43 protein-coding genes (1 of these 43 cut by a window edge) are annotated in these 45,156 nt (G+C 61.3%); 27 read left to right on the top strand and 16 right to left on the bottom strand.

Annotated elements, in window-relative coordinates; all coding sequences use genetic code 11:
• Positions 1–574 precede the first annotated feature (574 nt).
• A complete protein-coding gene (locus AD670_RS17155) occupies positions 575–2,068 on the bottom strand; it encodes a CoA-acylating methylmalonate-semialdehyde dehydrogenase (RefSeq protein WP_053134768.1) in 1,494 nt (497 codons plus the stop codon).
• Between the two features lie 39 nt (positions 2,069–2,107).
• Entirely contained in the window at positions 2,108–3,457 is a 1,350-nt protein-coding gene (locus AD670_RS17150) for an aspartate aminotransferase family protein (RefSeq protein ID WP_027607942.1), read from the bottom strand.
• 125 nt (positions 3,458–3,582) lie between these two features.
• On the opposite strand from AD670_RS17150, the gene AD670_RS17145 reads away from it, so the two are divergent.
• The 6 genes from AD670_RS17145 to AD670_RS17120 all read left to right on the top strand — a co-directional run bounded on the left by AD670_RS17145 (position 3,583) and on the right by AD670_RS17120 (position 9,614).
• Entirely contained in the window at positions 3,583–4,503 is a 921-nt protein-coding gene (locus AD670_RS17145; protein ID WP_053134765.1) for a LysR family transcriptional regulator, read from the top strand.
• A gap of 88 nt (positions 4,504–4,591) precedes the next feature.
• On the top strand, positions 4,592–5,986 hold the full coding sequence (locus tag AD670_RS17140) for a uracil-xanthine permease family protein (protein ID WP_053134762.1): 1,395 nt from the start codon (positions 4,592–4,594) through the stop codon (positions 5,984–5,986).
• 87 nt (positions 5,987–6,073) lie between these two features.
• On the top strand, positions 6,074–6,733 hold the full coding sequence (locus AD670_RS17135; protein ID WP_053134759.1) for a TetR/AcrR family transcriptional regulator: 660 nt from the start codon (positions 6,074–6,076) through the stop codon (positions 6,731–6,733).
• 12 nt (positions 6,734–6,745) lie between these two features.
• Positions 6,746–7,327 (top strand): YigZ family protein, encoded by a 582-nt coding sequence (locus AD670_RS17130; protein ID WP_053134755.1) that lies wholly within the window; start codon positions 6,746–6,748, stop codon positions 7,325–7,327.
• A gap of 56 nt (positions 7,328–7,383) precedes the next feature.
• On the top strand, positions 7,384–8,070 hold the full coding sequence (locus AD670_RS17125) for an SDR family oxidoreductase (protein WP_053134752.1): 687 nt from the start codon (positions 7,384–7,386) through the stop codon (positions 8,068–8,070).
• Between the two features lie 185 nt (positions 8,071–8,255).
• Entirely contained in the window at positions 8,256–9,614 is a 1,359-nt protein-coding gene (locus AD670_RS17120) for an 8-oxoguanine deaminase (RefSeq protein WP_053134749.1), read from the top strand.
• Between the two features lie 90 nt (positions 9,615–9,704).
• On the opposite strand, the gene AD670_RS17115 is transcribed toward AD670_RS17120, so the two are convergent.
• On the bottom strand, positions 9,705–10,796 hold the full coding sequence (locus tag AD670_RS17115) for a calcium:proton antiporter (protein ID WP_053134746.1): 1,092 nt from the start codon (positions 10,794–10,796) through the stop codon (positions 9,705–9,707).
• A gap of 194 nt (positions 10,797–10,990) precedes the next feature.
• Between AD670_RS17115 and AD670_RS17110 the strand changes: the two genes are divergently transcribed.
• Positions 10,991–11,944 carry an adenosine deaminase gene (locus tag AD670_RS17110; protein WP_043051475.1) on the top strand — a complete coding sequence of 318 codons (954 nt, stop codon included), beginning with the start codon at positions 10,991–10,993 and terminating at the stop codon, positions 11,942–11,944.
• Positions 11,945–12,022: 78 nt separating this feature from the next.
• Here AD670_RS17110 and AD670_RS17105 read toward each other — a convergent pair whose 3' ends face one another.
• On the bottom strand, positions 12,023–12,718 hold the full coding sequence (locus tag AD670_RS17105; RefSeq protein WP_053134743.1) for a helix-turn-helix transcriptional regulator: 696 nt from the start codon (positions 12,716–12,718) through the stop codon (positions 12,023–12,025).
• 137 nt (positions 12,719–12,855) lie between these two features.
• Entirely contained in the window at positions 12,856–13,782 is a 927-nt protein-coding gene (locus AD670_RS17100; protein WP_053134738.1) for a LysR family transcriptional regulator, read from the bottom strand.
• Between the two features lie 115 nt (positions 13,783–13,897).
• Here AD670_RS17100 and AD670_RS17095 point away from each other — a divergent pair, with 115 nt between their 5' ends.
• The 3 genes from AD670_RS17095 (at position 13,898) to AD670_RS31670 (ending at position 15,551) form a co-directional block, all read left to right on the top strand.
• Complete coding sequence (locus tag AD670_RS17095) at positions 13,898–14,191, top strand: putative quinol monooxygenase (RefSeq protein WP_053134734.1); 294 nt, start codon at positions 13,898–13,900, stop codon at positions 14,189–14,191.
• A gap of 24 nt (positions 14,192–14,215) precedes the next feature.
• A complete protein-coding gene (locus AD670_RS17090) occupies positions 14,216–15,229 on the top strand; it encodes a zinc-binding alcohol dehydrogenase family protein (RefSeq protein WP_053134730.1) in 1,014 nt (337 codons plus the stop codon).
• 148 nt (positions 15,230–15,377) lie between these two features.
• Positions 15,378–15,551, top strand: coding sequence for a hypothetical protein (locus tag AD670_RS31670; protein WP_172681490.1), 174 nt, complete (start codon positions 15,378–15,380; stop codon positions 15,549–15,551).
• 8 nt (positions 15,552–15,559) lie between these two features.
• Here the strand turns inward: AD670_RS31670 and AD670_RS17085 are convergent, their stop codons facing one another.
• Both AD670_RS17085 and AD670_RS17080 read right to left on the bottom strand, forming a co-directional pair.
• Positions 15,560–16,753, bottom strand: a complete 1,194-nt coding sequence (locus AD670_RS17085; protein WP_053134727.1) for a Bcr/CflA family multidrug efflux MFS transporter — start codon at positions 16,751–16,753, stop codon at positions 15,560–15,562.
• Between the two features lie 85 nt (positions 16,754–16,838).
• Complete coding sequence (locus AD670_RS17080; protein ID WP_053134724.1) at positions 16,839–17,036, bottom strand: heavy-metal-associated domain-containing protein; 198 nt, start codon at positions 17,034–17,036, stop codon at positions 16,839–16,841.
• A 147-nt stretch (positions 17,037–17,183) separates the two neighbouring features.
• Here AD670_RS17080 and AD670_RS17075 point away from each other — a divergent pair, with 147 nt between their 5' ends.
• From AD670_RS17075 to cueR, 3 genes are all read left to right on the top strand, one after another.
• Positions 17,184–17,564, top strand: a complete 381-nt coding sequence (locus tag AD670_RS17075; RefSeq protein ID WP_053134721.1) for a hypothetical protein — start codon at positions 17,184–17,186, stop codon at positions 17,562–17,564.
• A 65-nt stretch (positions 17,565–17,629) separates the two neighbouring features.
• A complete protein-coding gene (locus AD670_RS17070; RefSeq protein ID WP_053134718.1) occupies positions 17,630–19,846 on the top strand; it encodes a cation-translocating P-type ATPase in 2,217 nt (738 codons plus the stop codon).
• Positions 19,843–20,244 carry a Cu(I)-responsive transcriptional regulator gene (gene cueR / locus AD670_RS17065; protein WP_053134715.1) on the top strand — a complete coding sequence of 134 codons (402 nt, stop codon included), beginning with the start codon at positions 19,843–19,845 and terminating at the stop codon, positions 20,242–20,244. The genes AD670_RS17070 and cueR overlap by 4 nt, the downstream gene beginning before the upstream one ends.
• 155 nt (positions 20,245–20,399) lie before the next feature.
• Here cueR and AD670_RS17060 read toward each other — a convergent pair whose 3' ends face one another.
• Complete coding sequence (locus AD670_RS17060; RefSeq protein ID WP_053134712.1) at positions 20,400–21,299, bottom strand: PA4780 family RIO1-like protein kinase; 900 nt, start codon at positions 21,297–21,299, stop codon at positions 20,400–20,402.
• A 133-nt stretch (positions 21,300–21,432) separates the two neighbouring features.
• Positions 21,433–22,710, bottom strand: coding sequence for an acetyl-CoA C-acetyltransferase (locus tag AD670_RS17055; RefSeq protein WP_053134708.1), 1,278 nt, complete (start codon positions 22,708–22,710; stop codon positions 21,433–21,435).
• Positions 22,711–22,813: 103 nt separating this feature from the next.
• Here AD670_RS17055 and AD670_RS17050 point away from each other — a divergent pair, with 103 nt between their 5' ends.
• From AD670_RS17050 to AD670_RS17035, 4 genes are all read left to right on the top strand, one after another.
• On the top strand, positions 22,814–24,157 hold the full coding sequence (locus tag AD670_RS17050; RefSeq protein WP_053134705.1) for a 3-oxoacyl-ACP reductase: 1,344 nt from the start codon (positions 22,814–22,816) through the stop codon (positions 24,155–24,157).
• Positions 24,158–24,159: 2 nt separating this feature from the next.
• On the top strand, positions 24,160–25,008 hold the full coding sequence (locus AD670_RS17045) for a MaoC family dehydratase (RefSeq protein WP_053134704.1): 849 nt from the start codon (positions 24,160–24,162) through the stop codon (positions 25,006–25,008).
• Between the two features lie 300 nt (positions 25,009–25,308).
• Complete coding sequence (locus AD670_RS17040) at positions 25,309–26,904, top strand: collagen-like triple helix repeat-containing protein (protein ID WP_053134701.1); 1,596 nt, start codon at positions 25,309–25,311, stop codon at positions 26,902–26,904.
• Positions 26,905–27,089: 185 nt separating this feature from the next.
• The gene (locus AD670_RS17035) at positions 27,090–28,772 is read left to right on the top strand and encodes a ShlB/FhaC/HecB family hemolysin secretion/activation protein (protein WP_053134698.1); all 1,683 of its coding nucleotides are present in this window, start codon (positions 27,090–27,092) and stop codon (positions 28,770–28,772) included.
• A 32-nt stretch (positions 28,773–28,804) separates the two neighbouring features.
• Here the strand turns inward: AD670_RS17035 and AD670_RS17030 are convergent, their stop codons facing one another.
• Positions 28,805–29,209, bottom strand: a complete 405-nt coding sequence (locus AD670_RS17030; RefSeq protein WP_053134694.1) for a response regulator — start codon at positions 29,207–29,209, stop codon at positions 28,805–28,807.
• Between the two features lie 54 nt (positions 29,210–29,263).
• The gene (locus tag AD670_RS17025; protein ID WP_053134691.1) at positions 29,264–29,455 is read right to left on the bottom strand and encodes a Flp family type IVb pilin; all 192 of its coding nucleotides are present in this window, start codon (positions 29,453–29,455) and stop codon (positions 29,264–29,266) included.
• Between the two features lie 316 nt (positions 29,456–29,771).
• On the opposite strand from AD670_RS17025, the gene cpaB reads away from it, so the two are divergent.
• Genes cpaB through AD670_RS16985 form a run of 8 tightly spaced genes read left to right on the top strand, consistent with a single transcriptional unit; the run spans position 29,772 to position 37,199 of the window.
• The gene (gene cpaB, locus AD670_RS17020; RefSeq protein WP_053134688.1) at positions 29,772–30,710 is read left to right on the top strand and encodes a Flp pilus assembly protein CpaB; all 939 of its coding nucleotides are present in this window, start codon (positions 29,772–29,774) and stop codon (positions 30,708–30,710) included.
• 20 nt (positions 30,711–30,730) lie between these two features.
• Entirely contained in the window at positions 30,731–31,945 is a 1,215-nt protein-coding gene (locus AD670_RS17015; RefSeq protein ID WP_053134685.1) for a type II and III secretion system protein family protein, read from the top strand.
• The gene (locus AD670_RS17010; protein WP_053134682.1) at positions 31,942–33,129 is read left to right on the top strand and encodes a pilus assembly protein; all 1,188 of its coding nucleotides are present in this window, start codon (positions 31,942–31,944) and stop codon (positions 33,127–33,129) included. Before AD670_RS17015 ends, AD670_RS17010 begins: the two co-directional genes overlap by 4 nt.
• Positions 33,126–34,397: a CpaF family protein gene (locus AD670_RS17005; RefSeq protein WP_053134679.1), complete on the top strand. Its 1,272-nt coding sequence runs from the start codon at positions 33,126–33,128 to the stop codon at positions 34,395–34,397. The genes AD670_RS17010 and AD670_RS17005 overlap by 4 nt, the downstream gene beginning before the upstream one ends.
• Before the next feature lie 10 nt (positions 34,398–34,407).
• The gene (locus AD670_RS17000) at positions 34,408–35,292 is read left to right on the top strand and encodes a type II secretion system F family protein (protein WP_053134676.1); all 885 of its coding nucleotides are present in this window, start codon (positions 34,408–34,410) and stop codon (positions 35,290–35,292) included.
• Between the two features lies 1 nt (position 35,293).
• Positions 35,294–36,178, top strand: a complete 885-nt coding sequence (locus AD670_RS16995; RefSeq protein WP_053134671.1) for a type II secretion system F family protein — start codon at positions 35,294–35,296, stop codon at positions 36,176–36,178.
• Between the two features lie 11 nt (positions 36,179–36,189).
• Positions 36,190–36,906, top strand: a complete 717-nt coding sequence (locus tag AD670_RS16990) for a lipopolysaccharide assembly protein LapB (protein ID WP_053134668.1) — start codon at positions 36,190–36,192, stop codon at positions 36,904–36,906.
• Positions 36,907–36,926: 20 nt separating this feature from the next.
• The gene (locus AD670_RS16985; protein ID WP_053134665.1) at positions 36,927–37,199 is read left to right on the top strand and encodes a DUF3613 domain-containing protein; all 273 of its coding nucleotides are present in this window, start codon (positions 36,927–36,929) and stop codon (positions 37,197–37,199) included.
• On the opposite strand, the gene AD670_RS16980 is transcribed toward AD670_RS16985, so the two are convergent.
• Both AD670_RS16980 and AD670_RS16975 read right to left on the bottom strand, forming a co-directional pair.
• On the bottom strand, positions 37,196–37,978 hold the full coding sequence (locus tag AD670_RS16980) for a response regulator transcription factor (RefSeq protein WP_053134779.1): 783 nt from the start codon (positions 37,976–37,978) through the stop codon (positions 37,196–37,198). The two genes, AD670_RS16985 and AD670_RS16980, sit on opposite strands and share 4 nt — an antisense overlap.
• Positions 37,979–38,104: 126 nt before the next feature.
• Positions 38,105–38,578, bottom strand: coding sequence for a prepilin peptidase (locus AD670_RS16975; RefSeq protein ID WP_053134662.1), 474 nt, complete (start codon positions 38,576–38,578; stop codon positions 38,105–38,107).
• 72 nt (positions 38,579–38,650) lie between these two features.
• Here AD670_RS16975 and AD670_RS16970 point away from each other — a divergent pair, with 72 nt between their 5' ends.
• Both AD670_RS16970 and AD670_RS16965 read left to right on the top strand, forming a co-directional pair.
• Complete coding sequence (locus AD670_RS16970) at positions 38,651–39,088, top strand: TadE/TadG family type IV pilus assembly protein (RefSeq protein ID WP_053134659.1); 438 nt, start codon at positions 38,651–38,653, stop codon at positions 39,086–39,088.
• Positions 39,085–41,826, top strand: a complete 2,742-nt coding sequence (locus AD670_RS16965; RefSeq protein WP_053134656.1) for a PAS domain-containing sensor histidine kinase — start codon at positions 39,085–39,087, stop codon at positions 41,824–41,826. The genes AD670_RS16970 and AD670_RS16965 overlap by 4 nt, the downstream gene beginning before the upstream one ends.
• Here AD670_RS16965 and AD670_RS16960 read toward each other — a convergent pair.
• The 3 genes from AD670_RS16960 to AD670_RS16950 form a co-directional block, all read right to left on the bottom strand.
• On the bottom strand, positions 41,823–43,829 hold the full coding sequence (locus AD670_RS16960; protein WP_053134653.1) for a pilus assembly protein TadG-related protein: 2,007 nt from the start codon (positions 43,827–43,829) through the stop codon (positions 41,823–41,825). The genes AD670_RS16965 and AD670_RS16960 overlap by 4 nt on opposite strands.
• Positions 43,830–43,967: 138 nt before the next feature.
• Complete coding sequence (locus AD670_RS16955) at positions 43,968–44,525, bottom strand: DUF4136 domain-containing protein (protein WP_053134651.1); 558 nt, start codon at positions 44,523–44,525, stop codon at positions 43,968–43,970.
• Between the two features lie 45 nt (positions 44,526–44,570).
• Positions 44,571–45,156 carry the 3' portion of a DUF4136 domain-containing protein gene (locus AD670_RS16950; protein WP_053134648.1) on the bottom strand. 17 nt of this gene lie beyond the right edge of the window, so only the last 586 of its 603 coding nucleotides appear in the window; its start codon lies beyond the right edge, outside the window — the gene reads right to left on this strand; the stop codon is at positions 44,571–44,573.

Here is a 45,156-nt window from a genome sequence, read left to right as displayed (position 1 = left end):
ATTCTTTGATTTCTCGCGGAGTAACTTGTGATGCTGATAATCTTGTTGACTATCAGTCTGACTCCACAAGCACCCACACGAATTGCTTGATTCAGTTGTTAAAGAGCGGTTGGTTAAGATCTTTCGTCTCAACCGAGGCGCGCATTCTACAGCAGCCTCATTTGCTGTCAAGTGATTATTTTCAGAAGCTTTCGAAGATTTCTTCAACAACTTCAACCACTTGCGCTTCCGATCTCTCGTTAGCGGGAGGCAAATTCTACAGCGTTACACGCTGCTGTCAACACCTCTTTTTCTCCGCTTTCGACCGAGAAGATCGAATCGTTAATAGTGCCAAATAACACGACGCTATCAACTCCTTCTGGACTTCGATGAACTGAAGCAAACCGCTGCCTAATCTTGTATAACTCTTTGTTTAACAAGGAGTTTTACGTTTCGACTGCGCCGGAAGTGGGGCGAATTATAGACTACCAGAATCTGCCGTCAACCTTCTTTTTCACATTTCTGTCATATAAGTCAAAAAAGCCCTGAAACGCAAAAGCCGGCCCCAAGGGGCCGGCTTTCTGCTTGCTGAGCCTTACAGGCTAGGGAAAGCGAATTGCGATGCTTCATGGCTGGCCCGTTGCGGCCAACGCTGGGTGATCGCCTTGCGACGGGTGTAGAAACGCACCCCATCCGGCCCATAGGCATGCAAGTCGCCAAACAGCGAGCGCTTCCAGCCACCGAAGCTGTGATACGCCACCGGCACCGGCAATGGCACGTTCACGCCCACCATGCCCACTTCAATCTCATCACAGAACAACCGCGCCGCCTCACCGTCACGGGTGAAGATGCACGTACCGTTACCGTACTCATGATCGTTGATCAGTTGCATCGCCGCTTCCAGGCTGCTCACCCGGACCACGCACAATACCGGCCCAAAGATCTCTTCCTTATAGATGCGCATCTCAGGCGTCACACGATCAAACAAACTGCCGCCCAGGAAGAAACCTTCTTCATTCCCCGCAATGCTCAGTCCACGACCATCAACCACCAACTCAGCTCCCGAAGACACACCGTCCTCTATATAGCCGCTGACCTTATCCCGCGCCTGGCCCGTCACCAGTGGCCCCATATCCAGTCCACATGTCGTGCCCGCACCGATCTTCAGCGCCTTGATCTGCGGCACCAGCTTGGCAATCAACGCATCCGCCACCTGGTCACCCACACAGACAGCCACCGAGATCGCCATGCAGCGCTCCCCGCAGGAACCATAGGCCGCGCCCATCAGAGCACTGACCGCGTTATCCAGGTCTGCATCCGGCATCAGCACCGCATGGTTCTTCGCCCCACCCAGCGCCTGCACGCGCTTACCGCGCTTGGTCGCCTCGGAATAGATGTACTCGGCAATCGGCGTCGACCCCACAAAACTCAGCGCCTTGACTTCCGGCGCTTCGATCAACGCATCCACCGCGCCCTTGTCACCGTGCACAACACTCAGCACACCTTTAGGAAGACCGGCTTCCTGCAACAGTTGCGCGATCAACAACGTCGAACTCGGATCACGCTCCGAAGGCTTGAGAATGAAACAGTTACCGCAAACAATCGCCAGCGGATACATCCACAGCGGCACCATCGCCGGGAAGTTGAACGGGGTAATACCGGCCACCACGCCCAATGGCTGGAAGTCCGACCAGGCATCAATGTTCGGCCCAACGTTACGGCTGTACTCGCCCTTGAGAATTTCCGGCGCCGAGCACGCGTACTCCACGTTCTCGATCCCACGCTTCAATTCACCCGCAGCATCTTCCAGCGTCTTGCCATGCTCCTCGCTGATCAGCTGCGAAATACGTGCTTCGTTCTGCTCCAGCAACTGCTTGAAACGAAACATCACCTGGGCACGCTTGGCAGCTGGCGTGTTACGCCAAGCCGGAAACGCAGCCTTGGCCGAGTCGATCGCCTGTTGAATGGTTTCACGGCTCGCCAATGGCACCTGGTGAATCACCTGGCCAGTGGACGGGTTATACACGTCGGCACTGCGACCGCTGTCGTTGACCAACTCGCCGTTAATCAAATGCTGGATAAGGCTCATGCAGGGCTCCTGAAAAGTTGTTCTATATAGAAGGAGAAATCAGTCGATCTTGTTCAGCACTTCGCCAACCGCATCGAACAGGCGATCCAGGTCCTGCGGCTTGCTGTTGAAGGTTGGCCCGAACTGCAGGGTGTCACCACCAAAGCGCACATAGAAGCCCGCTTTCCACAGAGCCATGCCGGCCTCGAATGGACGCACGATCGCATCGCCGTCACGCGGAGCAATCTGGATCGCACCGGCCAGGCCGTAGTTGCGAATGTCGATCACGTTCTTGCTGCCCTTCAGGCCGTGCAGCGCATTCTCAAAGTGCGGAGCGACTTCGGCTACGCTCTGCACCAGGTTTTCCTTCTGCAACAGATCCAATGCCGCCAGGCCAGCGGCGCAAGCGACCGGGTGCGCCGAGTAGGTGTAGCCGTGGGGGAACTCCACTGCATACTCCGGCGTGGCCTGGTTCATGAACGTCTGATAGATCTCGCTGCTGGCAATCACCGCGCCCATCGGGATCGCACCGTTGGTGACTTGCTTGGCGATGCACATCAGGTCCGGGGTCACGCCGAAGCTGTCAGCGCCAAACATCGAGCCGGTACGACCGAAGCCGGTGATCACTTCGTCGAACACCAGCAGAATGTTGTGCTGGTCGCAGATCTCACGCAGGCGCTTGAGGTAACCCTGCGGCGGCACCAGCACGCCAGCGGAGCCGGCCATCGGTTCGACAAATACCGCAGCGATGTTGGAAGCATCGTGCAGTTCGATCAGCTTGAGCAGCTCATCAGCCAAAGCGATACCGCCCTGCTCCGGCATACCCCGCGAGAACGCATTGCTCGCCAGCAGGGTATGCGGAAGATGATCAACATCCATCATCGCCTGACCAAACATCTTACGGTTGCCGTTGACGCCACCCAGGCTGGTACCGGCGATGTTCACACCGTGATAACCACGGGCGCGGCCGATCATCTTGGTCTTGGTAGCCTGGCCCTTCAGGCGCCAGTAGGCACGCACCATTTTCACCGCAGTATCGGCGCACTCGGAGCCGGAGTCGGTGAAGAACACATGGTTCAGGTTGCCTGGGGTCAGATCGGTAATTTTTTCCGCCAGTTGGAAGGACAGTGGATGGCCGTACTGGAAGCCAGGGGAGTAGTCCAGCGTACCCAGTTGCTTGGCGACCGCCTCCTGGATTTCCTTGCGCGTATGCCCGGCGCCACAGGTCCACAGGCCCGACAGCGAGTCATACACCTTGCGCCCCTTGTCATCGGTCAACCAGCTGCCTTCGGCGGCCACGATCAGGCGCGGGTCACGCTGAAAGTTACGATTGGCGGTGTAAGGCATCCAGTGCGCGTCCAACTTCAGTTGGCTGGCCAGGGACGATGGGGCGTTTTCGGGCATGTTCATCAGCAAAACCTCGCAGGGCAAAAGGCAGCGTCGGGATTGAAAAGCGTTGTTGCAGCTAAATTGCCACGGGGATAAAGTCGGTGAAATCCAACTCTTCTAACCTTCAGTCAGGCCTTGACTAAACTATGAGCAGCCGTCGACCCGATCCCCTGGCCCAAGTCAGCGACTTCGATATTCGCCTGCTGCGCATCTTTCGCAGCGTCGTAGAGTGCGGCGGCTTCTCGGCCGCAGAAACCGTACTCGGCATCGGCCGCTCCGCCATCAGCCAGCAAATGAGCGACCTTGAGCAGCGGCTCGGATTAAGACTGTGCCAGCGCGGCCGTGCCGGTTTCTCGCTGACCGAAGAAGGTCGCGAGGTCTACCAATCGGCCCTGCAACTATTAAGTGCCCTGGAAAGTTTCCGCACCGAGGTCAACGGCCTGCACCAGCACTTGCGTGGCGAGTTGATCATCGGCCTCACCGACAACCTGGTCACCCTGCCCCACATGCGCATCACCCACGCCCTGGCCCAACTGAAGGAACGCGGCCCGGACGTACAGATCCAGATCCGCATGATCGCGCCCAACGAAGTGGAACAGGGCGTACTCGACGGCCGCCTGCATGTCGGTGTGGTGCCTCAGGCCAGCGCCCTGTCCGGCCTGGAATACCAGCCGCTGTACAGCGAACGCTCGCTGCTCTATTGCGCGGTCGGCCACCCACTGTTTTACGCCGACGACAAGCAGTTGGATGACGAACGTATCGACAGCCAGGACGCCATCGCCCCCACCTTCCGCCTGCCCGCCGATATCCAGGCCCATTACCAGGCACTCAACTGCACAGCCAGCGCCTCGGACCGCGAAGGCATGGCATTCCTGATCCTCACCGGCCGCTATATCGGCTACCTACCCGACCATTACGCCAGCCTCTGGGTGCAACAAGGCCGACTGCGTGCGCTGAAACCGGCTACGCGTTTTTACGATTTAAGCCTCGCATCGGTCACGCGCAAAGGCCGTCGCCCTCATTTGGTGCTGGAAAGCTTTCTCGACAGCCTGGCGACAACGCGCTAACTCGGGCCTTACGCCAAAAGCTGAGCAGATGGACAGCTTTTTGCAAGAACCCCAGGACCTTGAACCGTCCGCCTTGAGTTAACCCGCCATGCCACCAGAATCCTCCAGCCCCAGCGACCTGATCTACGGCCTCAACGACCGCCCCAAACCCGCCCCTGCCTTGCTGGCCGCCCTGCAACACGTTTTGGCCGCCTTTGTCGGCATCATCACACCCCCGCTGATCATCGGCTCCACGCTGGGCTTGACTGCCCATTTGCCCTACCTGATCAGCATGGCGTTGATGGTGTCCGGCGTCGGCACATTCATTCAGGCGCGTAGGCCATTTGGGATCGGCGCCGGGATGATCTGCCTGCAAGGCACCAGCTTTGCGTTTCTCGGCGCGGTGCTCTCGGCCGGATTTCTGGTCAAGCAACGCGGCGGTAGCCCGGAAGACATCATGGCGATGATCTTCGGCGTGTGCTTTTTCGGCGCCGTGGTGCAGATCGTGCTGAGCCGTTTCATCGGCCAACTACGCCGGGTTATCACCCCACTAGTGACCGGGATTGTGATTACCTTGATCGGTATCAGCCTGATCAAAGTGGGTATCACTGACCTTGGCGGCGGTTTTAACGCCCCCGACTTCGGTGCGCCTACCAATCTGGCGCTGGGCCTGTTCGTGGTACTGACGATCATCTTGCTCAACCGCTCCAACACGCCTTGGGTGCGCCTCTCGGCAATCATCATCGGCCTGGCGCTCGGTAGCCTCGCGGCCTGGTTCAGCGGCAAGCTGGTCCCCCAGGCCCTGGGCGACTTGCCTTTGGTCAGCCTGCCGATACCCTTTCGATTCGGCTTCAACTTCGACTGGAGCGCTTTCCTGCCGATCGCGCTGATTTATCTGATCAGCAGCATCGAAACCGTCGGCGACCTAACCGCCAACTGCATGATCGCGCGCCAGCCCATCAGCGGCCCTTCTTATATAAGTCGACTCAAAGGCGGCGTCCTCGGCGATGGCGTCAGTTGCATGATCGCCGCCACGTTCAGCGCCTTTCCCAACACCACCTTTGCCCAGAACAACGGTGTGATCCAACTGACCGGCGTGGCCAGCCGTTACGTCGGCCTGTACATCGGCGTGGTGCTGTTCTGCCTGGGCTTGTTCCCGCTGATAGGTGCCGTGCTGCAACAAATCCCCAAGCCCGTGTTGGGCGGCGCAACCCTGGTGATGTTCGGCAGCGTGGCCGCTGCCGGCGTGCGCATCCTCGCCCAGGCACCACTGGACCGCCGCAGCATGTTGATCATCGCCACCTCGTTCGGCGTCGGCCTGGGCATCGCCGCCCAACCGAACCTGCTGCACCTGATGCCCACCCTGGTGCAAAACCTGTTCGACTCGGCCATCACCAGCGGCGGCCTGACCGCGATCGTGTTGTGTCTGTTACTGCCGGAATCCAAGACGAGCGCCACGGCCGCAAACCAAGCGCCGGAAAGCGACACCCTGGAACCGCTTTGACGGTTTTATTGCATCGGGACTTGTCTGAGGCTTGAGGGTGGGTTATCTGTGCACACGTCGTCTCTATCGATCAGCACGGAAACCTCCATGAGCCTCGAAGTTCCTGCCCACAGCAACCACGCCGGTAAGCCCGCCAGCCGCATTCGGCAAAAGAACGAACAAGCGATTCTCCAGGCTGCTGAAGATGAGTTCGCGCGCCATGGCTACAAGGGCACCAGCATGAACACCATCGCTGCCAGCGCCGGGCTGCCCAAGGCCAACTTGCACTACTACTTCACTAACAAGCTGGGCCTGTATATCGCGGTGCTCAGCAATATCCTCGAACTGTGGGACAGCACCTTCAACACGCTGACCGCCGAGGACGACCCGGCCGTAGCCCTCTCCCGCTACATCCGCACCAAGATGGAGTTTTCGCGGCGCCAGCCCCAGGCCTCGCGGATTTTCGCCATGGAAATCATCAGCGGCGGCGAATGCCTGACCGAATACTTCAGCCAGGACTATCGCGCCTGGTTCAGCGGCCGGGCAGCCGTGTTCCAGGCCTGGATCGACGCTGGCAAGATGGACCCCATCGACCCCGTGCACCTGATCTTCCTGTTGTGGGGCAGCACTCAGCACTATGCCGACTTCGCCACCCAGATCTGCCGCGTCACCGGTCGCACCAAGCTGACCAAGCAAGATATGGAAGACGCCGGCACCAACCTGATCCATATCATTCTCAAGGGCTGCGGCATCAAGCCGGTCCTCTAGAAGAAGCCATTTATGTCTTTCACGCTCACCGGCCTTTGCGAGTTCCGCGAAGAAATTCGCAAAAGCCGCTTCATTACCCTGGCCGCACCGATCACCAGCCCGCAAGAAGCCCAGGCATTTTTCGAGCAGCACAGCGACCTCAACGCCACGCACAACTGCTGGGCCTGGAAGCTGGCCGATCAATACCGCAGCAGCGACGACGGCGAACCCGGCGGCACCGCAGGGCGCCCGATCCTGGCCGCCATCGAGGCCCAAGGTTTTGATCAGGTCGCGGTGCTGGTGATTCGTTGGTATGGCGGCATACAACTTGGTACCGGCGGCCTGGCCCGCGCATACGGTGGCGGTGCGAACAAGTGCCTGCAAAATGCCGAACGCATCGAACTGATCAGCCGCGTGCCGCTGAGCTGCGCCTGCGGATTCTCCGAGTTGAACCTGGTCAAACTGCGCGTCGCCGAACTGGGCGGGCTGGTGGTGGAAGAAACCTTCACCGCCAATGGCGTGGAATTACAACTGGCGCTGGGCGAAGTCCACATCGACACCCTGCAAACCCAACTGGCCGACCTGAGCCGTGGGCGCATCCTGCTGCAACGCTGAAACTGCTAATGTTGTCCGCTGAACACCCTGAACCGCGACTCTTAAAGGAAGCCTTCATGTCTACGCCAAAAACCGCACTGATCATCGGCGCCTCACGCGGGCTGGGCCTTGGCCTGGTCAAGCAATTGCTCCAGGACGGCTGGGACGTGACCGCCACCGTGCGCGATCCGAGCAAGGCCGATGCCCTGAAAGCCGTGGGCCCGGTACAGATCGAGAAACTCGACATGGACGATCAGCAAGCCGTGATCGCCTTGGCCCAACGCCTCAAGGAGCGCACCTTCGACCTGCTGTTCGTCAACGCCGGCGTCAAGGGCCCCGCCAATCAAGAACCTGGCCATGCCACCCTGGCGGAAGTCGGCCAGCTGTTCTTCACCAACGCCGTGGCGCCGATCAACCTGGCCCAACGGTTTGTCGGGCAGATCCGCAAGGACACTGGCGTACTGGCGTTCATGAGTTCGGTGCTGGGCAGCGTGACCATCCCCGACGGCTCGGACCTGGCGCTGTACAAAGCCAGCAAGGCCGCACTCAACTCCATGACCAACAGCTTCAATACCCAACTCGGCGATCACAAACTCACCGTGCTGTCGCTGCACCCTGGCTGGGTGAAGACCGACATGGGCGGCGAAAACGCGCACATTGATGTCGACACCAGCGTGCGCGGCCTGGTGAACCAAGTGAACGCCTACACCGGCAAGGGCGGCCATCACTTCGTGGACTACAAGGGCGACACCATCGCCTGGTAAACCCCGCTGATCGAGATGTGGGAGCAAGTCCCCTCCCACATTGATCACGTTCATTTTCCTACAGGTAGACCCGATCTCGAACTACACGTAATCTACCCACCTCGCCCTTCCCGGCGACCCTGGATCAGCAGACAGGGCATCACTGAGCTGGCAAACCTGAACCCATTATTCAGAGGAGCCGGCCAATGCCTGCGACCCGTATCTGGTTAAAAACCCCCCTCGCGATTTTTACTGCCAACGGCCTAGACGCCCGTGGCGGCCTGGTGCTGCAAGACGGTGTGATCACCGAAGTGCTGGCCCAAGGCCAAGAACCCGCACAGCCCTGCGCCCAAGTGTTCGATGCGCGTGAACATGTGGTCCTGCCCGGACTGATCAACACCCACCATCACTTCTACCAGACTCTGACCCGCGCCTGGGCGCCGGTAGTCAATCAGCCGTTGTTTCCCTGGTTGAAAACCCTTTACCCGGTATGGGCGCGACTGACGCCGGAAAAACTCGCCCTGGCCACCAAGGTCGCACTGGCTGAGTTACTGCTCTCGGGCTGCACCACCGCCGCAGACCACCACTACCTGTTCCCCGACGGCCTGGAACAGGCCATCGATGTACAGGTAGAAAGCGTGCGCGAATTAGGCATGCGCGCCATGCTCACCCGCGGCTCCATGAGCCTGGGCGAAGCCGACGGCGGCCTGCCACCACAACAGACCGTGCAGCAAGGACAGGTCATCCTCGATGACAGCCAGCGCCTGATCCGCGAATACCACCAGCGCGGCGACGGCGCGCACATCCAGATTGCCCTGGCACCCTGCTCGCCGTTTTCCGTCACCCCGCAAATCATGCAAGCCAGCGCCGAACTGGCCAACAGCCTGGATGTGCGCCTGCACACCCACCTGGCCGAAACCCTCGACGAAGAAGATTTCTGCCTGCAGCGCTTCGGCCTGCGCACGGTGGATTACCTGGACAGCGTCGGCTGGCTCGGCCCGCGCACCTGGCTGGCCCATGGTATTCACTTCAACCCGGATGAAATTGCGCGCCTGGGCGCCGCTGGTACGGGCATCTGCCATTGCCCAAGCTCCAACATGCGGCTGGCCTCCGGCATCTGCCCGACCTTGGACTTGATCGCTGCCGGCGCGCCCATCGGCCTGGGCGTTGACGGATCCGCCTCCAACGACGCGTCCAATATGATCCTCGAAACCCGCCAGGCCCTGTACATCCAGCGCCTGCGTTACGGCGCCGAAAAAATCACCCCAGAAGGCGTGCTGGGTTGGGCCACCAAAGGATCAGCGCAGTTACTGGGACGTACGGACATTGGTGAGTTGGCCGTAGGTAAACAGGCCGACCTGGCACTGTTCAAGCTCGACGAGCTGCGCTTCTCCGGCAGCCATGATCCGATTTCCGCACTGCTGCTGTGCGGCGCGGATCGGGCGGACCGGGTGATGATCGGCGGCAAATGGCGGGTCATCGACGGGCAGGTGGAAGGCCTGGACCTGAAAGGCTTGATCGCCGATCACAGCCAAGCGGCGCGGCAGTTGATCGCCGGAACCTGAGCCAAACACAATAAAAAAGGTGGGCGGGGCAGTGCGACGATTCGACTTGCCCCCTCCCACCTTTGGCTCTATGGCGTTCTTGAAGCCTGTTTACAGGCCCAACAACGACAACATGATAAAGGTCGCAAACAAGACAAAATGGGTCATCCCTTCGATGGCGTTGGTTTCGCCATCGTTGAGGTTGATCGCGCTGACGATCAGCGTGATCAACACCATCACCGTTTGCACCGGCGTCATCGCCATCTGGAACGGCTGGCCGGTGTAGAGCGCCATGGCTTCCATCACCGGCACCGTCAAAATCACGGTCGACAACGACGCACCCAGTGCAATGTTCACCACCGACTGCATGCGGTTGGCCAATGCAGCGCGCAAGGCCGTCAAAATCTCCGGCGCCGCCGAAATCGCCGCCACCACGATCGCCGTGATCACCGGCGGTGCGCCCGTGCCTTCCAGGCCCAGGTCGAGGGTCTTGGACATCACCTCGGCCAACGCACCGATCACAATCACGCCAAACACCAGGGTACCGATGGAAAACGCCAGGTTCACCGGCGGCGACTGCTCTTCCTCCGGCAGTTTCTTGCGGCGCTTTTCCGGGTAGCTATAGCTGAAGAAATAACTGTGCGGCCCCACCTGCATGCGCAGGAACAAGGTGTAGAGCACCACCATCGCGCCAATGGTGAAGGCCGAGTAAATTTTCCAGTCGGCTTCGGGGATAAATTCCGGCACCACCATCGACACGCCCATGGCGGTGAGGATCATCACGCTGTAGGTCCGCGCCGAATCGTCGTTGTAGGACTGTTCGCCATGCTTGATGCCGCCCATCAGCGCAGCCAGGCCGAGGATGCCGTTGATATCGAGCATCACCGCTGAGTAGATGGTGTCGCGCACCAAGGTGGGTGATGGCTCGTTGCTCATCATGATCGCCAGGATCACCACCTCCACCAGCACGGCGGCGAGGGTCAGGATCATGGTGCCGTAGGGGTCGCCGACCTTTTCCGCGAGTTGCTCGGCGTGGTGGGCCACGCGCATCGACGCCACCACAATAAAACCGATCAACACCACGCCGGCCAACAGTGCCACCATTTGCCCGCTGTGCAGCATCCAGTGCTCCAACGGGTAGGCGGCGATGGCGGCAATCAGTGCCAGCAGCATGAATTTTTCTTGCTTGAGGGATGTGAGCATTCCGGGCCTTTTAGTACGGCAAATCAGTCATTGATGGGGTACAGACTGCGCCAAGCCGCTAACGTTTCGTTACACCTTAGTTCACGCGGTCCTTGCGCGAATAAATCAAATACTCTCCTGCTGGTCAGGTTTTGCCGATTATTTCAGCCATGCCCTGTAGAATGCCGCCATTGCACCTGATGAGAATTTAGAAAATGTACGATTGGCTCAACGCCCTGCCCAAGGCTGAATTGCACCTGCACCTGGAAGGCTCGCTGGAGCCGGAGTTGCTGTTCGCCCTGGCCGAGCGCAACAAGATTGCGCTGCCGTGGAACGACGTCGAAACCCTGCGCAAGGCCTATGCCTTCAACAACCTGCAAGAGTTTCTCGACCTGTATTACAAGGGCGCCGACGTGCTGCGCACCTCCCAGGATTTCTACGACCTGACCTGGGCCTACCTGCTGCGCTGCAAAGCCCAGAACGTGATCCACACCGAACCCTTCTTCGACCCGCAAACCCACACCGACCGTGGCGTACCGTTCGAAGTGGTGCTCAACGGCATCGCCGCTGCGCTTAAAGATGGCGAACAGCAACTGGGCATCACCAGCGGTTTGATCCTCAGTTTCCTGCGCCACCTGAGCGAAGCCGAAGCCGAGAAAACCCTCGACCAGGCACTGCCGTTCCGTGACGCGTTCGTGGCCGTGGGCCTGGACAGTTCAGAGATGGGTCACCCGCCGAGCAAGTTCCAGCGTGTGTTCGACCGTGCCCGTCACGAAGGCTTCCTCACCGTCGCCCACGCCGGCGAAGAAGGCCCGCCCGAGTACATCTGGGAAGCCATCGACCTGCTGAAAATCCAGCGTATCGACCATGGCGTACGCGCCATCGAAGACGAGCGCCTGATGCAGCGCATCATCGATGAGCAGATCCCGCTGACCGTCTGCCCACTGTCCAACACCAAACTTTGCGTGTTCGACGACATGGCCCAGCACAACATCCTCGACATGCTTGAGCGTGGTGTAAAAGTGACGGTGAATTCGGATGACCCGGCGTACTTCGGCGGTTATGTCACCGAAAACTTCCACGCGCTGTACACCTCGCTGGGCATGACCCAGGACCAGGCCAAACGCCTGGCGCAAAACAGTCTGGATGCGCGGTTGGTAAAGCCCTAACGGCCTCGTAAGTCATCATCGCCAGGTCCATGGAGGCGCCGAAAAAACCAGGGCGATGATGATAAAGAGCATGCGGCGCTAGGGCTGCTCGGGCATGGCCAAGCGGGCGATTTCTGCCAGGCCACTGTCGTTGAGCTGCACAGCCCGGGACTCATTGACCAGGCTGAGCCAGTTCGATTGCAGGAACAGCTGCAACAGTCCAGCGCCCAACGCGCCCCCCAGGTGCGGTTGCCGCTGGCTCCAATCGAAGCAGTCGCACACCAGTGGTGCCGCCAGCGCCTGGGTAAAAATGCCCAGGCTTGCCAAGTGCTGCGCGCCCTTGGCCGTGACCTTGATGCGTTGCTCATAACGCTCGATCCACCCCGCCGCCAACATCCGCTCATACAGCCCCGCCGCCAGTTCGCCACCGAGGTGACCCTGGCACAGTCGAGCATGGCGCAACAGTGGCGGCGCCACCAAAACCAGCGGTGAAGCATGCGGCGCACTGCGGGTTGCACTGGCCAGGGTGGTATTGGCCAAGGCATCGATGGCGACGCTGACATCGGCAGCCGCCACGCGAAACAGCCGCTTGCCACGCCGGCCCTCAATACGCAGCAAGCCACTCCCCGTCAGCCGTGCCAGATGCGCATTGGCCGAAGCAGGTGATAACCCGGCAAGCGTCGCCAGTTCCTCCGAGGACTTGGCCGAGCCGTCCATCAGCGACCAGAGCATGGCGGTGCGTTTGGGCTCGGCGAGCAAGCTGGCGATCTGACTGATGCATGGTGCTTCTTCCATCGATTCACTCCCTGTCTAATTATTTTTCTGATGCAGTGGGCGCCAAAGTATAGGTGCGCAAACCAGCAGTTCCGCGGCGTCTGACAGAACGAATAAGGACAGGATCTGAGTGAAATTTCCCAGTGTGATGGAGGCTATTACGTCGAGCCCAATCGCTCCGGCAATTGCGCGGTCAATCTCGCACAGCGAGACACAAGCATTTCCCGCAGTAGGTTGATGGGTTTGCTCAACTGGGCACGGTGGGCACAGAGCAAATTGAGCGGCGTGCGCTCGCCACGTAACTCCGGCAAGATCAGGCGCAAGCGTCCGGCCAACACATCGGTGCTCACATCCAGCCAGGATTTGTAGGCAATCCCCACCCCCGCCACCGCCCAGCGGCGCACCACATCGGCATCGTCGCTGAAGCGATCACCACTGACCGTCAGGCTGACGTCGCGCTTGCCATCGTAAAAGGTCCAGTGGTCATGCACACGGCTGCCAAGCATATAAAGCAAGCAATTGTGCTGGGCCAGTTGCTCCAGGTGCCGGGGCTCGCCGTGGCGCTCAAGGTAACTGGGGGCCGCGCACAACACGCGAACGTTGTGCGGCGCGACGGGCAACGCGATCAGGCTGGAATCTTCGGGCTCGCCATAGCGCAGGGCGATATCCACCGGCTGGCGGAACAGGTCGGCAATCCGATCGCCCAACAGCAGGCGCACGGTGAGCTGCGGGTACTCACGCTGAAACTCGTCCAGCCACGGCAATAACTGATTGCGGCCGAAATCCGAGGGGGCCGAGAGCTGCAACACACCGCTGACATGGTCCTGGCCACTGGCCAATAAGCGTCGCCCTTCATCCAGGGAGCTCAGCGCGGCGCGGGCATATTCCAGGAAGCCTTCACCTTCGGCGGTCAGGCGCAGGCTGCGGGTGGAGCGCGCCAGCAGGCGCGCGCCCAATTGCTGCTCGATGCGCTTGAGCGCCGCGCTGGCCACGGCGGGCGACAGGTCCATCACCCGCGCCGCCGCCGACAAACTGCCCAGGTCCGCTGCGCGTACAAACAACTGCAAATCATCAAAACGCAGCATTCACCCACCCATTATCAAAATATTATTGAAACAGAGTGCTGTTTTAGCGGCTTTTATCTTCAAGGGAAATGGCCAATCATCTGCCCATCCCGTTATCACGTGTCTGGAGTTGAATATGTCCACAGCCTTTAACGTCATCGCCACGCTGATTGCCAAACCCGGCCAACAGGCCACCCTGGAATCCCTGCTGCGCGGCCTGCTGGAACCCACCCGCCTTGAAGCCGGTTGCGAGCAATACGACCTGCACCAGGACCTGCAGCACCCCGAGACCTTCTACATGCTCGAACGCTGGAGCGACGACGCGGCGCTGGCCAACCATGACCAGAGTGCACACATCCAGAGTTTTCGCGCCAAAGCCGCTGATGTAATCGAACACTTCGAACTCAAGCGCCTGCAGTTTCTCGCCTGATCACCGCCTTTTTCCGGAGCCCCCATGAAAGCCATTGCCTACTACGCGTCACTGCCGATCAACGATGAAAAATCCCTGCAAGACATCCAGCTGCCGGAGCCCGTCGCCGGCCCCCGCGACTTGCTGGTGGAAGTCAAAGCCATCTCAGTCAACCCGGTGGACACCAAGGTGCGCCAGAACGTCGCCCCGGAAAACGGCGCAGCCAAAGTGCTGGGCTGGGACGTGGCCGGTGTGGTCAAGGCCGTCGGCAGCGAAGTGAGCCTGTTCAAGGTCGGCGACAAGGTGTTCTACGCCGGCTCCCTGACACGTCCGGGCGGCAACAGCGAGTTGCACACCGTGGACGAGCGCATCGTCGGCCATATGCCCAAGAGCCTGGGTTTTGCCGAAGCCGCCGCGCTGCCGCTGACCGCCATCACCGCCTGGGAGCTGTTGTTCGAACGCCTGCAAGTGCGTGAAGGCAAAGAGGCGCAAGGCCAGAGCCTGCTCATTGTCGGCGCCGCCGGTGGCGTGGGTTCGATCCTGACCCAACTGGCCAGCCAGCTCACCGCATTGACGGTGATCGGTACCGCCTCGCGCCCGGAAACCCAGGAATGGACCAAAGCACTCGGCGCCGACCTGGTCATCGACCACAGCCAACCGCTGAGCGAAGCGCTGAAACAAGCCGGCCACCCACAAGTGACCCACGTTGCCAGCCTGACCCAGACCGAGCATCACCTGGACCAACTGGTCGAAGCGCTGCAACCCCAAGGCAAGCTGGCGCTGATCGACGACCCCAAGGCACTGGACGTGAGCAAACTCAAGCGCAAGAGCCTGTCACTGCACTGGGAGTTCATGTACACGCGCTCGATGTTCGAGACGCCGGACATGATCGAGCAGCACAACCTGCTCAATCGTGTGGCCGAGCTGATCGACGCCGGCACCTTGAAAACCACGGTGGGCGAGCACTTCGGTGTGATCAATGCGGCCAACCTGCGCCGTGCCCATGCCCTGCTGGAAAGCGGCAAGGCCAAGGGCAAGATCGTGCTGGAAGGGTTCTGAAGATAACCGCTGTCAGCGTCGTCCATTATTCGTGTGAGTGATGGACGACGCCGCTAGTCAGAGAGTTGATCTTTGTCATATTTGTAAGCGCCCTCGGGGTCTATATTGGCCGCCTTTGCCACGATTCTTTTACGTGAGGAAGTCAGCAATGAAGATCCTGATAAAAGCGTTAGCAAAATCCCAGTGGGAAGTCCGTCTGGACCAAAAGGCCATTACTTTCCACACAGAAGCCGAGGCCCGCGCCTTTGCCAATACCCTGCAGGCCCGTATCCAGGCCCCCCACCGCTTTCCGATCAGCCAGCAACAGTCCGCTGCTGGCTGATCCGCATTTCAACCCTGCGCCCGCGCGGCCCTCGCCCGTTGCAGGCGCTGGGTCGACATCGCAATCGTCACCGCCAACACCCCGCACAAGCTGATGACCATCGCCATCGGCATCGCCGTGCCGTCGTGCAGCACACCCACCAACGAAGCCGCCCCTGCCGCCACACCAAACTGAATGCAACCGAGCAAGGCCGACGCGCTGCCGGCCCGGGCGCCCTGCCCGCTCATGGCGCAGGCCGAGGTGTTGGGCAGAATGCAGCCCAGGCTGGCGATGCAGATGAACAGCGGTACCAGCAACGGCCACAGCGCCTCGGTGCGCAAGGCCGCGATGCCCAGCAGTGACAGCGCCGCCAGCAGATAGACCCACACCGTGCGCGACAGCAGGAACGCGGGGCCACGCTTGGCCAGCAGCCGCGCGTTAACCTGCGCAACCAGGATGAAGCCGGCGGCGTTGGAGCCGAACAGCCAGCCGTAATGCTCGGCGGGCACGCCATAGAGTTTGATAAATACGAACGGGGAGCCGGCGATGTAGGCAAACATCCCGGCAATCGAAATGCCCCCGGTCAGGGCGTAACCGAGGTAGACCCGGTCTGACAGCAGCGCGCCGTAGCGGCGCAGCGACCCGGACAAGGGCTGGCGCGGCTGATGGGCCGGAAAGGTCTCCGGCAAACCGACCGCCACGGCGATCGCCGCCATCACGCTGAAGATCGACAGCGCGAGGAAAATCGACTGCCAACCCCACAGCCCGACCATCACCCCACCCGCCAACGGCGCCAGGATCGGCGCCAGGCCGGTCACCAGCATCAGTTGCGAATAGACCTTGGCCGAGCCCACCGCATCACATTTGTCACTGACCACTGCGCGGGAAATCACCATGCCCGCGCAACCGCCGAGGGCCTGCACGAAGCGTGCGCCAATCAGCCATTCCAGGGACGGGGCGTACGCGCAGGCAAAGGATGCCAGGGTAAACAGGATGACGCCGCTGAGCAGCGGGCCGCGCCGGCCAAAGCGGTCCGCCAGCGGACCGTAGATCAACTGGCCGATGGCCAAGCCAGCGAAATACACCGCCAGGGTCAGCTGGATATGTTTTTCGTCGGTACCGAAGGCTGTCGCCATCGCCGGAAAGCCCGGCAGATAGAAGTCGATCGCCAGCGGCGCGAAGGCGCTCAAGGCCCCCAGGATCAGGATTATGCGAAGGTTCATCAGGCACCCAAGTGTGTCGGCAGCCCGACAGTTTAGCCGCGCTTGGGTGCATTGAATACGATAGCTCGCTAACTATTTGAATGGGTCAGGCCAGCTTGGCGGTGTAGCCCTCTTCGGTGATCAGGCTGATCACTTCATCGGCAGACAGACGGCTTTCGACGCCCACCTCTTTCGCCGCCAGGTCGACCTTCACGCTGGCCGCCGGATCCTGGCTCTGCACCGCCTGGGTGACCGCCCGGACGCAGTGGCCGCAGGTCATTCCTTCAACGCTGAATATTTGCATGACATGACTCCTTTGATGAGGTTGAAGCCAGTCTCGACCTTGCCACGATGGCAAGGTCAAGTTCTGAAACTTTCGGCCGGGCTGGTATTACACGGCGACGTCGGCCAAGCTTCACCCATCTTTGATTCAAACCACGGAGCATTCGCCATGCGCTGGTCGTTTTTTGCCCTTGCCGGCTTGATGAGTTTGTCTGCCGCTGCGCCCATGGCCAGTGCCGATCAAGACTATGCCGTGCTGATCATTTCCCGCGAGCGCCTGGAAGTACCGACCAATTGCGAGATCGGCCTGTACATACAGGACCAGTTGGCCGGGCGCTTGTTCCAGGAACAGTCCACCTCGTTCAACCTGCCCGCCGGCAATGTGTCGCTGCGCCTGAAACTGCTGCCGGGCCAGTCACCGGGTTGCTTGCCTGGCCTGCTCGCGCCGCCGGCGCAGAACATCACGCTCAAGGCCGGTGACGTACGCAAGCTGCGCATTGCCCAGGGCACGGAAGGCATGTACCTCAAACCCGCCGCATTGGAATACTGAAGACGCTTGACCTTCCCCACAGGTCAAGGTTGATCCTAGGGGCAACTTCTCTGGAGGACTGCCCCATGAATGGACCCACCACCTTTGACCTGCCCATCGGCGGCATGACCTGCGCCAGCTGCGCCGGACGTGTCGAGCGCGCGCTGGGCAAAGTGCCGGGGGTGCAGAGCGTCAGCGTCAACCTGGCCAACGAGCGCGCCCACGTCGAAGTGCTGGGCCAGATCGACCCGGCCGTGCTGATCGCCGCCGTCGACAAAGCCGGCTACACCGCGAGCCTGCCGCAAAGCGAAACCAAGACCGAGGCCGACCAAGCCCAGCGCCTGCACCGCGAGCGCTGGGCGCTGCTGCTGGCAATCGTACTGGCGTTGCCCTTGGTACTGCCGATGCTGGTGCAACCCTTCGGCCTGCACTGGATGCTGCCGGCCTGGGTGCAATTCGCCCTGGCCACCCCCGTGCAATTCATCTTAGGTGCGCGCTTTTATAGCGCGGCGTGGAAAGCCGTGCGTGCCGGTGCCGGCAATATGGACCTGCTGGTGGCCATCGGCACCAGCGCCGGTTACGGCCTGAGCCTCTATGAATGGCTGACCGCGCCCGCTGGCAGCATGCCCCATCTGTACTTCGAAGCGTCGGCCGTGGTGATCGCTCTGGTGTTGCTTGGTAAATACCTGGAGAGCCGCGCCAAACGCCAGACCGCCAGCGCTATCCGCGCCCTCGAAGCCCTGCGCCCTGAACGCGCGATTCGTGTGCAGGAGGGGCGCGAGGAAGACGTCGCCATCAACGCCCTGAAGCTCAATGACCGAGTGCTGGTCAAACCCGGCGAGCGCTTCCCGGTGGACGGCGAAGTGGTAGAAGGCCAAAGCCATGCCGATGAAGCGCTGATCAGCGGCGAAAGCCTGCCGGTGCCGAAACAACCTGGCGACGCGGTCACCGGCGGCGCCATCAATGGCGAAGGCCGCCTGCTGGTGCGCACCACCGCACTGGGTGCCGAAAGCGTACTGGCACGCATCATCCGCCTGGTGGAAGACGCCCAGGCTGCCAAGGCACCGATCCAGAAACTGGTGGATAAAGTCAGCCAGGTATTCGTGCCGACCGTGCTGGTGCTGGCGTTGATCACGCTGGTGGGCTGGTGGCTGTACGGTGCGCCACTGGAGACCGCGATCATCAACGCCGTGGCGGTGCTGGTGATCGCCTGCCCCTGCGCACTCGGGCTGGCTACACCGACCGCCATCATGGCCGGCACCGGCGTCGCCGCACGCTATGGCATCCTGATCAAGGACGCCGAAGCGCTGGAGCGCGCCCATGAAGTGAGCACCGTGGTCTTCGACAAAACCGGCACCCTCACTTCCGGCACTCCGAAAATTGCCCATTTGGCGGCGGTGGATGGCGACGAAGCCACCGTGCTGCAACAGGCCGGTGCGCTGCAACGCGGCAGCGAACACCCGTTGGCCAAAGCCGTGCTGGATGCGTGCAGCGAGCAAGGCCTGACGGTGGCGGATGTAAGCGCCAGCCAATCCCTGACCGGGCGTGGCATTGCCGGCACCCTCGACGGGCGCCAACTGGCCCTGGGAAATCGGCGCCTGCTGGAAGAAAGCGGCCTGGACGCGGGTGGGCTGGCCGACTCCGCCACGGCCTGGGAAGCCGAGGGCCGCACCTTGTCCTGGCTGATCGAGCAAGGCGCGCAGCCGCGTGTGCTCGGGCTGTTTGCCTTTGGTGACACGCTCAAGCCTGGCGCGCTGGAAGCAGTGGCACAACTCAAGGCCCGGCACATCAGCAGCCACTTGCTCACCGGCGACAACCGCGGCAGCGCCCGCGTCGTCGCCCAAGCGTTGGGCATCGATGACGTACACGCCGAAGTCCTGCCCGCCGATAAAGCCGCCATCGTCGCCGAACTGAAAAAAACCGGCGTGGTGGCCATGGTCGGCGACGGCATCAACGACGCACCGGCCCTCGCCGCCGCCGATATCGGCATCGCCATGGGCGGCGGCACCGACGTGGCCATGCATGCCGCCGGTATCACCCTGATGCGCGGCGACCCACGCCTGGTCCCGGCCGCCTTGGAGATCAGCCGCAAGACCTACGCCAAAATCCGCCAGAACCTGTTCTGGGCCTTTGTGTATAACTTGATCGGCATTCCCCTGGCCGCATTCGGCCTGCTCAACCCAGTGCTCGCGGGCGCGGCCATGGCCTTGTCGAGCGTCAGCGTAGTGAGCAACGCCTTGCTGTTGAAAACCTGGAAACCAAGCACTTGGAAACAGTCGAACGTGGAGGATCAACGCCCATGAACATCGGCCAAGCCGCCCGGCAAAGCGGGCTGAGCGCGAAGATGATTCGCTACTACGAATCCATTGGCCTGTTGAAAACCGCCCATCGCACCGACAGCGGCTACCGCATCTACGGCACCGACGACCTGCACACCCTGGCGTTTATCAAACGCTCGCGGGACCTGGGGTTTTCATTGGAAGAGGTCGGCAAGCTGCTGACCCTGTGGCAGGACCGGCAACGGGCCAGCGCCGATGTGAAAGCCCTGGCGCGCCAGCATATCGAGGCGCTGAATCAGAAGATCCTGGAGTTGGGGCAGTTGCGCGATACGTTGCAGGACCTGGTGGAACACTGTCACGGGGATGACCGGCCGGATTGTCCGATTCTCAAGGAGTTGGCTTCGGGAAGCTGCTGCGCGTGAGGCTCTAACTGACTCACTACAAAACCAATGTGGGAGGGGGCTTGCTCCCGATGGCGGTGTATCAGTCTCAATATCTGTAACTGACACACCGCTATCGGGAGCAAGTCGAATCGTCGCACCGCCCATCCCACATTTTGATCCTCATCAGCCAGGGATCACTGCATCCAAGGCGGCGGCGGTGGTTCTTCCGACGCTTTGCTCGGTGGCGCATCATCGGCCGCCCGAATGGCCTGGCGCCGCTCTTCATCCAGCCGCGCCGCTTCAATCTCGCGGATCACACCGCCGACATCCGCCAGCTCTTCCGGCTCGTCAAACTCGCCGGTCAATACGCTGGCCGGGTGCAAGGTGCCGGCTTCGTAGAGCGCCCACATTTCCTTGGCGTACTTGGTCGTCTTCAATTCCGGGGCAAAACGCCCGAAGTAGGAAGCCATGTTGCCCACATCCCGCTCCAGCATGTTGAACGCGTGGTTGTTGCCCGCCGCATCCACTGCCTGGGGCAGATCGATGATGACCGGACCGGTCGGCGTGAGCAGTACGTTGAACTCGGACAGGTCACCATGCACCAGGCCGGTACACAGCATCAGGACGATCTGGGAAATCAGGAAGGCGTGGTATTCACGCGCCTGGTCCGGCTCCAACGTCACGTCATTCAGACGTGGCGCTGCATCGCCGTACTCGTCGGCCACCAGCTCCATCAACAGCACGCCTTCCAAGAAGTCGTATGGCTTGGGCACGCGAACGCCCGCACCGGCCAGACGGAACAACGCCGCTACTTCGGCGTTCTGCCAGGCATCTTCGGTTTCTTTCTTGCCGAATTTCGAGCCCTTGGCCATGGCCCGGGCCTGCCGGCTGTTACGGACCTTACGGCCTTCCTGGTATTCAGACGCTTGACGAAAACTTCGTTTATTCGCCTCCTTGTAAACCTTGGCGCAACGCAATTCGTTGCCGCAGCGCACCACATAAACAGCTGCTTCTTTACCACTCATGAGTGGGCGCAGCACTTCGTCGACCAGACCGTCTTCGATCAGGGGTTCAATGCGTTTAGGAGTCTTCATCAGCTTTTATTGTGGGTCCTTTATTACCAAATACGCGTATGGCACTCGTTATACGGCAATCGGCTCGCCGGTGGGAGGGGCTACCGACCTCTGACCACTCAAGAATGCATCCAATATGCCAATTTTGGCGAATTCAACGTTCGATGATCGCCGTCACACCTTGCCCGCCTGCCGCGCAGATCGAAATCAGCCCGCGCCCCTTGCCCGCCGCGTCGAGCAACTTGGCCAGGTTGGCGACGATGCGCCCACCGGTGGCGGCAAACGGGTGACCGGCCGCCAGGGAGCTGCCCTTCACATTGAGCCGGCTGCGATCAATAGCCCCCAATGGCGCGTCCAGCCCGAGGCGCGTCTGGCAGTAATCCGCATCCTCCCACGCCTTGAGCGTGCACAACACTTGGGCCGCGAAGGCTTCGTGGATCTCGTAGTAATCAAAGTCCTGCAGCGTCAGGCCATTCCTCGCCAGCAAACGTGGCACCGCATACACCGGCGCCATCAGGAGGCCTTCGGCGCCGTTGACGAAATCCACCGCCGCCGCTTCGCCATCGCGCAGGTAGGCCAGGATCGGCAGACCACGCTCCTGGGCCCAGGCTTCACTGCCCAGCAACACCAGGGATGCGCCATCGGTGAGCGGCGTGGAATTGCCGGCCGTGAGCGTGCCCTTTTCGCTGCGCTCAAACGCGGGCTTGAGCGCGGCGAGTTTTTCCAGAGTCAGGTCGGGGCGCAGGTTGTTGTCGCGGGTCAGGCCCAAAAACGGCGTGAGCAGATCGTTATGCCAGCCTTCGGCATAGGCAGCGGCCATTTTCTGATGACTTTCGAGGGCGAGTTGGTCCTGCTCGGCACGCGGAATCTGCCAGGTCTGCGCCATCAATTCGCAATGCTGGCCCATGGACAAACCGGTGCGCGGCTCGCCATTACGCGGCAGCTCAGGCTTGAGGTGCTGGGGACGAAGTTGTAACAGGACTTTTAATTTATCCGCCATGGACTTGCTGCGATTGGCTTGCAGCAGAATCTTGCGCAGCCCTTCGTTCACGCCGATAGGAGCGTCGGAGGTGGTGTCCACCCCGCCGGCAATCCCGCATTCAATCTGGCCCAGGGCGATTTTGTTGGCCACCAGCAACGCCGCCTCGAGCCCCGTGCCGCACGCCTGCTGAATGTCGTAAGCCGGGGTTTGCGGCGACAGGCGTGAACCCAGCACGCATTCACGGGTGAGGTTGAAGTCGCGGGAATGCTTGAGCACCGCGCCGGCGGCCACCTCGCCGATGCGCAGGCCGTGCAGGTTGTAGCGTTCGATCAAGCCCTCCAGGGCCGCGGTCAGCATCGCCTGGTTGCTCGCCGTGGCGTAGGGGCCATTGGAACGGGCGAAAGGAATGCGGTTACCGCCAATGATCGCTACACGGCGCAATTGAGTCATGGAAAGCTCCCTGTGGGTTGTGGGGTGGATAACTGAGCCTAGTCGAACGACTGCTACCCTGGGATGGTCAACCTTTTGAACCCCAGCCTTCGGAGAGCGTTCCATGTCTGACCGTTATATCGACTTCGCCAACTCAAGCCTCGGCCATCGCCTGGTCGCCGCCCTTGGCCTGCCGTCACCGGTACGCCTGGAACGCTGGCAAGCCGGGCGCCTGCGTCCGGTGGACGGCGCATTGCTACTCGGGGGTGGCGTACTGGCAACCCATGTACAGGCGTTTGCCAACAAGCTCACCGACGCGACCTACACGTACGGCACCGAGACATCGACGTGGATTCCCGGCCACGGCCCCAAGCTCAAGGCCGTGGTATTCGATGCCAGCCACTTGCAACACAGCGATCAACTCAAGCAACTGCGCGAGTTCTTCCAGCCGTTGCTGAAAAACCTCGATAACAGCGCCCACCTGGTGATCCTCGGCCGCGCCCCGGAAAGCCTCAGCGACCCTTTCGCCGCCAGCGCCCAACGCGCCCTTGAAGGTTTCAGCCGGTCCTTGGCCAAGGAGCTGCGCAACGGCGGCGTGTTGCAATTGCTCTACGTCGGCGACGGTGCCGAAGACCAATTGGAAGGCGCGCTGCGCTTCTTCCTATCACCGAAAAGCGCGTATATCTCCGGCCAGGTGATTCGCCTGAAAGCCTGTGCCACGCCGGTCGAAGACTGGACCCGCCCCCTCGCCGGGCGTAAGGCATTGGTCACCGGCGCAGCCCGGGGCATTGGCGCGTCCATCGCCGAAACCCTGGCCCGCGACGGCGCCGAAGTGATCCTGCTCGACGTGCCCCAGGCCAAGGCCGACCTCGAAGCCCTGGCCGCACGCCTGGGGGCGCGCACAATCGTGCTGGACATCTGCGCCGAAGACGCCGCTGGCCAGTTGATCGAACACCTGCCCGACGGCCTCGACATCCTGGTGCACAACGCCGGGATCACCCGTGACAAAACCCTGGCCAACATGACCCCGGAATACTGGGACGCGGTGCTGGCGGTCAACCTCAATGCCCCGCAAGTACTGACCCAGGCCCTGCTCGACAGCGGCACCCTGCACGACAATGCCCGCGTGGTGGTGCTGGCCTCCATCAGCGGCATCGCCGGCAACCGTGGGCAAACCAACTACGCCGCGAGCAAGGCCGGTTTGATCGGCCTGGTACAGGCATGGGCGCCGTTGCTGGAGGAGCGCGGGATCAGCATCAACGCCGTAGCCCCAGGCTTTATCGAAACCCAGATGACCGCGCATATTCCCTTTGCCCTGCGTGAAGCCGGGCGGCGCATGAGTTCACTGGGCCAGGGCGGTTTGCCGCAAGACGTCGCCGAAGCCGTGGCCTGGCTGGGCCAGCCGGGTTCCGGTGCGGTCAGCGGGCAAGCGCTGCGGGTGTGTGGCCAAAGTTTGTTGGGAGCGTGAGCATGGATTGGCAAACCTTAGGCAGTACACCGTTTCTGCCACCGCTGTATTGGCGGGCGGCGCTCAAACGCAAGATCACCGGCAGTGCGTTGCCCGCACAGGGTCTGCGTTGCCAGATCAGCGTCAACCCCGAGAAGGTGGCGGCCTATCGCAAGGTCTGCGGTTTTGCCGACAGCCCGATCCTGCCGCCGACTTATCCACACATTCTGGCGTTTGGGCTACAGATGCAGTTGCTCACCTCCAACGCCTTTCCCTTCCCGCTGCTCGGGCTGATCCACCTGAGCAATCGCATTCGCATCCATCGCCCGCTGGGTGGCGTCAGCCAACTGCGCATCAGCGTGCACGCGCAAAACCTCCAGCCCCACGCCAAGGGCGCGACGTTTGACGTGGTGACCACCGTCGAAGATTCCCTCGGTGTGTTGTGGGAGGCCGAAAGCCGCATGCTCTGCCGGGGCGTGAAACTCGAAGGCGAAGCGCCAGATGATAGGCAGCCCACACCTGAGCAGGTCAGCGAGTTGACGCGCTGGAAAGCCCCCGCCGATATCGGCCGTCGCTACGCGCGGGTATCCGGCGACTACAACCCCATCCACTTGAGTGCGCTGACCGCCAAAGCATTTGGCTTTCCCCAAGCCATCGCCCATGGGCTGTGGAACAAGGCACGCGCACTGGCGGCCCTCGGCGATCACCTGCCCACTGCGAATATTGAAATAGACGTGGTGTTCAAGAAACCCGTGCGCCTGCCCAGCGAAGTGACATTGCACACCAGTGCCGCCGGTTCCAGTGGTGAATTAAGCTTGAAAGGGGTGGGCGATATTGAGCACATGACTGGAAAGTGGCGACCAATCGCATGAAAAAACCTGGTTAATTGTATATATACGCCCTAAGTAATAGCGGACTTAATCAAGCCCGCTATTATTTTAACTTATTGATTTAAATCATATATACATATTGATACAATCTCCCCTTACACCCTTCGAATTAGTCACTAAGCAGGCGTTCCGGCCCTGCTATATAAATCGTTAATACCAACTTGAGAATTGAGAGAACGTGAACCTGGGTCTGTGATACGCACACGGACAAACGCATCGCTATCCAAGAAGTAACGAGCGTTTGATGACAACTAAGGTTGTACAGGTGCAAGGAACTCAATCATGAAAACTCAAATCGTGTTTTGGAAAGCAAGTACCGCGCTGGCCCTGGCGATAGCAATGACGTTGGGCGGCTGCAGCAGCGGTGGTGGCGGGCATCACAGTAGCGGCTCGGCTTCCTCGGACCCTGCCGCAAGCGGTGGCGGTACCGACGGTGGTGGCACGGGCGGCACCGGCGGTGGCACAGGTGGTACGGGCGGTGGTACTGGCGGCACAGGTGGCGGCACCGGTGGTACCGGCGGTGGTACTGGCGGCACGGGTGGCGGCACAGGCGGTACCGGTGGCGGCACCACCAGCACACTGGTCACCGCAGCGGTGGTCGACACCCTCGGCACCACCGTGACCGGTCTCGGCGGCACCGTCGGCAGCCTGGGCACCACCCTCGGCAGCCTGCCAATCGTCGGCGCAACCGCTGGCGGCCTGGTGACCGCTACCGGCACCGCCGTGGGCAGTATCGGTGATGGCGTGTCGGACGGCCTGGGCTCGATAGGGACCGACAGCAATGCCCTGGGCACAACCCTTGCCGGCGTGGGCAATGGGGTTTCCGACCTGGGTGATGGGGTGAGCGTCACAGGCGCTAACGTTGCCACTTTGCTCGGACGCGTGCCGGTGGTCAGGACCGTCTCGCCAGCGGTGGGCGGCGTGGTCGATAAGGTCGGCAATGCCGTGACCATGCTTGGCGATACGTTGAGTACTGCCAGCACCACCGGTCCGTTGGGTTCGGTCACTGACACCGTCGGCGCGCGAGTACTGGTGCCTGTGGTGTCCCTGGTGGAAAAGGCCACCGGCAAAGTCGGCAGCACGACCGGCCTGGACAGCCCGGTAGGCGGCCTGCTGCGCAAAGTCGGCGGTACCGTTGACGGCCTGGGCGATAAAGTCGCCGGTACCGGCGGCAACCCCGTGACCGACGCGGTGGGCAACGTGCTCAATGGCGTGGGCATCACCGTCGGCAAGGCCAGCGGTTATGTCGATCCGAATCCCGGCAACGTCGGCGGTGGCACAGGCGGCGGCGCCAATCCATCCGGCCTGCCCGAACTGATCGGCGGTGTGATCGCCGGTGCCAGTAGCGGCCTGAATGCGGGCAGCACCAACGGTGTGGTCAGCGCGACCGGCGTCACTGGGGTCAACGTCGGCGGCACCGTGGCATCCGTGGGCACCCTGCTCGGCGGCAATGGCGTACCGAACGCGACGGCCGGTGCAGCGGTCGCCCCAATCACCAACACCCTTGGCGTCGCACTCAACCCTGTCACCAGCGGGGTACAGAACCTCACCCAAACCATCGGCGGCGCCACTGGCCTGGGTGCGCCGGTCAACGGCCTGGTCACCAACGTGGGCGGCGCGGTCAGCAGCCTGGGCGGACAAATCAGCACCACCAACGCCAACCCGATCACCAACGCCCTGGGCGGCACCGTGAGCGCAGTGGGTGGCACCGTAACGTCGGTCGGCGGCCTGGTGACCGGAGGCACAAGCAACGGTGGTGGCCTGCTCGGCGGCGGCCTCAGCGTGGGCGGCAGCGCAACGACCTCCACCAGCGCAGGCGCCACCGCAAATGGTGGTGCACTGGGCGGGATTCTCGGTGGCCTGACCGGCAAAAAATAGAATCGCACCTGGCCGATTAGACGGCCTCACCTACAGCGCCTACGCTTGGTTGAGACGAGAGATCCAATCCATCTCTCGTCTTTTTTATGGGCCAATGAACGGCCTGTGAAAGCCCCCGAACCGCGCCCCGAGAGCCCGGCGGGCCTCTGCAAGACGCCGCCGCAGTTTTGACCATGGAGTGTCCTATGCGCGCTTTGACGCCGTTGTTATTGCTCACCCTCAGTGCTTATGCCCAGGCCGATACCCTCCCCAGCTTCCTCAACAGCAACGACACCGTGCGCACTCTGCCCGTGCCCAACCTGCCCGCCGACGCCTACCGCCCGGCCACCCCGCAAACCCAGTTGCCGGTGCCGGCCGCCCCGACCGCGCAACCCTTGCTGATGGACACCAAAGTGACCATTCGCAAACTGCAGATCGACGGCGGTACGGTCTATCCGCTCAAGGACGTGGCCCAGGTCTTCGAGCCCTTGATTGGCCGCGAAACCAACCTCGCGCAACTGATCGAGGCCACGCGCCGCATCACTCGGCGCTACCAGGAAGACGGCTACCTGTTGTCCTACGCTTTCCTGCCGGAGCAACGCTTCGAAAACGGCCTGGTGCGCGTGGTGCTGGTGGAGGGTTATATCCGCGATTACAGCCTGCAGGGCGACATCGGTTCGGTGTCGTCCTACGTCGACAAGCTGGCAGAAAAACTCAAGGCCGAACGCCCACTTACCCGCAAGACCTTCGAACGCTACACCACCCTGATGAGTGCCATCCCCGGTGTGACGTTGCAAGCCCAAGTGCCCCCGCCCGGCACCACCGATGGCGGCACCCACATGCAAATCAGCGCCAGCCGCAAACCCTTCACCACCAGCATGAGCCTGAACGAGAACAGCCGCGGCGGCACTCAAGCGCTGCTGACGGCCACCAGCAACGCGTGGACATCCATGGGTGAACAACTGAGCGTCAGCGGCCTGTTCCCACCGGGCGACGATAAAGAGCATTACTACCGCGCCGCCTACAGCCAATTCATCAATGCCGAAGGCACCCAGGTGGTGCTATCGGGTGAACGCTACCGCGCCGACCCACGGACCAACCTGCAACTGGGCGGCGGCTTCGAACTCAAGCCACACCAGGAAATCGACCGTTACTCCATTGGCCTCAGCCACCCGCTGATCGCCTCGCCCAACGAGTCACTGAGCCTCGGCGCGCGCTACTACGCCGTCGACCAGACCACTCGCTACCAACTGGTGGGCTTCCCGCAGCGCCTGGAGCTGCAAACCGACCTGCGCGCCCTGGCCTTCGAGGGTGACTGGCGCAAGGCCGATACCACCCAACTGCGCATCCTCAGCGCCGGGGTGTACCAAGGCACCAACGGTATGGGCGCCAAGACCCGCAGCGACTTCGGCGGCCTCAAGCCTGACCTCGACTTCTTCCGCCTGCGCCTGTCCGGCGTGCAAAGCAACAAGCTGTTTGATAACTGGCAAGGCGTACTCTCCGGCGCACTCTACTGGAGCGACGACACCTTGCCCGACAGCGAACGCGCCACCTTCGGCGGGCAGAACTTCGGCCGCGGCTACCCCGACGACCAAGGCTCCGGCGACAAGGGCTGGGGCATGGCGTACGAGATCAACTACAGCTACAACCGTGCCGGCGACTGGGTGCGCATCCTGCAACCCTACGTGGTGTTCGACCGGGCCAAGACCTGGTTCAACGACCTGCCGATCAAGCACAACGATATGTCATCGGCCGCCGTGGGCCTGCGCTTTGGCGACACCCAGTACTACAACATCGCCCTCGAAGCGGCCAAGCCGATGTCGGACAAGGCCCTCGACACCTTCAACCGCACGCCGCGGTACACGTTGAGTTTCAGTTATCAGCTATGACTGCAGCCCCGTAGGCGCGAGCGTGCTCGCGCCTACGGATAGCGCTTGGTCACGGGGAAGAGATTGTTCAACGTATCGAGCAGCCGCACCAGGTAGATCGGCTTGCGAAACAAGTCCAGCACCTGCAGGCGCAGCATGTCGCTGACGTCATCCATCTCGGCATGACCCGACATCACAATCACCGGCAGGTGCGAGCGTGAGGTGTGTTCGCGCAGGCGCTTGATCAAGGAGATACCGCTTTCCTCGGGCATGCGCAGGTCGGTGATGACCAGGGCGATATCAGGGTTGAGGGTGAGTTCCTGCAAAGCTTCGGTGACGGAGTTGGCCGTGAAGCAGACGAACCCTTCATCGCCAAGGGATTCGGCGAGTTCGATCAAGGCGTCCTCTTCGTCGTCCACTAACAGGATTTGTTGCCGGGTCGGCGAAGAGGAACTCATGGGAAAAGTCCTGGGACTGGGAGTGCACTCAAGGTAGTTACACCACGGTATTGATCAAGTACCGATGCCTGTCTGAATCGAAGTAAAGATGGCTTTAACTTTGGTACTGATCGGCGACATGAACAGTCCGATCACCGCCGCACACATCGCCGCGACAATTGCATATTCGATACCGGAGGCCCCCTCTCTGGCATAAGAAAAAATCTGGATTTTTATAAACACCTTGCGAATCGCATCAAGGAACATATGACTTCTCCTATGCGCTCAGAGCGCTGATGTAGCGGGCCTACTGCATGATTTCGCTTTGCCATTAGAGCATTGTCGGCAAATGCACTCCCAACAACTGTAATAAGCGACTAATCACAAAGTAGTAGCCAACTCCGTGGCGCCAAAACAACCTGGTTTTCCATTGCAATGCAGAATTTTTCCGAAGGGTAATGGCATTTCGTCCTAGCTGAACTACCTTCAAATAGCGAAATAGTTAGATGTGCCGCGTGAACTGATTGCGCAGTGACTGGATGGACCAGCCGGCAGGTTCTGCAGTGGGAAAGGGAGAGCCTTAATGAGCAGTCGCATCAGTATGATTCTGGCCGGATTACTGTTGGTGGGTGCACTGATTGCAGGCTATTGGGGCCTGGTGCTGAGCCGCCCGGAACCGGCGCCCGCCGTTCAACCGCTTGCCAGCACGATTGCAGTGACCCCAGCCGAAGACCCTACGCGTCAATCCGTAGTGGTGCTGGCCCACGACGTGCCGCCCTTCGTTGCCCTCACCGCCGCCGACCTGACCCTGGAAAAACTGCGCACCGCCCCGGCAGGCAGCCTCACCACCCTGGAACAAGCAATCGGCCGCGTGCCCTGGCGCAGCCTTGAAGCGGGCACTTGGCTGACCGAACAAAGTTTCGACGCCGGCGGAAGCCTCGCCCGCATGATCCGCCCTGGCGAACGTGCACTGGCCGTCGCAGTGGATGAAGTGAGCGGTGCCGGCGGGCAATTGAACCCCGGCGACTATGTCGACGTAATGCTGTACCTGCGCCAGGAAAACGGTAACCCCCAACCGTCGGCGCAAACCGTCATCCCTGCACTTCGCCTGCTCGGCGTGGGCGACCAGTTGGGACTGACCAACGACGGTAAACCCGGCTCCCCCGTGGCCACCTCGGCGCAAGACCTGGCCAAGCAACAACAGAGCCGCGCCGCTGCACGCACGGTGCTGCTCGCGGTTCCAGAGCAATTAATGACTCGGCTGGTGCTGGCTATTCAAGCCGGCGTATTGCGCCTGGCCGTGCGCAGCGCCGACGAACAACGCCTGAGCCTCTACTGGGCGGGCGAAAATGACTCGCTGGTAAACCTCGACAACGCCAAGCGCGATCTCTACCAGTTCAATCAGTTGGCCTTTACTTCTGCCCCCATCAACACCTTCAGTCCGCCGGCGGCCAACAGCACGCCACGTCGCTCGGGGATCGAGGTAATACGCGGCAACCAGGTTACTCAACAAACGCCCTGATAGCGCTAAGGATGCCTTGAATGAGCAGTCGTTCCGTGCCGTTTTTTTCACGCGTGTTCTGGGCCCTCGTCATACTGCTGCCGGTCGGCAGCGCACAGGCGGCCACCGGCAACTGCGCCAGCCTGGGCCAGTTGCCTGCTGCGCTTGAGGTCGGTGAGGGCATGCAACAAGCCATGCAATCCCCGGTGGCCATTACGCGGTTGGCCGTTGGCGATCCAAAAATCGCCGACGTTCAAGTCAACAGCAACCAGTCCTTCCTGCTTACCGGTATCTCTCAAGGCGCCACGAGCCTGATGATCTGGACCGCGTGTTCGAGCAGCCCACGCCAGAGCATGGTGTTCGTCAAAGGCAAAGCCACGTCGGCATTGACCAGCCTTTCGCTGTCACCCTCGCAAGACCCCTCGTTGCCCAGCCAGGTGCAGACCGACATCCGCTTTGTCGAGGTCAGCCGCACCAAGCTCAAGGAAGCGAGCACTTCGATCCTGGGGATTGGCAAGAACTTCCTGATCGGCAGCCCCAACCTGTCCGTGCCCAGCGCAAACACGCTGGCCCTGCCGGTGAGCGCGTCCAACTTCAATATCGGTTTCGGCGGCGGACGTGTATCGGCCATGATCAATGCCCTGGAAAGCAGCGGCTTTGCCTACACCCTGGCGCGTCCCAGCCTGGTCGCCCTGAGTGGGCAAAGCGCAACCTTCCTGGCCGGTGGCGAAGTGCCAATTCCGGTGCCCAGCGCTGGCAGCGACACCATCTCCATCGAGTACAAAGAGTTCGGCATTCGTTTGACCCTGACCCCCACCGTGATCGACCGCAACCGCATCACCCTCAAGGTCGCCCCCGAAGTCAGCGAGCTGGACTACAGCAACTCCGTGCAGATCCAGGGCATCCAGGTCCCCGCCCTTACCGTGCGGCGTACCGACACCAGCGTGTCCCTGGCCGATGGCGAAAGCTTCGTCATCAGTGGCCTGATCAGCACCAACAACCGCTCCACCATCAACAAATTTCCGGGACTGGGTGATATCCCGATCCTGGGTGCGTTCTTCCGCGACTCCAACATCAGCCGCGAGGAAAAAGAGCTGCTGATGATCGTCACCCCGCACCTGGTGCAACCCCTGGCCGCCGACGCGCAGTTGCCGTCGCTGCCCGGCGAGAAACTGCGCAGCTACGACCCGAATTGGTACCGCCTGTTCTTCCTCGAAAATGGCAACTTCGACCGGCGCACGGGGCTTTCCCAATGAGCGAGAGCCTGAGCCAGACGTTCCTGGCAATAACGCGCAACAGCACCGACCTGGAATGGCTGCAGGGCGCCCTTGCACCGTTGGGCCAAGTGGTCAGCGCCGGCGGCAGCCTGGACGAGTTGCTGGCACTGGTCGACGTGACGTTCGCCAACCTGGTCTTCATCGGCCTGGACCGTGAAAACGTCACCACACAGTGCGCCCTGATCGAAGGGGCGCTGGAGGCCAAACCCATGCTGGCCATCGTTGCGTTGGGCGACGGCATGGACAATCAACTCGTGCTCAATGCCATGCGTGCCGGCGCCCGCGACTTCGTCGCCTATGGCTCGCGCTCCAGCGAAGTGGCCGGCCTGGTTCGACGCTTGAGCAAGCGCATGCCGGCAGTCACCCATACCACCCACCTGGGCGGTCTCACGGTGTTGTATGGCACCCAATGCGGTACCGACGGCGCATTACTCGCCATCCACCTCGCTCAGGTGGTGCAAAAAAGCGGGCAACAAACCCTGGTGCTGGACTTGGGCCTGCCGCGCGGTGACAGCCTGGCGTTGCTGGGCCTGGAAAGCTCGTTCCACTTCGGCGATGCCCTGCGCCACCTGCGGCGCCTGGATGCGACCCTGATCAACAGCGCCTTCACCTCAACCGAGGCAGGCCTGCGCATCCTGGCCTACACCGACGGTGACGAATCGCTGGAGCAAACCAGCGCCGCCGAGCTGTACATGCTGCTCAGCGCACTGCGCCAACACTTTCAGCACATCGTGGTAAACCTGACCGGGCAATCGGACAGCGAAGCGCTGCGCACCTTTGTCAGCCATTGCGACAAGCTGCTGTGGTGCACCGATCAAAGCGTGCTCGACTGCCGACGCAACCTCGCGGTGATCAATCGGTGGCGCGAAAAAGGCATGAAACTGGAGCACGGACGCCTGTTGGTCGACCGCTACATCAAAGGCGCCGCACCGGAGGCTGAAGCGCTGGGCAAAACCTTCGGCCTGGAGGTGATTGCGGTACTGCCCCTGAGCGCAGAAATCCGCCTGAACGCCAAGAACCAGGGCCAGACCTTATTTGCCTTATCGCCACGCGAGCCGTTGACCCAAGCCCTGCGCACCCTCGGCGAGCGCCTGGCGAAACGCTCCGAAGGCCTTGAAAAACCACCGGCCAACTGGCTCACCCGACTCTGGAGCACGAAATGAGCAGCGAGAAACTGTTCGGCGTGCCGGCACGCGGCGCGGCAGGCAATACCGATCACGATGGCCTCAAACTGGTCCTGCACCGCTACATCATCGATGCCATTGAAGAGTCAGGGAAAAACCTGCTGGAAGGCACGCGCCACTCCCTGGCGCAATTTGTGATGGATAAGGTCGCCGAGTACATCACCCGCATGCACCTGGCCGTCTCCCGCTATGAAATGGAGCGCCTGGCGGAAGAGATCGTCGACGAACTCACCGGTTTCGGGCCGCTGGAGGTGCTGCTGCGCGACGTATCCGTCACTGAAATCCTGGTCAATGGCCCCCACCGCGTGTTCGTCGAACGCGATGGCCTGTTGCACCAAAGCGACCTGCGTTTTATCGACGACCACCACGTGGAGCGCGTCATGCAGCGCATCCTTGCACCGCTGGGGCGGCGCCTGGACGAGTCGTCGCCGATGGTCGATGCGCGGTTGCCGGACGGCAGCCGGGTCAATGCGATCATTCCACCGATTGCCCTGGACGGCCCCTGCCTGTCGATCCGCAAATTTCGCAAGGACATGCTCAAAAGCAGCGACCTGGTGGCGATGCAGACCATCGACCAGCCGATTTTCGAGTTCTTCCAGGAGGCCGTGGGCAAACGCTGCAACATTCTGATCAGCGGCGGGACCGGGACCGGAAAAACCACACTGCTGAACATTCTCAGCCAATTGATCAACCCCCACGAACGGCTCGTCACCATCGAAGACGTGGCCGAGCTGCAACTCGGCCACCCCCACGTCGTACGCCTGGAAACCCGCCCGCCGAATGCCGAGGGACACGGTGAAGTGAAGGCCAGCGACCTGATTCGCAACGCCCTGCGGATGCGCCCGGACCGCATCATTCTGGGTGAAATCCGTGGCGTGGAAGTGCTCGACGTCCTCACGGCAATGAACACCGGCCACGACGGTTCGATGAGCACGGTGCACGCCAACAACGCACAGGATGCGTTGTTGCGCCTGGAGACGCTGGTCGGTCTCACCGGCCGCACCGTCGCGGAAAAAACCCTGCGACAGATGATCTGCGCGGCACTGGACGTGGTGATTCAACTGACGCGCCTGCCCGACGGCCGCCGTTGCGTCAGTGAAGTCGTGGAAGTCGTGGGCGTGCGTGATGACGTGTATGTCACCAACACGCTGTTCCGGCATGACAAGCGCACCGGCTTCGGCTTCCTGCGCGAAGCCATCAACCCCGCCGGCGACAAACTGCGCCGCGAAATCCCGCTGCCCTTGTAGGAGACGCCTGATGATCGGTCCGCTCCTGCTCGCATCAATCTCCCTGGGCATGCTGTTGCTGGCCACGCGCCTGATGCGCAGCGGCCTGCGCCAGGCCCAGACCGATCGTGTGATGGAGCGTCTGGGCCAGGGCCAACCCCAGGCGCTGAATGACAAGACCGTGGTGACCCGCGTTGAGCGGATGTTCATCCGTGCCGGCCTGGGTAAGCCCACCGAACGCCTGGGGCTATGGCTCACGCTGTGGGGGTTGGGCGCAGTGCTGGGGGTGCTGGTCGCCGAATGGCTGGGCCTGCTGGCGATGGTCGTGCTGCCGCCGCTGATCCTGCGGTTCTACCTGGCCCTGCGCTACCGACGCCGCCTGCACCGGATGATCGAGCAATTGCCGCAGTTGCTGGACCATGCCGTGCGCAGCCTCAAATCTGGACGCACCCTGGCGGATGCGGTGCTGGGGGGCATAGAGGCCAGTGACGACCCGCTGAAAAAATCCATGGGCCGCATCAAGCGCAACGTCATCCTCGGGGTCAGCCTGCCGGAAGCCGTGCACGACTTTGCCGAGTTCTACGAACAGGACGAGCTGCGCCTGTTTGCGTTGGGCTTGAAGGTCAATCATCGCTACGGCGGCAACGCCAGCGAACTGCTGGAAAACCTGATCAAAATGATCCGCGAACGGGACCAGGGCGCCCGCCAATTGCGGGCGATGACGGGGGAAACCCGCGTGACCGCGCTGGTACTCGGATTGCTGCCGGTCAGCGTGGCCGGTTACTTCCTGATGACCAACCCCACGTATCTGGTGGGCATGTGGGCGGATGACAGCGGCCGGTGGATGTTGATTGGCGCGTTCGCCATGCAGGTCTTCGGTTGCCTCGCGCTGTGGCGCATGCTGAGGAGCGTCTGACATGGCCCTGCTGATCAGCGCGTTATTGTTTTTCGCGGCGCTGTTGCTGGTGGTCGGCAACGTCCTCGCTCAACGCCGTCAGCAACGTCTGGTCACCTCGCGGCTGCAGGGCGAAACCACGCGCGAAGACAAGGTAGGCCAGTGGCTGCGCCGGTTGGGCAGCACCCGGATTGGCCAGCGCACCATCAGCCTCGATAACGAAACCCAGGTCCTGCTCAACCGACTCGGCTGGCGCAGGACCGGCCAACGCTCGATGTTCGCCGCCTGCCAAGTGGCGGCGCCAGTGTTGCTGCTGGGTCTGACACTGCTGGTGCAAGGTGTATTTTTCCCGCAGGCGGACCCCGTCTGGCTCGCGCCATTCCTGGGGTTGGCCACCGGTTACCTGCTGCCCAAGCGCGTGCTCGCAGCGCTGGCCAAACAGCGTCAGGAACAGATTGCCGAGGAAGTCGCGACCTTTATTCCGTTGCTGAGGATCCTGTTTGAATCCGGCATGGCGGTTGAGCAAACCCTGCGGGTGATGGCCCACGAAGCGCAAAAACTGCTGCCGGTGCTCACCTCGGAATTGCGCATTGTGCTGGCCCGGGTCGACTCGGGCCTGGAGCTTGGCGAAGAGTTGAGCAAAGCCAGCCTGATGCTCAGCGTCGATGAATTCAGCGACACCTGCTCGATTCTGCAACAGCTTCTGCATCAGGGCGGCGGTGCGATGAAGTCGTTGCAGGCGCTCAAGCAACTGCTGGACGACCGGCGCCTGACCCGCATGCAGGAATACATCTCCAAGATGTCGGCAAAGATGTCCGTGGTCATGATGGTTTTTCTGTTTCCGGCGTTGCTGATTGTGTTGGCCGGCCCTGGTTTTATCGCCATATCAAAGGCCATGGGGCCTTGAAAGGACGAATGATGAAAGCACTGATTACAGCCTGCAGCCTATTGCTGTTGAGCGGTTGCGCGAACCTGGACCAGATGCCCTGGGCGGGGTTCACCGCTAACAGCAGTTGCTCCAAGCCCAGCGCCGACCAGGAGCTTTCGCTGAACCTTGCAGACGAAATGGCCAACGACGGCAAGCTGCACGCCAGCCTGGCCAATCTGCAAAACATGCCGGACAGCTTGCCTCAGGTGCGCCTGCGTAAGGCGAAGGTCTATCGCCTGCTGGGGCGTAACGAAGCCGAGCCGTTGTACAAAACCCTGCTGGGCACGTGCTTGTCGGCAGAGGGCGAACACGGCCTCGGGCAATTGGCCGTCGCCAGGGGGGACAACGCTAAAGCCACGGCTCATTTGCAACGGGCCGCCACGCTGTCGCCCACCGATGAAAAGATCCGCAATGACTTGGGGGTGGTTTACCTCAACCAACTGCGCATGGACGAGGCACGTTTCGAGTTCCTTACCGCCATGGAACTCAATCAAAGCAACCCATTGGCCGCTATCAACCTGGTGACCCTGCTGATTTACCAGGGCAACTGGGGGCAGGCCTCGCAAGTGGTCGGGCGCATGGGGTTGAGTCCTGATCAAGTTACCCAGGCCCAGGCCCGGGCGCAGCAACTCAAGGGGTCGCCAGCGTCGCCATCCAAGGCGCAAATGGCGGCGGTCAGCGAAGCCTTGCAGGCGCCTATCCAGTAAGTCATTGAGGGAGTACTGATATGAAACTCACACGGCTCGCCGCCCTGCTGCTGGCAACGCTGCCCCTGACCGCCCTAGCCATCGAGCCCGGCCCGTCCTCGCCGCAGCAGCAACAGACCGAAGCCTGGCTGCAACTGCAAGTCAGCGGCCAACTGGCGTCCTCCACGCCGCAGAAGGCCACCCCCGCTGAGCGCGAGAACGCCATGCAGCGCCTGATAGACAGTTACAAACACGCGATTCCTGAGTATTTCGAGCAGAAACAGGGCGGCAATTCAGCGGGCGGCGGCCACTAGTGAGCAGTCACCCGCTGGTGTATCGAGGCCGTGTTGGGGGACAGCGCCAGCGCCAGTTGCGTGCGGTTATGCATATGCGTCAGGCGCAGCACCTGGGACACGTAGAGCTTCACGGTGTTTTCCGTGATGCCCAACTCACAGGCGATCTGATAGTTGGTCTGCCCCTTGCCCACCAGCCTGGCCACATCCAGTTGGCGCGGTGACAGTTGTTTGAAGATCACCGGCATCTCGATGACCGCGCCTTCGCCCTCCACAGCGTCAGGGACAGCGGGCGGCTGAGGGCTGCTGCGGACTTTATCGAGATCGTGATAAAGGTCATCGATAGACGCCGAGAGGAACTGCAGTTTCTGGTTCAACTGCCCCAGTTCAAGGCTTTTATGCCGCTCTTGCAGCGCTGCCTCCTGACGCTGCAAACCTTCCAGCAGTTCATTGAGGTCGATCGGTTTCTGGTAGTAGTCCGCGATTCCAGCGCGCAACGCCTTGATGACATCCTGCTTGTCGGAGCGCCCCGTCAGCATGATCGCCTCGAACACGCGCTGCTTGCCGGCCAGGCGCTGCAGCGCCTGCACCAACTCGATACCGTCCATTTCCGGCATGTGCAGATCGCAGAGCACCAGACCGATTTTAGGGTCTTCGCGAAAACGCGCGATCGCATCAAGGCTTGAGTGACAAGGGATACAGAGATAGCCGCTACTTTCGAGAAACTCGCAGAGTTCTTCCACAATCAGCGGCTGATCATCGACAACGAGCACTTTCACTTCAGAGGTAAGCTTGTTCACGCGCAACTCCATGCCTGGGCAAGCCAAAGACCAACCGTTCCATTACTCCGCTGCGTTTGCGCACAACGTAACTACAAACGTAGACGCACTTTCTGACTATGTACATAGCACTAGGCTACGTCACGACTAATGGATCCAAACCCAGGTCAGGCTGAATCCCACAAACAGAAAAGGCGCAAATGGCTGCTTATTTGACACCTGTGGCTGAAGGTAATGCAGAGCGTTTCTAACCCCTTGATTCATGAGCGGCCACAACTTTGGCGCCAGTAACAGCCATGCGCCAGTGGCCACTCCCGCACCGACAAACGTACCCATCAAGTAATGGCTGTCGGTTGCCAACGCCAACGCCGCCAACAACTTCACATCCGCACCACCCAGTCGGCCCAAGGCATAACCGGGCAAGGTAAACAGCAGCGCCAGGCCCAACGCCCAACCGCCGTCGGCGGCCGGGGCACCCAGCCAGGTGGTGCCGTTCCAGAGCACGTAAACCCATGCCAGCAGCAACCCACCCAGGGTCAGGTGGTTGGCGATCTGGCGTTGACGGATATCTTGCACGGCACACAACGCCAGCCAAACAAACAGCAACAGGCTCTGAATCACGTAAAAAAAATCCCTTTCCGCTGAATGATTCTATGCTGATATCAGGTAGTGGTTGTCAGGGTAGACGCAGTCATGAAAAAAGGCCTCCCTAGAAAGCAGAAAGGTGCCGCCGCGCTTGAGTTCGCGCTGGTATTCATGCTGTTTTTTGCGGTGTTTTACGGTTTGGTCAGCTACAGCCTGCCGCTGTTGCTGCTGCAGTCCTTCAACCAGGCAACGGCAGAAGGTGTGAGGCGCGGCGTGGCGCTCGACCCCACCACCCCAGGCTACTCCGATGCCCTGAAAAACCGCGCGGCCGCCGCCGCCCAGGCACAGCTGCAATGGCTGCCCCCCGCCTTCAAGTTCGTGCCGGCTTATGTCACGGCGACTTATTCGAACGGAATGCTGACCGTGCAAATCAACTACCCGTCCGACAACCTTAAGAACGTCTTGCCGTTTCTGGTCCTGCCCGGCTTCGGCGCGGTGCCCAACTTGCCTGCGACACTCTCAGCCCAAGCGAGCCTGCAGTTTTGAACTCTGGGGAAAAGTTTTTCGATCGACTCCTGGGCCGCCCTCCTGGTCTCCCGGCCTTGTCGGCCCAGCCTCCCGTGCACGTCGGCCTGCATATCTACCTGGATAACCTCGGCCGCGTGGTGGATACCCACGGCGCGCTATGTCATCGCCTCGCAAAGACGCCCGCGCCGCAACATCCGGTGCCGCTGTCGGACTATCTGGAGGAGCGCAGCGCCGTCGTGATCGAGGGCCACCCCGGCGACTGGCAGGGGCAGAACCTCGACCTGGATTTCAAAGGCTACGCCGGGCAGCCCTTGCAAACCCGAGGCTGGATTCAGCCTCAAGGTGATGGGTGGCTGTTGCAGCTGTTGGACATCGGCGACTTGATTACCCACCGTCACCAGGCGCAAACCAGTGAACAGAATCAGTACCTGAACGAGCAGGTCAGCGAGCGCCTACGGGTGTGCAGCCTGGCGCGCTTGCCCGAGGTACTTGAGGACAACCTGCAAAGTATCGCGCAGCGCTGGCAGATCCCCTGCGTCGCCATTGCCCTGCTCGACGACCAGGACCAGGGCTGGCTGATCCATAGTCACTACCGCGCCCACGATGCTGCGGCGCTGTGGCACGACGGACAAGCCCTGGGAACCACACTGGATAGCCTGGACGGCAAGACGCCCTTGAGCGTGACCTTGAATCAAGGCCACAGCGAACATCCACGCTTGCACGGAATTTTCGGCAATGCCGACGGTTTCCTGGTGCCCTACCGTGACGGTCATGGCGTTGCCGCCTGGCTGCTCTGCGGTTTTTATCGTGCAGAACAACAGGCCAGTGAGCGTGCCTGGCTGCAACTGACCGCCGCCCTTGCCGCGCCGTTACTCAGTCGCCTTCGCGAGCAGCGTCATCAGCAGCAGTTGGACCGGCTGGAAGCGCTGCAAGGCTTATTGGGTACCGGCTGGTGGGAGCTACTCGCAGACAGTGAAGAGATACAGCTGGCACCGCAGTTGTTGCAGCACCTGAGCCCCAGCCACAGCAACCCGCGCATGGCCCTGACGGACTGGCTGATGCTGATCCACCCCGCTGACCGGCAGGAGCTAGCCAGCCGCCTGCAAGACTTGCAAACGCTGGACAAGCCGGTGTCTGCCAGCGTGCGCCTGCATCCTGTGGATCCGGCACACAGCCCCACCTGGTATCGCGTGCAGGGCCAGGCTTTGGGCGCCGGAAGCAGTCGCCGGCTGATTGGCTTCATGCTCGACATCAGCGACATCAAGAACCAGGAGCAACAGGCTGCCGCCGCCCACGCAAGATTGGATAACCTGATCGCCAGCTCACCGGCCATCATCTACGTGCAGCGGTATGTCGAAGGTACGCTGCAGCCGCTGTTTTTCAGTGACAGCCTGCTGCCCCTGCTCGGCCGCACCCTCGCCGAGTGCACCCCGGCCGCCCTGGTCGAATGGATTCACCCCGAAGACCGCGACCGCTACTTCGAACGCACGCGCCAACTGCTGCGCGAAGGCAATGTGCGCAGCCGCTACCGAGTGTGCGACAAACAGGGGCATTACCATTGGTTGCTCGACGAGGCCAAGCTGCTACGCGATGACCTCGGTTTACCGGTCGAGGCCGTCGGGCTGTGGCTGGACGTCACCGAAGCGACCCTGGCCGCCGAGCACATCAAGCAAAGCGAAGAGCGCTACCGCATCCTGGTGGAAGACTCGCCGGCAATGATCTGCCGGTATCGCCCGGACCTCACACTGACCTTCGGCAACACGCCGCTGGCCAACTATCTGGAGTGCCTGCCTACGCAACTGCCAGGGATGAACCTGGGGCATTGGTTGTCGGAAGAACAGCGCCAGGCCTTTGTGCAACGCATCCACCAGTTGACCCCGGAGTTCCCGGTCAGCACTGCCGAAATCAGCCTGGAGCTGCCTGGGCGTGAGCACGCGTGGTGGGTGTGGTCGGACCGCGGCGTGTTTGATGAGCACGGCGCGCTGGTCGAGGTGCAAGCGGTGGGCCGCGACAACACCGAAGTGCGCCGTTCCCAGCAACAACTGACCCAAAGCGCCAAGATGGCCACCCTCGGCGAAATGGCCACGGGCCTGGCCCATGAGATCAACCAACCGCTGAACGTGATGCGCATGGCCATCGTCAATGTGCTCAAGCGCCTGAGCAACGGCAACGCCGACGTCGACTACCTCACCGAAAAACTCCAGCGCATCGACGCCCAGGTGCAACGCGCGGCGCGGGTGGTGGACCATATGCGGGTGTTCGGCCGGCGTTCGGAACTGGAGCAACAGCCGTTCGACCCGGCACAGGCCGTGGAGGGCACGCTGGCGCTGCTCAGCGAAGGCCTGCGCGGCAAAGGGCTGGACTTGCGTATCACCGCGGCAGACGTCGAGGTGCAGGTCAAAGGCTATGTCGATCAACTGGAACAAGTGCTGATCAACCTGATGGTCAACGCCCGCGACGCGCTGTTGAGCCAGCGCGAAAAAAATCCGGCACTGCGCCCTTGGATCGCGCTGCATTGCGAGCAGGACAGCCGCCACGTGCGCATCTGGGTGGAGGACAACGGCGGCGGTATTGACCCGCGTCTGCTGGAGCGCATTTTCGAACCGTTTTTCACCACCAAGCCGATTGGCGTGGGCACAGGGCTGGGGTTATCGGTGAGCTACGGGATTGTGGAAAACATGGGCGGACGCTTGAGTGTCGTCAATGGCGAAGAGGGGGCCAGGTTTTGTGTGGAGCTGCCCATCGTGGACGCTTAAATCACCAGCGCCGCCTGCCCGTGGGGCTTGCAACTGAGGTTGGCACCGACTTCAACCTGGTTCAGGTTGATGCCCAGCGTGGACAGCACGCCATTGACCAGCGGATCGACAATCGGGCTGAGCACCGTACCGATGACGTTGCCCAGGGTGGTATTCAATCCGTTGAGCACCGTGCCAGTGTTTTCTAATAACACGCCGAGCAGGTTGAAGCCTGTGGGTTTGTAAACCTGGAACTGAACACCTAGCAATGTCGACTTCAGGGAACCCACCAAATTGGCAGTGGAGAATGGGTGGTAAAGCGCCGGCTGCTTTATTTCTGGCGGTTGGCTGTAGGTGTACGAACCGAGGGACGAGCTCGTGGCGCCGACATCACTCTTGATGCTCAGCCCGATACCACCGCCGTAAAACGGCTTGCGCGTGCTAGCGTCGCACGTGGTTGGCCCCAGACCGAGCAGGGGTTTGAAGCAGGTAATCGCACCAATATCTATCACTGGTAATGGAGGGATCGGATCCAGCGGTGGGCTTGAAGTCAGCGAATTGATCAGCGTAGGGCTTTGGCCGATCTTGACAGTCACTACCGAAGCGTTCGTTTGGGTGGTCAGTGTCTTGGTCGCGTCGCTCGCGCAGGTGAACCCTGTGACATAACTTTCGGCGTTGCCCAATTCAAGAATCACGTCCACTTGAGCGGCGGGAGGATTGGATGTTGACGAAAGAATCTTCAAGTCAGTTCGTTCGCAATAACCGCCCACTGCACACAAGAGCGAGCTAACGGTACCGCCCAGGTTCAAGCTCAACAGATTATTCAAAACGTCAGAAAGTGGACCGACCAATCCGTTCAAAACCCCATTCACCGCCGGAGTGTCAAGAAGAGGCACTCCCAGCGTGATCCCGAGACGTAGCTGAGCCGTGCGCACATAAATCCGCGTGCTCGCATCGGTCTTGTTCTTGGCGTACGTGGGGTCGCCTATCGCCGACAGTTGTGGCGGTTCGATCACCTTGAGCTTGACGCTGGCGTTGATCACCCCCGGGATAGTCACCGGCACTTCAGCGACCACCCCATTCTTCTTGTTGGCCAGTTGCACAAAGGCTTGCGCCAGTTGGAACACATTCAATGTGGTGTTGAGCCCGGCGGCCACCGCCCCCGTCTGCAACTGCAGCACGTTGCCCAACGTCACGTCGAGGTCGCCCACCAACGCCCTGATCTGCGCAAGCCCCGAGGCAGCCACCGTGGCGGTGCCGGAGCCGGCTTGCAACACCGTGACAGCCGCATCGATCAGTTGAGTGAGCTTGAGGTTCTTGGCCAGCAACTCGTCGTAATTGCCCGTCTGGACACCCACGTTCACGGCCAACTGGTTCAAATAGCTGAGCAGGTTGAGATTGTTGTCGACCAGGCCCCGCCAGCCGGCAACATCCAGCGAAAGGCTACCGCCCAACAGTTTGCCGAACAGCAGATTCAGCGCCGCTGAATCGTTGGATTTGACCGTCACCAGCGTGGACTTGATGGTCAATTGCGCCTGGGGCGGTAAAATTTTTGGCGCGGCAACGGCCTTGGCCGTCAACAGCGTGTTCAGGCTGTAGGCACCGCCATTGAACAGCGACCACACGCCACCGGCGACACTGGTCAACACCGGGCGCGAGGCGATCACCTGAATCGCATCGCGCTGGGTGGCATCTGCGGAAAACACCCGTAGATTCGTAGCCGCCGTGGTCAACGAACCACAGCGAACGTCCAGTGCATTGGCAGGCGGGATAATGTAGCCATTGCGCACAGCACTGGCGCCAGCATAGGCGGTGGCGGTGTTGTTGCTCGCCGCCAGGCAATCACCATTGCGCTGGACGGCTTCCAGCGCGGCCATGTCGGCAATGCCTTGCAGCTTGCGCTTTTCAAGATAGAGCCGCCCGCTGTCGACCACCAGCAACAGGAAAACCAACGCCAGACCGAGCGTCAGGGCCGCCATCAAGCCAATCGCACCACGCTGCCTGCAACGAAGTCGGGGAGACATCGAGCACTCCTTAGCGCTTACTCTCCGTAGATGCTGTGGAGTGTAGACAAGGCTTTATACGTACGCTGGCAAGTCGCCACAAATCAAGCTGATGGCGAGCACGCTCCCTCGCCATCGGCAGCCCGCCCCGCGAGAAGGTCAGTGCGGGGGATAGCTGGAGAGGATGCGGGTCACCGTCGTGCGGATGGCGTTATTGCGATCCTGCGGGTTCGGTGTGCTGCTCATCATCTGTTCATCACTGCCGCGCCACACCAGCTTGCCGTCCTTGCCGTCGAGCAGGTCGATTTGGATGGTCGCCACTTTGTAGGTGATGTTGCGTGTTTCGTTGTACATCGGCGCGCCCCAGTAGCCGTTCCACGGGCCGCCCCAGGCGCCGCCATAGTTGGTGGTGACTTGTTGCTGGCGGTCTTCGACGATCAAGTAGGCCTGCACATTCAGGTCTGCCTTGGTACCCGCAGCCGCCGGGCGCAGGCCACGTTGGTCGAGTTGTTCGCCCACGGCCTGGCGGATGCGTTGTTCGGTGAGGTCGCTCTTGATCCGCGGATCGTCGGGGCGGTATTGCAGGGCCGGGTCTTTCCAGGCCCAGTTACGGTAGGCGCCGAAGTCTCGGCTGGCATCAAAATCGTGGTTGACCTGGCTGGTCTGGCAACCGCCCAGCAGCACAACAAAAGCTAGCGTAGCGATACGACGGAACATGGTTGATCTCCAAAGAGCGACCCGGGCTTTAGATGAGAATAGATGTTAAATGGGAGGATACGCGGTCATCGCCTTTTGCACGGCCTGGCGCAAGGCATCCGCACGCTCGCTGAGGCTGCCCTGGCTACCGGTTTCGGCGCTGGCACTCCACACCGGCTGGCCGCTGCGGGCATCGAACAGGTTGACGCGCACCACCACCACTTGCACTTCATAGGTGCGCACGATCGGCACCGAGTTGTACATGCCGTAGCCCGGACCGTAGCGGTTATAGCCGCCGTATCCGTAGCCGTAGTCGTCCCGGACTTGCTTGAGACGCTTCTCCAGGCGCACATCGGCGCTCACCAGCAGGTCCGCCGGGCGATTGTCATGCAAAGGGCGCAGGCCGCGCTGATCGAGGGCGCCGCTGACCGCTTCGGCGACTTGCGCCGAATCCGCCCAGGCCGTGCCCGCCGGCAACTGGCCGTTGCGCCAGGCCCAATTGCGGTAGGCGCCATAGTCGCGCACCGGCGCCGGGTAGGCGCTGGCATCAAAGGTCTTGGCTGCCTGCGCGGGCGCTGGCGGCATGGGCGCAGACGCCGCCACATAAGGGTTAGGGCTGGAGCAGGCGCCCAGCCCGAGGGATAACAGGATC

The sequence above is a fragment of the Pseudomonas sp. MIACH genome (genome assembly GCF_001269925.1).
GTDB lineage: Bacteria > Pseudomonadota > Gammaproteobacteria > Pseudomonadales > Pseudomonadaceae > Aquipseudomonas.
The sequence above is the reverse complement of the archived record's forward strand: the minus strand, read 5'-3'. Positions and strand labels throughout refer to the sequence as shown.

Excerpts from the sequence above, each read along its gene's own strand:
- AD670_RS17095 (WP_053134734.1), top strand. The coding sequence starts at position 13,898 with ATGTCCACAGCCTTTAACGTCATCGCCACGCTGATTGCCAAACCCGGC.
- cueR (WP_053134715.1), top strand. The coding sequence starts at position 19,843 with ATGAACATCGGCCAAGCCGCCCGGCAAAGCGGGCTGAGCGCGAAGATG.
- AD670_RS17030 (WP_053134694.1), bottom strand. The coding sequence starts at position 29,209 with ATGAGTTCCTCTTCGCCGACCCGGCAACAAATCCTGTTAGTGGACGAC.
- AD670_RS17045 (WP_053134704.1), top strand. The coding sequence starts at position 24,160 with ATGGATTGGCAAACCTTAGGCAGTACACCGTTTCTGCCACCGCTGTAT.
- AD670_RS17080 (WP_053134724.1), bottom strand. The coding sequence starts at position 17,036 with ATGCAAATATTCAGCGTTGAAGGAATGACCTGCGGCCACTGCGTCCGG.
- AD670_RS17010 (WP_053134682.1), top strand. The coding sequence starts at position 31,942 with ATGAGCGAGAGCCTGAGCCAGACGTTCCTGGCAATAACGCGCAACAGC.
- AD670_RS17075 (WP_053134721.1), top strand. The coding sequence starts at position 17,184 with ATGCGCTGGTCGTTTTTTGCCCTTGCCGGCTTGATGAGTTTGTCTGCC.
- AD670_RS17120 (WP_053134749.1), top strand. The coding sequence starts at position 8,256 with ATGCCTGCGACCCGTATCTGGTTAAAAACCCCCCTCGCGATTTTTACT.
- AD670_RS17145 (WP_053134765.1), top strand. The coding sequence starts at position 3,583 with ATGAGCAGCCGTCGACCCGATCCCCTGGCCCAAGTCAGCGACTTCGAT.
- AD670_RS16970 (WP_053134659.1), top strand. The coding sequence starts at position 38,651 with ATGAAAAAAGGCCTCCCTAGAAAGCAGAAAGGTGCCGCCGCGCTTGAG.
- AD670_RS16995 (WP_053134671.1), top strand. The coding sequence starts at position 35,294 with ATGGCCCTGCTGATCAGCGCGTTATTGTTTTTCGCGGCGCTGTTGCTG.
- AD670_RS16960 (WP_053134653.1), bottom strand. The coding sequence starts at position 43,829 with ATGTCTCCCCGACTTCGTTGCAGGCAGCGTGGTGCGATTGGCTTGATG.
- AD670_RS17025 (WP_053134691.1), bottom strand. The coding sequence starts at position 29,455 with ATGTTCCTTGATGCGATTCGCAAGGTGTTTATAAAAATCCAGATTTTT.
- AD670_RS17100 (WP_053134738.1), bottom strand. The coding sequence starts at position 13,782 with ATGCTGCGTTTTGATGATTTGCAGTTGTTTGTACGCGCAGCGGACCTG.
- AD670_RS17155 (WP_053134768.1), bottom strand. The coding sequence starts at position 2,068 with ATGAGCCTTATCCAGCATTTGATTAACGGCGAGTTGGTCAACGACAGC.
- AD670_RS17125 (WP_053134752.1), top strand. The coding sequence starts at position 7,384 with ATGTCTACGCCAAAAACCGCACTGATCATCGGCGCCTCACGCGGGCTG.
- cpaB (WP_053134688.1), top strand. The coding sequence starts at position 29,772 with ATGAGCAGTCGCATCAGTATGATTCTGGCCGGATTACTGTTGGTGGGT.
- AD670_RS16990 (WP_053134668.1), top strand. The coding sequence starts at position 36,190 with ATGAAAGCACTGATTACAGCCTGCAGCCTATTGCTGTTGAGCGGTTGC.
- AD670_RS17130 (WP_053134755.1), top strand. The coding sequence starts at position 6,746 with ATGTCTTTCACGCTCACCGGCCTTTGCGAGTTCCGCGAAGAAATTCGC.
- AD670_RS17000 (WP_053134676.1), top strand. The coding sequence starts at position 34,408 with ATGATCGGTCCGCTCCTGCTCGCATCAATCTCCCTGGGCATGCTGTTG.
- AD670_RS31670 (WP_172681490.1), top strand. The coding sequence starts at position 15,378 with ATGAAGATCCTGATAAAAGCGTTAGCAAAATCCCAGTGGGAAGTCCGT.
- AD670_RS17070 (WP_053134718.1), top strand. The coding sequence starts at position 17,630 with ATGAATGGACCCACCACCTTTGACCTGCCCATCGGCGGCATGACCTGC.
- AD670_RS17090 (WP_053134730.1), top strand. The coding sequence starts at position 14,216 with ATGAAAGCCATTGCCTACTACGCGTCACTGCCGATCAACGATGAAAAA.
- AD670_RS17005 (WP_053134679.1), top strand. The coding sequence starts at position 33,126 with ATGAGCAGCGAGAAACTGTTCGGCGTGCCGGCACGCGGCGCGGCAGGC.
- AD670_RS17140 (WP_053134762.1), top strand. The coding sequence starts at position 4,592 with ATGCCACCAGAATCCTCCAGCCCCAGCGACCTGATCTACGGCCTCAAC.
- AD670_RS17050 (WP_053134705.1), top strand. The coding sequence starts at position 22,814 with ATGTCTGACCGTTATATCGACTTCGCCAACTCAAGCCTCGGCCATCGC.
- AD670_RS17105 (WP_053134743.1), bottom strand. The coding sequence starts at position 12,718 with ATGGAAGAAGCACCATGCATCAGTCAGATCGCCAGCTTGCTCGCCGAG.
- AD670_RS16955 (WP_053134651.1), bottom strand. The coding sequence starts at position 44,525 with ATGTTCCGTCGTATCGCTACGCTAGCTTTTGTTGTGCTGCTGGGCGGT.
- AD670_RS17015 (WP_053134685.1), top strand. The coding sequence starts at position 30,731 with ATGAGCAGTCGTTCCGTGCCGTTTTTTTCACGCGTGTTCTGGGCCCTC.
- AD670_RS17040 (WP_053134701.1), top strand. The coding sequence starts at position 25,309 with ATGAAAACTCAAATCGTGTTTTGGAAAGCAAGTACCGCGCTGGCCCTG.
- AD670_RS17110 (WP_043051475.1), top strand. The coding sequence starts at position 10,991 with ATGTACGATTGGCTCAACGCCCTGCCCAAGGCTGAATTGCACCTGCAC.
- AD670_RS17055 (WP_053134708.1), bottom strand. The coding sequence starts at position 22,710 with ATGACTCAATTGCGCCGTGTAGCGATCATTGGCGGTAACCGCATTCCT.
- AD670_RS17035 (WP_053134698.1), top strand. The coding sequence starts at position 27,090 with ATGCGCGCTTTGACGCCGTTGTTATTGCTCACCCTCAGTGCTTATGCC.
- AD670_RS17060 (WP_053134712.1), bottom strand. The coding sequence starts at position 21,299 with ATGAAGACTCCTAAACGCATTGAACCCCTGATCGAAGACGGTCTGGTC.
- AD670_RS17135 (WP_053134759.1), top strand. The coding sequence starts at position 6,074 with ATGAGCCTCGAAGTTCCTGCCCACAGCAACCACGCCGGTAAGCCCGCC.
- AD670_RS17115 (WP_053134746.1), bottom strand. The coding sequence starts at position 10,796 with ATGCTCACATCCCTCAAGCAAGAAAAATTCATGCTGCTGGCACTGATT.
- AD670_RS17150 (WP_027607942.1), bottom strand. The coding sequence starts at position 3,457 with ATGAACATGCCCGAAAACGCCCCATCGTCCCTGGCCAGCCAACTGAAG.
- AD670_RS16985 (WP_053134665.1), top strand. The coding sequence starts at position 36,927 with ATGAAACTCACACGGCTCGCCGCCCTGCTGCTGGCAACGCTGCCCCTG.
- AD670_RS17085 (WP_053134727.1), bottom strand. The coding sequence starts at position 16,753 with ATGAACCTTCGCATAATCCTGATCCTGGGGGCCTTGAGCGCCTTCGCG.